Origin of the sequence: Streptomyces sp. NPDC056161 (assembly GCF_042268025.1) — a bacterium.
In the GTDB taxonomy this organism is placed as follows: domain Bacteria; phylum Actinomycetota; class Actinomycetes; order Streptomycetales; family Streptomycetaceae; genus Streptomyces.
In genome coordinates this window covers 115343-173013 of record NZ_JBHJUV010000002.1, presented here as the reverse complement: position 1 = coordinate 173013, position 57671 = coordinate 115343, and the positions used below count along the sequence as shown (strand labels likewise).

Sequence of the window (57671 nt, the reverse complement as noted above, 5' to 3'; positions counted from 1 at the left end):
CGGCCGGACAGTTCGCGGTAGCCACCCGGGTGACTCGGGGCACCCGGGGGGCGGCGGTGCATACGGGCGGCGGCGCCGAGGGGAGCGGCACCCGGTCGGGTGGGGAGCCCGATGTTGGTCCGGGTGCCCGTGACGACGTAGCCCTTGACTCCGCCGGCCAGGGCGTTGCGCACGGCGCCGATGTCGTCGGCGGCGGACAGCGCCAGACCGTTGGGCCAGCCCGCGGCTCGGGTCTCGGACAGCAGGGTCAGGCCGGAACCGTCCGGCAGGTGGACGTCGGCCACGCAGATGTCGCGGGGGTTGCCGATGCGGGGACGAGCCTCCGCGACGGACGAGGCCTCGATGACGTCCCGCACACCGAGGGCCCACAGGTGGCGGGTGACGGTGGAGCGGACACGCGGATCGGCCACGACCACCATGGCGGTCGGCTTGTTCGGGCGGTAGGCGACCAGGCTTGCGGGTTGCTCAAGGAGAACGGACACCAGGCCTCCTGGGGTGCGGGACGGGACCGGCTCGTGGGGGGTGAAGCCGGGACGAACCGTGCTTTCAAGGTCACAGTCGTCTTCGGCACCAAACCCGTTCGCCTTTAGAGAATGATCACGATCTGGTGAGAACAATCCGTGCAATTCGGACACGCGATCGATCACCCGAAGATCGAGTCGGTTCGACCGGATTCGCTTCCGCGACTGAAAGTGGCCGTATCGACAAAGAGATGGTCAACGAGATGATGATCGGCCGGTCGGCGGGACAGGGGGGCGGGTCGGGGTGAGGTGTTGGGGTGCGGTGTTGGGGTGCGGGGGTGGTTCGCGGGGGTGGTTCGCGGGCCGGGGCCGGAGGGCCGGCGCCTTCCGCCCACCGGCCGCTCGGGGACGAGGCCGCCGGACCGGATCCCGCTCAGTCGGCGAGGCCCGGCCCGTGCGACTGGTCGGACGCGGTGACGGCCGGGCCGTCGACCGAACCGTCGGCCGAGGTGCCGACTGATGTGCTTGACCGAGGTGGCCGATCGACGTGCCGACCGTGCCGTCGGCCGACGTGTCGACCGAGGTGCCGACTGATGTGCTTGACCGAGGTGGCCGATCGACGTGCCGACCGTGCCGTCGGCCGTACTCACCGCGGCCCGGTCGCGGCCGCAGTGGCCGTCAGCGGGACTGCGGGTCCCTGCGCTGGGGCAGGGTCACCACCGACGCGTCGCCCGGCGCGGCCGGCGGCAGGCCCGCGACCTGGGCCAGCAGATCGCACCAGGAGGCCAGATGGGCCGCCGTGTCCGGCACCCCGCCCAGCCCCTCCCGAGGTGTCCAGGAGGCCCGGATCTCGATCTGCGAGGCAGGCGGCCGCGCGGACAGCCCGCCGAAGTAGTGCGAACCCGCGCGCGTGACGGTGCCGCTCGGCTCGCCGTACGACAGCCCGCGCGCCTGGAGCGCACCGGTCAGCCACGACCAGCAGACCTCCGGCAGCAGCGGATCGGCCGCCATCTCCGGTTCCAGTTCCGCGCGTACCAGCGTCACCAGCCGGAAGGTGCCCTGCCAGGCGTCGTGCCCGGCCGGATCGTGCAGCAGGACCAGCCGGCCGTCGGCCAGGTCCTGGTCGCCGTCGACGACCGCGGCCTCCAGGGCGTACGTGAAGGGAGCGAGCCGCTGCGGGGCCGGCGTCGGGTCCACTTCGACCTGCGGGCGCAGCCGCGCCGTGCGCAGCGCCTCGACCGCGGCCCGGAAAGCGGGCGGTGCCGAACTGTCCGAGTGCCGGTCCGCCTCCCTGGCACTCTTCGCATCGTCCATCCCACCAGCGCCGTCCGACAGTCGTCCCTGAGCCGCAGCCATGCGGGGAAGAGTAAGGGGAACGGGCGCTTCGCGCAGGGAGGGACACCACCTAAAGGGAACCTAAAGATCACGGCCGCCTTCGGCCGAGGGCATGACCATGCCGGGTCCGGGGCCGTGCGAGACTTGCCGTCGTGAGTGCCAACGCAAGCCCCACGGGCCAGCAGCCGACCGCCACGTACGACAGCGCCTTCCTCAGGGCGTGCCGACGCGAACCCGTGCCGCACACCCCCGTGTGGTTCATGCGCCAGGCCGGCCGCTCACTGCCCGAGTACCGCAAGGTGCGCGAGGGCGTTCCGATGCTGGAGTCCTGCACCCGCCCCGAACTCGTCGCCGAGATCACCCTCCAGCCGGTGCGCAGGCACGACGTGGACGCGGCGATCTACTTCAGCGACATCGTCGTACCGCTCAAGGCCATCGGCGTCGACCTCGACATCAAGCCCGGGGTCGGGCCGGTCATCGAGCGTCCGATCCGTTCCCGGGCCGACCTCGCCCAGCTGCGCGACCTCACCCCGGACGACGTCTCCTACGTCACCGAGGCCATCGGCCTGCTCACCCGCGAACTCGGCCCGACCCCCCTCATCGGCTTCGCCGGCGCCCCGTTCACCCTGGCGAGCTATCTCGTCGAGGGCGGCCCGTCCCGGACGTACCAGAACGCGAAGGCGATGATGTACGGCGACCCCGAGCTGTGGGCCGACCTGCTCGACCGCCTCGCCGACATCACGACGGCCTTCCTGAAGGTGCAGATCGAGGCCGGTGCCTCCGCGGTCCAGCTGTTCGACTCCTGGGCCGGCGCGCTCGCCCCGGCCGACTACCGGCGCTCCGTGTTGCCCGCCTCCGCCAAGGTCTTCCGCGCCGTCGCCGGGTACGGCGTGCCGCGCATCCACTTCGGCGTCGGCACCGGCGAACTGCTCCCGCTCATGGGCGAGGCCGGCGCCGATGTCGTCGGTGTCGACTGGCGCGTCCCGCTCGATGAGGCGGCCCGCCGCGTCGGCCCCGGCAAGGCGCTCCAGGGCAACCTCGACCCGGTGGTCCTCTTCGCCGGCCAGGATGCCGTCGAGGCCAAGACCCGCGAGGTGCTCGACGCGGCCGCCGGTCTGGAGGGCCACGTCTTCAACCTCGGTCACGGCGTGCCGCCCGACACCGACCCGGACGCCCTGACCCGGCTCGTGGACTACGTGCACACGCACACCGTCCGCTGACTCACCACGTCTGCCAGGTCTGCCGGGGCCGGGCCTGTCTGCCGAACAGCAGCCGGGGCGGCTCCGGCGGGGGTACGGTGCCCGGCCGCAGCGGCAGCGCGAGCAGCATGCCCACGACGAAGCCGACGACGTGCGCCGCGTACGCCACCGAACCGGCGTCGGAGACGCCCTGCCCGGACGAGTACACCGCCTGGAGCACGAACCAGAAGCCCAGCACCAGCCAGGCCGGCAGCCGCAGCGGCAGGAAGACCAGGAACGGGACGAGGACCCAGACCCTGGCCTTCGGATACAGCACCAGATAGGCGCCGAGGACTCCGGCGATCGCCCCGGACGCGCCGATCAGCGGCTCGCCCGAGGAGGCGTTGAACAGCGCGAAGCCGTACCCGGCCGCGTATCCGCAGACCACGTAGAAGAGGAAGTAGCGGATGTGCCCCATCCGGTCCTCGACGTTGTTGCCGAAGATCAGCAGGAACAGCATGTTGCCCAGCAGGTGCAGCCAGCTGCCATGCAGGAACATCGCCGTGAGGACCGACAGCGGCGGATACTTGTCGTACGACGGCGCTCCCACCACGCAGCCCGGCCCCTGCGGGCCGACGCCCACGGCGCCGGTCGGGACCAGCCGCGGCAGCTGATGGTGGATCAGCTCCCTGGGCACCGCCGCGTAATGGTCGAGGAACGCCTGGAGATGGCACAGCTGCGCCAGGTCGCTGCCGCCGGTCACGGAACCCGCCATGCCGGGCGTGCGCAGGAAGACCAGCACGCACGCGGCGATCAACGCGTACGTCACCCAGGGGGTGCGGCGTACCGGGTTCACGTCATGGACGGGGATGACCACACAGGAGTAGTGCCCGCACCACGGCGGACGGAATCCGTGCGGGCCGCCGGAGAAGGTCGGGTGTTTCCTGCTGCGCGGGCAGGGGAAGGCCGTTGCGTTCAGCGCGCCGGGGCATCACCCGCGGCCACCTTCGCCACCTTCGCCGCGGCCTTGCGCGCCGCCACCAGGACCGGGTCCCACACCGGGGAGAACGGCGGCGCGTAGCCCAGGTCGAGGGCCGTCATCTCCTCGACCGTCATCCGCGCGGTCAGTGCCACCGCGGCGATGTCGACCCGCTTGGCCGCGCCCTCCCCGCCGACGATCTGCACGCCGAGCAGGCGGCCGGTGCCGCGTTCGGCGAGCATCTTCACCGTCATGGGGGCGGCGCCGGGGTAGTAGCCGGCCCGGCTGGTCGACTCGATGGTCACCGTCTCGAACCGCAGGCCCACCCGGCGCGCGTCCTTCTCACGCAGTCCGGTGCGGGCGATCTCCAGGTCGCAGACCTTGCTCACCGCGGTGCCGACCACACCCGGGAAGGTGGCGTAACCGCCGCCGACGTTGCTGCCGATGATCTGGCCGTGCTTGTTGGCGTGGGTGCCGAGGGCGATGTGCCGTTCCTGGCCGGAGACCAGGTCCAGCACCTCGACGCAGTCACCGCCCGCCCAGATGTTCCGGTGGCCCCGGACGCGCATCGCGAGGTCGGTGAGCAGCCCGCCGTGGCGGCCCAGGGGCAGCCCCGCGGCCCGCGCGAGCGTCGTCCGAGGGCGCACGCCGATCCCGAGGACGACCACGTCGGCGGGGAACTCCGCGTCCTCGGTCGCCACCGCCCGCACCCGGCCGTCGTCCCCGGTGAGCAGCTTGGTGACGGGCGCGTCGTCGACCATGGTGATGCCCAGGCCCGTCATGGCCCGGTGCACCAGCCGGCCCATGTCAGGATCGAGTGTCGACATGGGCTCCGCGCCCCGGTTGACGACGGTCACCGCGTAGCCGCGTTTGATCAGCGCCTCGGCCATCTCCACGCCGATGTAGCCCGCACCGACGACGACCGCGCGGCGGCCCCGGGTGCGCGCCAGGGTGTCCAGCAGGGCCTGGCCGTCGTCGAGGGTCTGGACGCCGTGCACCCCGGGGGCGTCGACGCCCGGCAGGTCCGGGCGGAGCGGCGTCGCACCGGTCGCGATCACCAGTTTGTCGTACGAGGTCCACGACTCGGCGCCGGAATCGACGTCACGCGCGCGTACCCGCTGCCGGTCCACGTCGATCTCCGTGACCTCGGTGCGCATGCGCAGGTCGATGTGGCGCGCGCGGTGCTCCTCGGGCGTGCGGGCGATCAACTGGTCCCGCTCGGGCACGTCACCGCCCACCCAGTACGGGATGCCGCACGCGGAGAACGACGCGAAGTGACCGCGTTCGAACGCCACGATCTCCAGTTCGTCGGGCCCCCGCAGCCGGCGCGCCTGCGACGCCGCGGACATCCCCGCGGCGTCACCGCCGATCACGACCAGCCGTTCCGCCCCGCCGCGCGCCCCGCTGATGTTCATGGTCATGCGAACACGCTACGGGGCACGGGACCGGTACGGCCCGCTCAGCTCCGGTCGCCCGCTCGGCCCCCGTCGTCGGCTCGGCCCTCGTCGCCGTGCGCCCGGCCGGCCGCGTCCACGGCCACCGGGGGTGCCGTCGGCAGCGGGCCCAGGGCGGTCGTGACCGGCGCCGGGGCGGCGCGGCGCGACAGCCGGGGGCGGACGGCCCGCAGCCACCCGAGGACGAGCAGCGCCGCCACGGCCACGAAGGGCAGCGCCGCGCCCAGGGCCAGGGCGATCCAGCGCAGCACGGTGACGAAGACGTGCCAGCCGCCGGACACCGCGTCCCGGAAGCCGGGCCCGTCGTCCGTCCCGTCCTCCTCCGCCGGGGCCTCGGACAGCGTCAGGGTGACGGTGGCCAGGCTCGTGCGGTCCTTCAGGGACGCCTGCTGGGCGAGCAGCGCCTCCAGATCGGCCTCGCGGCTGCTCAACTCCCCTTCCAGGGTGACCACGTCGCTGAGCTTGTCCGCCCGGTCCATCAGGTCGCGGATCCGGGACACGCTGGCCCGCTGCGAGGCGATCCGGCTGGTCACGTCCACGACCTGGTCGGTGACGTCCTCGGCGCGCGCGGTGCGCCGGATCAGCTCGCCGCTGCCCTGGAGGCGGGCGAGGACCTCGTCGTAGGCGTCGGTGGGCACCCGCAGGACGACGCGGGTGCTCTCGTGGCCCCGGTCGTCCCGGCTGGTGCTCTCCTGGCCGACGTACCCGCCCGCGTCCTCGACGGCGGAGCGGGCCTGGTCCAGGGCCTTGGGTACGCTCTTGACGCGCACCGTCAGGGCGGCGGTGCGGATGACGTTGCCGACCCCCGGCCGGGGCGCCTCGGTCACGCCGGCGGCGTCCGTCCGGCCGGCCGCGTCGCTCTTGCCGGCCTCGCCGGAGCCGCCGCCACCGGCCGCGTCCCGCTCGGCCACGCTGCCGGCCGCGGCGGCCTTGTCGGCGCTGCCACCCGTGACGGCCTTGTCGGCGCTGCTGCTCGCGGTGTCGGAGGCGCCGCATCCGGTCAGCGCGAGGGTGGCCGCCAGCAGCATCCCGAGCAGGGCGGGCAGTGGGCGTACGGAGTGCGGTGTGCGCATGGGCGGTTCCCCCCAGGGGTCGTGACGACGGATGTTCCTTCGACGCCGCACCCGGCCGGAACGTTTGGCCAAAACGATTCCGGAACGGTCCCGGAGCGATCACGGTCAGGACGCGCGCGGGACACGCGCCCCCGACCCCGGAGCCCCGCCGTCCCGCCCCGGCGGCACAGACGGTTCGACGGGTTGGACGAACGCAGCGAACGCAGCGAACGCAGCGAACGCAACGAACGCAACGAACGCGACAAATGCGATGAGTTCGGCGGACTCGGAGGGTGCGGCGGCGAGGCCCGGTCCCGGGGCGGGCCGTCGGTGGCGTCTGAGAGGCTGGAGCCATGAGCGCATCGGGTACGGGCACGGGGCACGTCGTCGTCATCGGAGCGGGGATCGCCGGGCTGGCGGCGGCCCACCGGCTGCTGGACCGCGGGGCGCGGGTGACCGTGCTGGAGGCGGCGGACCGGGTCGGCGGCAAGCTGCTGCCCGGCGAGATCGCGGGCGTACGCGTCGACCTCGGCGCCGAGTCGGTCCTGGCCCGCCGGCCGGAGGCGGTGGCGCTCGCGCGCGAGGTGGGCCTGTCCGGCCTGCTGCGCACCCCGGCCACCACGACCGCCTCGATCTGGACCCGTGGCGCGCTGCGCCCCATGCCCAAGGGGCATGTGATGGGCGTCCCCGGCACGGCGTCCGCGCTGGCCGGTGTGCTGTCCGAGGAAGGAGTCGCCCGCGTCGGGCGCGAGGCAGGGCTGCCGCCCACCGAGGTCGGCGACGACGTGGCGGTCGGTGCCTACGTGGCCGCCCGGCTCGGCCGCGAGGTCGTCGACCGCATGGTCGAACCCCTGCTGGGCGGGGTGTACGCGGGCGACGCGTACCGCATCTCGATGCGCTCGGCCGTCCCCCAGCTGTTCCAGGCCGCGCAGACCCACGACTCGCTCACCGAGGCGGTCCGCGGCATCCAGGCGAAGGCCGCCGCGCACCAGCAGACCGGCCCGGTCTTCCAGGGCGTCGAGGGCGGCGTGGGCCGGCTGCCGCTCGCCGTCGCCGAGACCGTGCGGGCCCGGGGCGGCGCGGTGCTGACCTCGACACCGGTGACGGAGTTGCGCCGGGAAGCGGCCGGCGGCTGGCGCGTCGTCGCCGGCGACCGGGTGCTGCGCGCCGACGGCGTGGTGGTCGCGGTGCCCGCGCCCGCCGCCGCCCGGCTGCTGGCCGCCGAGTCCCCCGGCGCCGCCGCCGAGTTGAAGGCCGTGGAGTATGCCTCCATGGCGCTGGTCACCCTGGCCTACCGCCGGGACGCCGTCGCCCTTCCCGAGGGCAGCGGCTTCCTCGTGCCCCCGGTCGACGGGCGCAGCATCAAGGCGTCCACCTTCGCCTCCCAGAAGTGGGGCTGGATCGCCGAGCAGGACCCGGACGTGATGGTGCTGCGCACCTCCGTCGGGCGGTACGGCGAGACGGAGATCCTGGGCCGCGCGGACGCCGACCTCGTCGCCCTCTCCCGGCAGGACCTGCGGGAGGCCACCGGTCTGGCCGCCGAGCCCCTGGAGACCCGGGTGACCCGCTGGACCGACGGCCTGCCCCAGTACCCGGTCGGCCACCACGCGCGCGTGGCCCGCATCCGTGAGCACGTCGCCAAGCTCCCCGGCCTGGCCGTGTGCGGCGCCCAGTACGACGGCGTGGGCATCCCAGCCTGCGTCGCGAGCGCCGCCGCGGCCGTGGACCGGATCGCGGGCGACCTGCGTACCCTCACGGACGCCGGAGCGGAGCAGGCCGGGCCCTGAGCGGAGCAGGCGGGCCCTGAGCGGAGCCGACCGGACCCGGTGCCGTGCAGGCCGGACCCGGTGCGGCCGGCGCGGGGCGGAGCGGGAGAATGGACGCATGAGTGACGACGCCCCCACCACCGAGTCCGGCAGGATCCCGAACAAGGGCAAGCTGGCCAAGGACCTCAACGAGGTCATCCGCTACACGCTGTGGTCCGTCTTCCGGCTGAAGGACGTGCTGCCCGCGGACCGCACGGGCTACGCCGACGAGGTCCAGGAGCTGTTCGACCAGCTCGCCGCCAAGGACGTGACGATCCGCGGCACCTATGACGTCTCCGGGCTGCGCGCCGACGCCGACCTGATGATCTGGTGGCACGCCGAGACCAGCGAGCAGCTCCAGGAGGCGTACAACCTCTTCCGCCGCACCAGGCTGGGCCGCGCGCTCGACCCGGTGTGGTCGAACATGGCGCTGCACCGCCCGGCCGAGTTCAACCGCGCGCACATCCCGGCGTTCCTCGCCGACGAGACGCCCCGCACCTACGTCAGCGTCTACCCGTTCGTGCGCTCCTACGACTGGTACCTGCTGCCCGACGAGGACCGCCGCCGGATGCTCGCCGACCACGGCAAGATGGCCCGCGGCTACCCGGACGTGCGCGCCAACACGGTCGCCTCGTTCTCCCTCGGCGACTACGAGTGGATCCTGGCCTTCGAGGCCGACGAACTGCACCGCATCGTCGACCTCATGCGCCATCTGCGCGGCTCCGAGGCCCGGCGGCACGTCCGCGAGGAGGTCCCCTTCTTCACCGGGCGCCGCAAGGAGATCGGCGAACTGATCGAGGGGCTGGCGTAACGCGCGGACGCACCGCACCGCCGGGAACACCGCGGCGCGCCCCGCGGAGCCCGGACGCACCATCAGGGGTGCTCGCGCGGCCTCGCCCCCGGCGACCCTGGCCGCAGCCCGGGTCCTGCCTCCGGCGTCCGACCCTGGCCGCAGCCCGGGTCCCGCCCTCGGCGTCCGCGCCCGCCCTCAGGGGCGTTCGGCCTTGCCCTTCAGCGCGTCGCGCAGTGACTGCCGCTGTCCGGTGCGGTCGGCCGGGGTACGCGGCTCGGGCTCGGGGCGCGGCGCGCACGCCGCGCGCCGCCCCGGCACCCGGCCCTCCAGCAGGTACGCCTCCAGATGGGCGTTCACGCACGGGTTCGACCCGCCGGCGATCCCGTGCGTGCCCGCGTCCCGCTCGGTCACCAGGACCGAGCCGGCCAGCCGCCGGTTCATCTCCAGCGCCCCGCCGTAGGGAGTGGCCGCGTCCCGCTCGCCCGCCAGGATCAGCGTCGGCGGCAGCTCGCCAGGCCCGGTCCGCACGTCGAGGGGCCGTTGCCGGGGCACCGGCCAGTACGCGCACGGCAGGTTGGTCCACACGTTGTCCCAGGTCTCGAAGGGCGCCACGCGCGCGAGCCGGGTGTTGTCGCGGTCCCACACCGCCCAGTCCGTCGGCCAGGGCGCGTCGTTGCACTCGACGGCCGTGTAGACCGCGTCGGCGTTCTCCGCTTCGGCGGCCGTCCCGTCGACCGGCGCGGCGATCCCGACCAGCGGCTTCGGGTCGCCCTTGAGGTACGCGGACAGCGCCGCGGCCCGGCTCGGCCAGAAGTCGTCGTAGTAGCCGGCCATCAGGAACGCGCCCTGCAACTGGCCCGGCCCGACCTTGCCGTCCGCGGGCTCGGCGGAGAGCCGGGCCCGCGCCTTCTCGTAGCTGATCCGCACCTGTTCGGCCGTGGCACCGAGCCCGTACACGTCGTCGTGCCGGGCGATCCAGTCACGGAAGTCCGTCCAGCGGCTCTCGAAGGCGGCCGACTGCTCCAGGTTGGCGCGGTACCAGATCTGCGCGGGGTCCGGGTTCACCGCCGAGTCCAGCACCATCCGCCGGACGTGCCCGGGGAACAGCGTCGCGTACAGGGCGCCGAAGTAGGTGCCGTACGAGGCGCCCATGAACGTCAGCTTCTGCTCGCCGAGCGCGGCCCGCAGCACGTCCAGGTCACGGGCGTTGTTCAGCGAGTTGTAGTACCGCAGGGCGCTGCCGGACCGTTCGGCGCAGCCGCGCGCGTACGTCTTCGCCTCGGCGACGCGTTCCTGCTTGTACGACTGCGAGGGGTGCGTCGGTGAGGCCGCCGGCCCCTTGCGGAAGCGCTCGGGTGCCTGGCAGGACAGCGGCGCCGAACGGCCCACCCCGCGCGGGGCGTAGCCGACGAGGTCGTACGCGGCGGCGATCCGGCGCCATTCGGGCAGCACCCCGATCACCGGGAAGTACAGTCCGGAGGCGCCCGGTCCGCCCGGGTTGTAGACGAGGGCGCCCTGCCTGCGCACCTTGAGCTTGCTGTTGTGCGGGTCCTTCTGGGTGGCCCGCGCCCGGCTGACGGTCAGTTCGATCTGCTTGCCGTCGGGGTGCGCGTAGTCGAGCGGAACGCTGACCGTGCCGCACCGCAGGCTCGCCGGCGCGTCCGGTTCGGCGGAGCACTTCCCGAAGTCGATGCCCGCGGCCCGGGCGCGAGCGGCGGCCACCGAGGCGCCGCGCGCCTCGGCCGCGGCCGGCGCGCCGGTGGCACCCGGAGCGCTGCCCGCGGGGGCGGCGGCGAGGGCGGTCAGGAGCAAGGATCCGGCAGCCGAGCAGAGGGCGGCAGCTTTCATCGGGTATCCCTTCGGAGCGCGGCAGCACCGTCGCTGCGGCGACAAAAGGGATGTTTCGTTCGTGGTGCGGCGAAGGCAAGCACCGTCCGGCGGTGTCGGCGTCAATGCTCCCCATGCGCCCCCGGAGGGCTCGCTTCACTCCCGCCGCGGCCGGTCGCGGTGGGCGAGGGCGGCCCGTAGCTCGGGCTCGCCGATCGCACGGACGCCGTGTACGGCGACGGAGATCAGGTAGGTGTGCTCGTCGCCCGCCCCGCCCGACTGCCGGGCCAGCCTGCCCAGCATCCGCTGCCCGGCGGGGGAGGCCCACCGGGAATAGGGGGGCGCCTCGACCCGGGCGAGGGCCAGGCAGCTCAGGGTCACGGTGAGCGGCAGGGCGAACCACAGGGCGATCAGGTGACGGGAGGTCCCGGCGGGCGCGGGCGGCAGCAACGCGACCGTACCCAGGGCCGGCACCGCCACCGCGGCGGCGCGCACCCGACGGACCCCGGCCGCCACCGTCGTACGGGCCCCGTCGGGCACCGCGAGCCCCGCGCGGACGAGCCCGTCGGCCAGGCTCCGCACGGCGTCGGCGCCCGCGGCGGCGGAGCGCACCGGCGCGATGCGGGACTGCCCGTCCGGGCCGATGGCGCCTATCACCGACCGTTCCATGTCGTCCCGGCCCCGCGGGTCGACGACGGTCGCCCAGCCGGTGTGCGCGAGCAGCAGCCGTCGCTGCCGCGCCATGGCGACCAGGGTGAGTTCGGCGACCCGGGCGGGACCGCCGGACAGGAACGCCGCCTCGTACAGGGTCAGGCCGCGCTCCCGGCGCACGGTCACGGTGTGCGGGGCGGAGCCCGCGGCACGTACGGCGGCCAGGCTCAGCCGGGTACACGCCGTGCCGGCCGTGGCCCAGGCCAACAGCAGGAGAAGCACCCAGAACATGACGTGTTTCTATGCCAGGGGCCTGTGGAACACCATGGCCGCGTCGTCAACGGCACGCGGCGTTGCATGTCCGCGACGGTCCAGTCCGCGCAGGTCGGGTCAGGGCACGGGCTGTCAGCCGCGTCGCGCCAGCACCCTCCGCGCCGCCCGCCCGACCCGGGCGACCGGCCGCCCCGACCGCGGCGCCGGGCCCGACCGCTCCCGCCACCACCCGCGCAGCTCCCGCCGCACCTCCGCGTGCGCGGGGTGCCGCTCGCGCAGCAGGTGCGCCACGAAGTCCAGCGCGTCCCGCCGGTAGCCGGCGGTCATCGGCTGCCCGTGCGCATAGCCGAGGAACGCCGGGCGGTAGCGAGTCCCCAGGATGCGCGGCAGTTCGGGCGCCACCTTGGCGACCACGTCCGCCCGCTTCGCGGCGAGCGCCCGCGCCTGCACCCCCATCCGTACCCGGTCGAACCCCTCGGGCAGCGGAGTCCCGGCGACCAGCGCGGACAGCACCGCCGCCTGCGCGAGCGCGACCCGCTCCCGGGCCGGCTCGCCCGCTTCCTCCACTCCCGCTCGCGCCACCGGCGGCGGCCCGGCGCAGGCCAGGTCCGCGCCGCCCTCGTCCACCGCCGTCCGGATGGCGGCCAACTCCCGTTCCAGCTCGGCCGGTTCGGGGAAGTTCTCGTCCCGCTCCAGCAGCACCCCGGGCGGCCGAATGCGGGAGGCGAGGTCGGCGAGGATGTCGAGGACCTCGCGCGGGACCGGGTGGGCGTGACTGTCGTGCCACACCCCGTCGCGGGCGAAGCCGCCCGCGACGTGCACGTACGCGATGGCCTCCAGCGGCAGTTCGGCGAGCGCCTTCGCCGGATCCTCGCCGCGGTTCACGTGGTTGGTGTGCAGGTTCGCCACGTCGATGAGCAGTCGTACGCCGGTCCGGTCGGCCAGTTCGTACAGGAACTGCCCCTCGGTCAGCTCCTCGCCCGGCCAGGAGATCAGCGCCGCTATGTTCTCCACGGCGAGCGGCACGGGCAGCGCCTGCTGCGCGCGGCGCACGTTCGCGCACAGCACGTCGAGGGCGTCCCGGGTGCGCGGTACGGGCAGCAGGTGGCCCGCCTCCAGGCGCGGGGAGGCGGTCAGCGGGCCGCCCGCCCGGACGAACGCGATGTGCTCGGTGACCAGCGGCGCGTCCAGCCCCGCGGCGCGTTCGGCGAGTGCGGTCAGCCGGTCCTCGTCGGGCCGGTCCGCGCCGCCGAGACCGAGCGAGACACCGTGGGGGACCACGGTCACCCCGCGCTCGCGCAGCCGCCGCAGCGAGGCGGGCAGATGCCCGGGGCACACGTTCTCCGCCACGACCTCGACCCAGTCGATGTCCGGCATGCGTTCGACGGCGTCCGCGATCTCCAGCCGCCAGCCGATCCCCGTACCCAGTTGCCGCATCGCCCGTCCCCCTCCGTGCCGTTCCGCTGCCGCGGTGGCGTGCCGGAGGTATGGCCCGCACGGCCGGGCGCGAATCCCCCTCCCGGCTTCTTCAGAGCAACATTTGAGGTTGCGGCGGGGACCGGCGCCATGGGGCCGGAACGGGGCCGGAACAGGGCCGCAGGACACGTGGTCGGTGGGTCGGGCGGACCGACGCGACCGCGATTCCGGCCCCACGACCCGGGCCGCCGCATCCAGTGCCAGGTGCCACGGGCACCCGTCGGGCCGACCTTGTCCAGGCTGACTCGGTACGAAGCCGCACCTGGCCGGTCCGACCGATCAGGCAGGTTCCGGTCGGCACCGTCACCGTCTGCGCAACCGTGGTGCGAAGCGGGTGCCCCCCTCCGCCGCGACGGTCAGTCCGGGAGCGATCTCCGTGAACCCCGCGTCCCGTACCAACGGCAGTTCGCTGACCGTCAGTTCGCGCCAGTCGGCCGGGTCCGCGGTCCGTACGGACAGCGGGAAGCCCGCGTCCCGCCAGTCGGCCCGCTCCGCGTCGGACAGCTCCCACCAGGCGAGCTGGGCGCCGTGCCCGGCCTGGGCCATCGACTTGCCCGCCGACATGTCGACACCCGGGTTCAGCCACAGCACGGGGTACGCCGGGTCCGGGCCGGCCGGCGGCTCCGGCTCGTCGAGTTCGGTGCCGGACACCTGGAGCCGGGCCAGGTCCTTGGGCCAGCCGTCCAGCGGAACGGGCGGGAAGACCCGTACCTCCGCGGACTTCCCGGTGACGGTGATGCCCGGCAGCGCCTCGGCCCGCCGCCACTCGGCGCCCCTGGCCCGCCGCACCACCTTCCGGATCCGCGCGTCCTGCCAGTCCCGTACCGCCTGTGCCCACTCGCCGTCGCCCAGCGCCCGCTCGTCCGCGAGCAGCACGAGCACCGCACGGGCCGCGGTCTCCAGGGCGTCGGTGCGCGCGGGCGGTGCTCCCCGCTCGATCCGTACGACCAGGGGCAGCACGAACTGCGGGGCCTCGTCGCGCGGGGTGCGCTCGGTACGGAAGGGGGCGGCACCGGGGGAGTCAGGAACATCGCTCACGACAGCCCACCTTACGGCGCCGCGCGGCGGTGCCGCCGTGGCCCGGTGCCCGCCGCCCGCCGGTCATCCGGAGCAGGCGGTGCGCTGTGCCTCCTGCCACTCGCACACGGGGCACAGCGTGGTGCCCGGGTGCGACCGCGGGTACTCGGTCGGCTCGCGGCACAGCACGCACTCCGCGTACGGCGGACCACCGGCCGGGGCGGGCCGGTCGGGGCCGGTGGTCGGGCAGGGTTCCTCGTCGGTCATGCCCTCCAGCGTAGGCCGGTCAGCGGCGCCGGCCGGTCGCCGAGATCAGCGCGGAGACCTTCGCGAACTGGAAACCCCGCTTGCGCAGTTCCGGCACGATCGTCCGTACGACCTGCTCGGTGGTCGGCGCGGCGCTGCGGGTGCAGTGCATGACGACCACCGACCCCGGCTGCACTCCGTCCAGCACCTGCTTGGCGACCGCGTCGGCGTCCGTCGCGAACGCGTCCCCGCTCACCACGTCCCACTGCACCGCCGTGACCCCGAGCCCGCTCAGGGCGCGCAGCGCCTGCTGGTCGTAGCAGCCGCCGGGGAAGCGGAAGTACGGCATCGGGTGCGGCACGCCCGCCGTGCGCAGGGCGGTGTACGCCTGCTCGACGTCCGCGCGCATCCGGTCGGCGGAGACGGTGGGCAGGCCGTAGCAGTCGGCGGTGAAGGCGTAGTGGCTGTAGGAGTGGTTGGCGACCTCGAACAGCGGGTCGCTGCCGATGGAGCGGGCCTCGGCCGGGTACTGCTCGGCCCATCGGCCGGTCATGAACACCGTCGCCGGGACCTTCAGCGTCCGCAGCGTGGCGATGAGCTGCGGGTTGTCGAAGTGTTCGCCCGCCGCGGCGCGCGGCCCCTGGTCGGCGGTCATGTCGGCGTCGAAGGTGAGGGCGACGGTCTTGCCCTGGGTGCGCGGGCCGTTCATGAAGACCGGCGTGAGACCGCCGGGGCCCGGGGTGAGCGTGGGCGGACGCGAGGCTGAGGAGGGGGTGGACCGCGCGGTGGCCGGGCCGGCGGTGTGCGGGGGCTCGGCTGTGCCGCACGCGGCGAGGACTGCGCTCAGGGCGCAGACGGCGGCGACTCGGCGTACAGAAGTGAACACGGTATGAAGATATGACTTAGAAAAGGGTGTATTGGATGACTTGGCTTGTGAAGTGCTTATATGTCACCCGCCCGGCCTTGCGCGTCCGATCACTCGCCCGACCCGCAGGGAACTGGTTCGCGCGGCCGGGCACACCGCCGTCCGGAGCTGCATGCCCCCGTCCGGAGGGGCGTGCCTTGTCGGGAGGGGCGTGCCCCTGTCGGGAGGGGCGTGCCGCCGCGGGCCCGCCCGTGCCCGCACCACCCGGACGGTCCCTTGCGCGTGCGTGTGCCCCGCCAGGGCTCCGTGTCCGGTGCGGCCGGGTTGCTCCGACCCGCGTCCTCGCCCGGCCCGCCCGGCCCGCCCGGCCCGCCCAGCCTGCCGGGCCTGCCGGGCCTGTTCGATCCGCCAGGTCCGTTCGTTCCGGCAGGTTCGTTCGGCCCGCCAGGTCCGTTCGTTCCGGCAGGTCCGTTCGGCCCGCCAGGTCCGTTCGTTCCGGCAGGTCCGTTCGCCCGGCGGCCCGGCGGGCCCGTCCGGCTCATGGCCGTAGCCGCCGGTCAGGAGGCCGGAGGGCCGGGTGTGGTCACCGGGGGCGTGCCGGAGGCCGGCTGCGGCGGCGGGGGAGGTGCGGTCCGGTCGCCGCCGCGCGGTGGGGGCGGCGCCTCCTCCGGAGGCGCGGTCGCCGGGGGGCCCGCCGGGTGGGTGTGGCCGTCCGTGGAGCCGTCCCCCGCGGGCGCCGACGCGGTGTGCACCGGTGCGGTGTGTGCCGGTCCGGTGGTCGCGGGCTTGGCGGGCGGGGGCTCGGTGCCGTGCGGGGCGGCTTCGCCGACCGCGGGCTGCTGGGCCTTCTCCAGGAAGCGCAGCAGCTCGACGGGGAAGGGCAGCACCAGGGTGGAGTTCTTCTCGGCCGCCACCGCCACCACCGTCTGCAACAGCCGCAACTGCAATGCGGCGGGCGTGTCCGCCATCTGCTGAGCCGCTTCCGCGAGCTTCCTGGACGCCTGGAGTTCGGCGTCGGCGTTGATGATCCGGGCCCGGCGCTCACGGTCCGCCTCGGCCTGCCGCGCCATGGAACGCTTCATCGTGTCGGGCAGGGACACGTCCTTGATCTCGACCCGGTCGATCTGCACACCCCAGCCCACGGCCGGGCTGTCGATCATCAGCTCAAGGCCCTGGTTGAGTTTTTCGCGATTGGACAGCAGATCGTCGAGGTCGCTCTTGCCGATGATCGAACGCAGCGAGGTCTGCGCCATCTGGGAGACGGCGAACCGGTAGTCCTCGACGTTGATGACCGCCGCCGTCGCGTCCATGACCTTGAAGTACACGACCGCGTCGACCCGGACGGTCACGTTGTCCCGGGTGATGCCCTCCTGCGCGGGGATCGGCATCGTCACGATCTGCATGTTGACCTTGCGCAGCCGGTCGACCCCCGGGATCACCATGGTGAAGCCGGGCGTACGGGCCGGGTCCAGCACCCGCCCGAGCCGGAAGACCACGCCGCGTTCGTACTGCTTGACCACTCGGGCCGCCGCGGCCAGGTAGACCAGGCCGACGGCACCGAGTCCCACGAGGGCTCCCACCAGTTCCTGGAGCATGACGACCTCCCTCGGTCAGAGGTCTGTTCGTCCACTCCTGCAACGATATGCCCGGTGTCTGGTCCGGGGCCACGCCCCTGCCCCGGACCAGACCGGCGCGTTACCGCGCCGCCGTGAGCCGTACCGGCTCGGTCCCGGACTCGCTGTGTCGCTCGGCCCAGGTCTCCAGCGCCAAGCGGCAGGCATGGTCCAGGTGGTGCAGGCCGGACAGGTCGAGCCGGACCGGCCGGTCCTTGGGCAGCGACTCCAGGCTGTCGAGGATCTTCGGCAGCCGCAGGAAGGTCGCGTTGCCCGACAGATACGCCTCGACCGGGCCCGCCCCCTTGTCGACGAACTCCAGCTTGACGTGCGAGGACTCCCACGCCGTCTTGACGATCGCCAGCGCCAGGCCGATGATCACGCCCTCGAACATGCTGATCGCGACGATCGCCACGGCCGTGACGATCACGATCAGCGCCTCGCCCCGGGACTCACGCCACAGCACGGCCAGCGCCCGCACCGGGATGAGCTTGGCGCCCGAGTACACCAGGATGCCCGCGAGGGCCGGGATCGGGATGTAGCCCAGCACACCCGGAAGCAGGGCCGCGAACAGCAGCAGCCAGCCGCCGTGCAGCACCCGGGACGCCTTCGTACGGGCGCCCGCCTGCACGTTCGCCGCACTGCGCACGATCACCGCGGTCATCGGCAGTGCGCCGAGCAGCCCACAGATCGTGTTGCCCGCGCCCTGGGCGACCAGTTCCTTGTCGTACTGGGTGCGCGGCCCGTCGTGCAGCCGGTCCACGGCCGCCGCGCTGAACAGCGACTCGGCGGACGCGATCAGCGTGAACGCGACGATCGTGCCCAGCACCCCGAGCCCGGCGAGTTCGCCGAAGGCGCTCAGCGGCGGCGGCTGGACGGAGTCCAACAGCCCCTGCACCTCGACGGTGGCCACCGGCAGGTCGAGGACCAGCGCCGCCAGCGCGGCCAGGCCGACCGCGGCGAGCGGGCCGGGCACCGCGCGTATCTTCGCGGGGACGAGCTTCCAGAGGACCAGGACCGCGACGGTGCCCGCGCCCACGGCGAGGGAGGCCAGCGCGCCCGTGTCGCCGAAGGCGTCCACGAGCGCCCCCGGGAGCCCGGCTATCTTGCCGGGACCCGAGGCCGGGGCCTGAGCGGCCAGCGCCGGATACAGCTGCCCGGCGATGAGCACCAGACCGATACCGGCCAGCATGCCTTCCACGACCGAGACCGAGATGGCCCGGAACCAGCGCCCGAGCCGCAGGGCGCCCATCGCCATCTGGAGCACCCCGGTGACGAGCACGATGACGCCGAGCACGGGCAGCCCGAACTGGTGCACGGCCTCGAAGACCAGCACGGTCAGGCCGGCGGCCGGACCGGAGACCTGGAGGCTGCTGCCGCGCATCAGCCCGGTGACGAGACCTCCGACGATGCCGGTGACCAGGCCGAGTTCGGCCGGTACGCCGGAGGCGACGGCCACGCCCACACACAGCGGGAGCGCGACCAGGAAGACGACGAGGGAAGCGGTGAAGTCCTGCTTGAGATGGGGGAATTTCTTGGTCACGGTGCCGCTCACAGTGCCTCGAAGGTGTCGGTCGTGGCGACGTGCGCCCGGACCGCGCCGGTGTGCACCTCGTAGTACCAGGCGTGCAGGGCGAGCCGCCCCTGGGCCAGTTTCTCGGTCACGCACGGGTACGAGCGCAGTCGCAGCACCTGGGTCAGGACGTGGCTCTGCACGCCCTCGGCGACCGCGGGGTCGGCGGCCGCTCCGGCCGGGCGCGGGGTCGCGTGCGCCAGCCAGTCGCGCACGGCGGGTACGGCGGTCAGGTCGTCGCCGCGCACCAGCGCGCCGACGGCACCGCAGTGGGAGTGACCGCAGACGACGACGTCACGGACGCCGAGCACCTCGATGGCGTACTCGATGGTGGCCGCCTCGGCGGTAGGGGTCGATGAGACGTACGGCGGGACGATGTTTCCGGCGGTGCGCAGTTCGAACAGCTCACCGGGGCGGGCGCCCGTGATCAGGGCCGGAACGACCCGGGAGTCGGAGCAGGTGATGAACAGGACCTGCGGCGACTGGCCTTCGGCGAGTTTGGCGAACTCCTCAGGGCGCTGTCCGAAGGTACGGGCGTTGTCGATGAGGGGTTGCATGGTGTCTTGATTCCTCCTGGCGCGCCATGACGGCGCGTCGGGCTTGCGCGACGGTTGTGGGGGGTGGGTGGGGGCTGCCGGTCCCTCAGCAGAGGAAGACCTGAAGTGCCGCCGGAGTGTGGGCTCTCAGGGCTCTTGAGAGGTGGTGCCGTGGCGCGCCGGACGCGGTCTGCGGGCGTGCGGTCGCCGTGTGACGGGCGGGAAGAGGGCGTTCGTTCGCCCATCCCGGGGCGGTGGTTCGCCGGTGGTCACGGGCGTGTGGCGGACCGGGTGGTTCCGCGGTGTGCCCGGTGACGCGGTACGTCACCGGGCCGAGAGGCGCCTGCTGCCCGGAAAGCTCAAGTCCGGGATCAGCCTTGGCCTTTACATGACGGAATGTGTGCGCGGATGCGAACGCATCCGCGCACATGAAGAACTGTAGGGCGAGCAGCACGGCGGCGAGGGGTGCCAGCGCACGCCGGGCCGCTTTACCTCGGAACATGCGCCCCCTCTCGGCAGTCCACGCCTCTAGTACGTACCAAGCATTGGTCAATGGATGGTCAAGAAACACATTAACCCTGCAAAGTTGCTTGCAGGGTTAACTCCGCGTTTCGAGCCCAGGAGAGCGTGAAAAATGCGGGTAGCTGGCGCGAACCCGGTACTTGACCCGCGGGCCTTGATCGTCTAGAGGACGCGCCGCGCGTGCCGGACACCGGGCCACCCCGAGAAGACGGGTGTCCCGGGGGCCAGGTGGCGGGGCGGGATGACGGGGGTCAGGTGGCGGGCGAGGTGTCAGGGTCGCCCCGAGGCCCGCGCGTCAGGCCGCCACGAGGGGCTTCGCGTCCCGGGTCAGCGCGGTGAGCCGGGATATCGCGCGGAAGTACTTCTTGCGGTAACCGCCGTTCAGCATCTCCTCGCTGAACAGCACGTCGAAGGGCAGCCCCGAGGCGAGGACCGGCACCTCACGGTCGTAGAGCCGGTCCGCGAGGACCACGAGGCGCAGCGCCGTGGCCTGGTCGGGCACCGCCCGCACACCGGTGAGGCACACCGCCCGCAGGCCGTCGGTCAGCGCCCCGTAGCGGCTCGGGTGCACCTTCGCGAGATGGTCCAGCAGCCGCGGGAAGTCGTCGAGCGAGGCGCCCTCGGTGGCATACGCCGTCTGGGTCACCTGCGCGTCGGTGAACGGTGCCGGCGCCTCGGGCAGACCGCGGTGGCGGTAGTCCTCGCCGTCGATGCGCAGCGGGCGGAAGTGGGCGGACAGGCCCTGGATCTCCCGCAGGAAGTCGACGGCCGCGAACCGGCCCTCGCCCAGCTTGCCCGGCAGCGTGTTGGAGGTGGCGGCGAGCGCGACGCCCGCGTCGACAAGCCGGCCCAGCAGCGTCGACACCAGGACCGTGTCACCGGGGTCGTCCAGCTCGAACTCGTCGATGCACAGCAGCCGGTGGCCGCTGAGGGTGCGCACCGTCTCCTGGAAACCGAGGGCGCCGACCAGGTTGGTCAGCTCGACGAAGGTGCCGAACGCCTTGAGCGCGGGCTCGGCCGGCGCGGCGTGCCAGAGGGAGGCGAGCAGGTGGGTCTTGCCGACGCCGTACCCGCCGTCGAGGTAGACGCCGCGCGGTCCGGCCGGGACCCGGGCCGCCCTGGACCTCCCGAAGCCGAGGAACCCCCGCCTGCCGCCGCCGGACGGGGCCCCGCCGAGACCGGCCGCGAAGCCCTCCAGGACCCGTACGGCCTTGGTCTGGCTGGGCTGGTTCGCGTCCGGCAGGTAGGTGGCGAAGCGGACCGAGTCGAAGCGCGGCGGCGGCACCATTTCGGCGACCAGCCGGTCCGCGGGGACGCGCGGCTCGCGGGCGCACAGGGACAGCGGGGCCGCGCCGGCGGCGGAGCGGGGCCGGGAGGCGGCGGTGGAGGACGACACGGTTACTCATGTTAAGCGCCGTGCCACACTGCACCGCATGCGACGCCTGTTCCCTGTGACCGAAGAAACAGCAGCCCAGGCCCTTGCCGCGGACGCCGGACGGGAGAGGGAGGAGGGGACCGGCGGCCCCGCGTCCGGCGGCGCGGGCGATCTCGCGGACCGGGAGTGGAGCCTCCCCGAACTGGCCGCCGCGTACGCCTACCCCGAGCCGGCCCGGCGCGGCCACACGGCCTGGCTGCGGGCCAACATGGTGTCCACACTGGACGGCGCCGCCCAGCACGAAGGGCGCTCGCAGCCCATCTCCGGACCGGCCGACATGCAGATCTTCGGTACGCTCCGGGCCCTCGCGGACGTCGTGGTCGTCGGTGCGGAAACGGTACGCCAGGAGGGTTACCGGCCGGCACGCGCGCGTGCCGCGTTCGCGGCGGCCCGGGAGGCGGCGGGGCAGGGCCCGGCCCCGGCGATCGCGGTCGTCAGCGCACGTCTGGAGCTGGACTTCACCCTCCCGCTGTTCACCGCGCCGCTGGTGCCCACCCTGGTCCTGACCGGCGCCGCGGCGGCCCCGGACCGGATCGCCGCCGCCGAGCGCGCGGGCGCCCGGGTGGTGATCGCGGGCGACGGCGCCGAGGTCGATCCGGCCCGCGCGGTCCGGGCCCTCGCCGGCCTCGGTCACACCCGGCTGCTCACCGAGGGCGGCCCCCGGCTGCTCGGCCGGTTCGTCGCCGCCGGGGCCCTGGACGAGCTGTGCCTGACGCTCGCGCCGATGCTCACCGCGGGTGATGCGCAGCGCATCGCCGGCGGTTCTCGGGTGGCCGTGCCCCGGCGCTTCGAACTCGTGTCCCTGCTGGAGGAGACCGGATATCTGTTCGCCCGCTACCAGCGATCCTGAAAACAGCGGAATGTGTCGTTCCGTTTAGCTTCCGCCGGGCACACTGAATCCGGCAGGACCCGCGCGGACACGGGGCAGGATGGTTTCCGCAGGGCCTGGTACGGCCCACGGAGGACAGAGGACCAGAAGGGTCCTCGAAGGAGAATGGGGCGCTGGTGTTCACAAGCGTATTGATGATCGAGAAGGCCCTGACGTCCGCCGACGTGGAGTTCGTCACCACCTTGCACGGAGACGAGGCGGTCTCCTTCCACGTGCTGCTCCAGCCGCGCGGCGACCAGGCCGACCGGCTGCTGCGTGCCATCGACGACATCGCCCTCGGCGAACTCGACGACGCCGCCCGCGAACGGGAGACACCGGAGGGCGACGCGGCGAAGGAGCCTGCCGAACAGGCGCTGGAGGTGTCCCTCACCGCGCTGCGGTCGGCCGGCGGCCAGGCCGACGGCCGGCTGGTCGAGGCCCATCCACTGGACGCCCTCAAGTCCCTCGTCGAGGAGGTGGGGGCCGACGAGGTGATCGTCCTCACCGACCCGCACTACGTGGAGGAGTTCTTCCACCGCGACTGGGCCTCGCGGGCCCGGCACAAGGTGGGGGTGCCGGTGCTGAAGCTGTTCTCGCACAGCAAGGCGTAGCGCCGCCGCTCGGGCATGCGAAAGCCGAGCGGCCAAGCCTCGGTTCACCCCGGCCCACCCAGGCCCCGCGCCCGTTCGAGCACCTGGGTGGTCGGCCCCGGCCGAGCCGTGTACCACCATCCGGCGGATCCGCGGACCGATGCGCCCCGCGCCCCCGAAGGGCACAGTCCACGCCAAGCAATAGGCTTGGGAGCGCGTTCCCCGCGGGGCGCGCTCCGTCGACGTATCGCACCTGGGAGAACACGCGCATGGCAGCCGGCCTTCGTACCGCCATGGACCGACCGCACTTCATCGGCATCGGCGGCGCCGGGATGTCGGGGATCGCGAAGATCCTCGCGCAGCGTGGGGCCAAGGTCGCGGGGAGCGACGCCAAGGAGTCGGCGACCGCCGAGGCCCTGCGGGCGCTCGGGGCGACCGTGCACATCGGGCACGCGGCCGAACACCTCGCCGACGACGCCGACTGCGTGGTCGTGTCCTCGGCGATCCGCCCGGACAACCCGGAACTGGTCCGCGCCGCCGAACTGGGCATCCCGGTGGTCCACCGCTCCGACGCCCTCGCCGCCCTGATGGACGGCCGCAGGGCGATCGCCGTCGCCGGCACCCACGGCAAGACGACCACCACGTCGATGCTGGCGGTGGCGCTGACACGGCTCGGCCTGAACCCCTCGTACGCCATCGGCGGCGACCTGGACGCCCCCGGCTCCAACGCCCTGCACGGCACCGGCGACATCTTCGTGGCCGAGGCGGATGAATCGGACCGCAGCTTCCACAAGTACACGCCCGAGGTCGCGATCGTCCTCAACGTCGAACTCGACCACCACGCGAACTACGCCTCGATCGACGAGATCCACGAGTCCTTCGAGACCTTCGCCGGCCGGATCGTGCCCGCCGGCACCCTGGTGATCGCCGCGGACCACGAGGGCGCCCGCGAGCTGACCCGGCGCCTCGGCGGTTCGGTACGGACGGTGACGTACGGTGAGCGCGCGGACGCCGACGTGCGGATCCTGTCGGTCGTCCCGCAGGGGCTGACCAGCGAGGTCACCGTGGAGCTGGACGGCGCGCAGCTGACCTTCACCGTCTCCGTGCCCGGCCGGCACTACGCGCACAACGCGGTGGCCGCGCTCGCGGCAGGCGTCGCCCTGGGCGTCCCGGCGCGCGACCTGGCGACGGCACTGGCCGCCTACACCGGGGTGAAGCGCCGCCTCCAGCCGCTCGGCGAGGCGGCCGGCGTGCGGGTCATCGACTCGTACGCGCACCACCCGACCGAGATGACGGCCGACCTGGAGGCGATGCGGGCAGCCGCCGGGGACGGCCGGATCCTGGTGCTCTTCCAGCCGCACCTGTTCTCCCGCACGCAGGAACTGGGCACGGAGATGGGCCGCGCCCTGGCCCTCGCGGACGCCTCGGCCGTCCTCGACATCTACCCGGCCCGCGAGGACCCGATCCCCGGCGTGACCAGCGAGCTGATCATCGAGGCGGCACGCACGTCCGGCGCGGACGTCACCGCCGTCCACGACAGGGCCGGGGCCGTCTCCGTGATCGCGGGAATGGCGAGGCCCGGTGATCTCGTTCTGACCATGGGCGCGGGTGACGTGACCGACCTGGGCCCGCGGATTCTGGACCACCTGTCGTAGCACTGAAGGGGCTGAGGCTCATGTCGTACGACATCGATAAGCCGGACGAGCAGTGGCGAGCGGAGTTGACCCCGGCCGAGTACACCGTGCTGCGCCAGGCCGGCACCGAGCCGGCGTTCACGGGCGAGTACACGGACACCAAGACCACCGGTGTCTACTCCTGCCGCGCCTGCGGCGCCGAACTCTTCACCTCGGACACCAAGTTCGAGTCCCACTGCGGCTGGCCGTCCTTCTACGACCCGAAGGACTCCGACGCGGTGGAACTCCTGACGGACCGCTCGCACGGGATGGTGCGGACGGAGGTCCGGTGTGCGCGGTGCGGGTCGCATCTTGGGCACGTGTTCGAGGGGGAGGGGTACCCGACGCCCACTGATCAGCGGTACTGCATCAACTCGATCTCGTTGCGGCTGGTGCCGGACGAGGGGTGACCGGAAGCCGGCCAGTAGCTCGTGCAGGCCGGCCTGCGGGGGAGCGACATACGTGATCGCTTTCAGTTCCGACTGGTGAAGCACCTGACGAACGACGGTTCCGGTGGTGGCTTGACCCACCGTAATACGCGTCATACGGTGATTTCATGGCGAAGACGCGGATCAGCATCAGCCTCGACCAGGCCCAGGCCGAGCGCATCAGAGGGCATGCCGAGCGGGCGGGCATGGACGTCTCGGCGTATCTGGTGCATGCCGCGACGCGGCAGATGGCCGAGAGCGATGCCATAGAGGAGCAGTTCGCCGACGTGGACGCGGTGATCGCGCGGGCGGAGCGGGAAGCCGGAGAGATGCCAGGAACGCCCGCGGATGCACCCGTCGACCTGACGGAGCAGGAGCGCCGCGAGGTCGAGGAGGCCATCGGTCTCGTGCACGGGCGAGACCGGCAGGGACATCGCCCGGGGCGCGCTGCGTGAGCGCTCGGGTGCCGGTGTACGACACCGGCATGCTCATCGCGCTCGCCGACCGCAAGGCGAAGGCGGTGGCGCTCCATGAAGGGGTGCGGTCGACCCCGCATCGGGCGCTGGTGCTCGGCCCGGTCCTGGCTCAGGTGTGGAGGCCGCGTCCGGCGCTGGTGCACGCCCTGTCCGGAGTGCTCAGTGACTGCGCTGTCCCGCAGGCGCGTACCTCCGAGCCGCCGATACGCGAGACGAAGGCGGGCCGCCCGGAGTGCCTGGCCTGCGCCACGGGTCCGGACCTGGCCGACTGGCGGCGCATCGGTACGTCTCTTGGGCAGGCGGCGCTGCCGGGCAAGAAGCCTCCTGATGCGGTGGACGCCTGGGTGGCGCTGGCGGCAGCGAGGCACGGCAGCGCGGTCATCTTCACCAGTGATCCGGATGATCTCCGCGCCTATCTGGAGGTTCTGGCACCGCCGGACGTGCATGTGGTCGCGGTCTGACGGTACGGCTCGGCACTGGGGCTGTCGAGGCTGAAGTGGTGAATGAGGTCCGGCTGGCCGTCCTTCTACGACCGACGGACTCCGACGCGGTGGAACTCCTGACGGACCGCTCGCACGGGATGGTGCGGACGGAGGTCCGGTGTGCGCGGTGCTGGTCGCATCTTGGGCACGTGTTCGAGGGGGAGGGATACCCGACGCGGTGGTCGGCCGGTCTGGCAAGTCCTCAGCGGTCCGGCGCCCAGTCAGCGGCCGTTCGCGAGGTCGGTGGGACCGGACGGTTTCCCGCCGTCCCACGGGAAACCCACCGCTGTCCGGCAGGCGTACTTCTCGCGGAGCAGGTGTACTCCTCGCGGATGAGGGGCGGACGGCACCGTGGTACCGCTGACCGGGCCTCATTCACCTCCCTGGACTCACGGTTCGGCGCGCAGGCGTTCGTAGCGTGATGCATGGGCCGGAACACGGTCCGCCATCGCCCGCTGCCTGCCTTCCGGGAGTACCTCCGTGGCAACATTTCTCTACCGGCTGGGCCGGTTCTCGTTCCGGCGACGACGGCTCGTCCTTCTGCTGTGGATCGCCGTCCTGGCCGTCGTCGGCCTCGGTGCGGCCGGCGTGTCGAACAGTACGACGGACAGCTTCAGCATCCCCGGCACCGAGTCCCAGCAGGCGACGGACCTGCTGAAGAAGGAGTTCCCGCAGGCGTCGGCCGACGCGGCCACGGCTCAGGTGGTCTTCCAGGCGGCGAACGGGCAGAAGCTGACGTCCGGCGCCCACAAGTCCGAGATCGAGTCCCTGGTCGCGGACCTCGGCAGGGCGCACCAGGTGGCGCAGGTCGCCGACCCGTACACCAGCGGCGCCGTCAGCAAGGACGGCACGATCGCCTATGCGCAGGTGACGTACAGGGTCGCGCAGCCCGAGGTCAGCGACCAGGCCCGTGACGACCTGGACGACGTCGTCGCGAAGGGCGAGCACGCGGGTCTCGATGTCAGCACGCGTGGGTCAGCCGTCGCTCCGGAGGCCCACCAGAGCGCGTCCGAGATGGCCGGCATCCTGATCGCCGCCGTCGTCCTGGTCATCACCTTCGGCTCGCTGATCGCGGCCGGACTGCCGCTGCTGACAGCGATCTTCGGGGTCGGGATCGTGATCGCCGGGATCACCGTCGCGACCTCCTTCATCGACCTCAGCTCCAACACGAGCACCCTGGCGCTGATGCTGGGCCTGGCCGTGGCCATCGACTACGCCCTGTTCATCGTCTCCCGCTACCGGGGCGAGCTGAAGGAGGGCCGCGCACCGGAGGAGGCCGCCGGGCGGGCGCTCGGCACCGCCGGCTCGGCGGTGGTGTTCGCCGGGATGACCGTGGTCATCGCTCTGGTCGGACTCAGCGTCATCGGCATCAAGATCCTGACCGACATCGGGCTCGGTGCCGCGTTCGCTGTGGTCGTCGCCGTGGTCATCGCGCTGACCCTGCTGCCCGCGATGCTCGGTTTCGCGGGTCCGCGGATCGCGGCCGGGAAGTACCGGACGCGCCGGATGCGGGCCGTCGAGCGCGGCGAACGCGAGCCGATGGGCGTGCGCTGGGCGAAGTTCGTCCTGCGCAACCCGGTCAAGGTCCTCGGCGCCTCAGTGCTCGGTCTGCTCCTGCTCGCCGCTCCGGCCCTGTCGCTCCAACTCGGCATGGGCGACGACTCGACCGCCGCCCCCGGCAGCACCCAGCGCATCGCCTACGACACCGTCAGCAAGGGGTTCGGCGCCGGCTTCAACGGTCCGCTGACGGTCGTGCTCGACGCCCGCCACAGCGACGACCCGAAGGCCGCCGCGAAGGACGCGGCCAACTTGCTCGAAGACCTGCCCGACGTCGCCTCCGTGAGCCCGGCCGCCTTCAACCAGACCGGCGACGTGGCCCTGCTCCGTGCCGTCCCCGGCTCCTCCCCGAGCAGTCAGAAGACGGTCGACCTCGTCTCCGAGATCCGCGACCGGAGCGCGGCCCTCCATGACGACACCGGCGCCGACCTGATGGTCACCGGCACCACCGCCCTCAACATCGACATCTCCGACAAGCTGAGCGCGGCCCTGGTCCCGTACCTGTGCGTGGTCGTCGGCCTGGCGCTGATCCTGCTGATGCTGGTGTTCCGCTCGATCCTGGTCCCGCTCAAGGCCGCCGTCGGCTTCCTGCTGAGTATCCTCGCGACCCTCGGTGTCGTCGTGGCCATCTTCCAGAAGGGCTGGTTCGCGGACGTCTTCGGCGTCGACCAGACCGCCCCGATCGTGAGCATCCTGCCGATCTTCATGGTCGGCGTGGTGTTCGGACTCGCCATGGACTACGAGGTCTTCCTGGTGACCCGGATGCGGGAGGAGTACGTCCACGGGGCCGAGCCGCGGGAGGCGGTCGTCGCCGGCTTCCGGCACGGGGCCCGGGTGGTCACGGCCGCAGCGGTCATCATGATCTCCGTGTTCGCCGGGTTCATCTTCAGCGACACGGCGATCATCAAGTCCATGGGCCTGGGCCTCGCCGCCGCCGTCCTCCTCGACGCCTTCGTGGTCCGGATGACCCTCGTACCGGCGGTGATGGCCCTGCTCGGGGACCGTGCCTGGTCGCTGCCCCGCCGGCTGGACCGCATGCTGCCCAACGTGGACGTGGAGGGCGAGAAACTGCGGCACCTGCTCGACGACAACCCCGAGCACACGATGCGGCGCACACCCGAGCCCGCCGGAAGGAGCTGAGCGGACGGCCGTACGATCCGAAGCGGGCGTACCGCCGCCCCCGGCCGTTCCACCAGCACCGCCCGCCGGTCCCTCCTCCCCCCGGGGACCGGCGGGCGGCACCTGCATCGAGAAGGTGTACGACGTGACCGCACAGACCGCAGCCCGGCCCTCGGCGTCCTCCGTCACGCCCGAGACGCTGCTGGGCGGGGCGGAGCGACGCTCGGACGTCGCGGTGCTGCGCTGGCTCATGCGCATGCGGCAGGCGGACCTGAACCATCCGTGGGTCCGACGCTGGACCGTGCCGTTGGCCTGCGTGGTGTTCGGGGGACCGTCCCTGCAGAACGCGGCAGACGGCGCCGAGCCGGGCCTGCCGGTGATGCTGGCGCTGACCGTCGCGTTCTGCCTCCCGCTGCTGTGGCGGCAGCGGCGGCCCCTCCTGATCTTCGCCGTCACCTCCGCGGTCTCCGTGGTCGCCCTGGCCCTGGACGCCTCCACGGGGTCCGAGACCGCGCGGGTGGCGGCGCTGCTCAATGCGGGCCGCGCCGTCCGACCCGTTCAACTGGCGGTCTGTGTGGCGGTGGCCATCACCCAGACGTCGCTCTCCAGCGTCGCCCAGAACCAGGGCCAGACGACCGGACTGCAGACTCCGGTGGTGGCGATCATCCAGGCGCTGCTGGTGGCGGCGGTCGCCGCGGCGGGCGTGGTCGGCCGCGTGGTGAACGCGTACATCGTGGCCCTGCACGAACGCGCCGCCCGGCTGGAGATCGAGCGCGACCAGCGGGCCCGCCTCGCCGCCGCCGCCGAACGCTCCCGCGTCGCCCGCGAGATGCACGACATCCTCGGCCACACCCTCGCCGTCATCGTCGGCCTCGCCAACGGCGCCGCCGGACTGACCGAGGCGAAACCCGAACGGGGCGCCCAGACCCTGCGCATCATCGCCGACAGCGGCCGGGGCGCCCTGGCCGAACTGCGCCGTCTCCTCTCCGTCATCGGCGACGACGAGAAGACCGCCGCCGAGGACGTCCCGCTGGCCCCGCAGCCGGGCTTCGACGACCTGGGCGCGCTGCTGGAGCGGGTCCGCGCCGCCGGTCCCGCCGTCACCCTGCACACCGAGGGCCACCCGGCCGGCCTGCCGCCCGGTCTCCAACTCGCCGTCTACCGCGTCGTCCAGGAGGCGATGACGAACACCCTCAAGTACGCGGCGCCCTCCACGACCGTCCAGGTCACTATCTTCGTCGACGGCACCGCCGTGGACCTCAGGGTCGAGGACACCGGACCGTCCCTCGCTCCGCAGGCCGACACCGACGGCCGCGGCCTGGTCGGCATGCGCGAGAGGGCCGCGCTGTACGGCGGAAGCGTCACCGCGGGCCCCAACGACCGCGGCGGCTGGAGCGTCCACGCCCGTTTTCTGATCGCCAGCACCTCGGCACCCACGGAGAACAGACCCGCATGACCACCGTCCTCATCGTCGACGACCAGGCCCTGCAACGGCTCGGCTTCAGCATGCTCATGGAGCAGTACGCCGACCTGAGCGTGGTCGGCGAGGCCACCCACGGCGCCGAAGCGGTCCGTATGACCGCCGAACTGCGCCCCGACGTCGTGCTGATGGACGTCCGCATGCCCGGCATGGACGGCATCGAGGCCACCCGCCGCATCGTCCACTCCGGCGGACGCTCCCGGGTCCTCGTGCTGACCACCTTCGACCTGGACGAGTACGCGTACGACGCGCTGCGCGCCGGCGCCAGCGGCTTCCTCCTGAAGGACGCCCTGCCCGACGAACTCGTCGCCGGCATCCGGGCGGTGGCCGCCGGGGACGCCGTCATCGCGCCCGGTCTGACCCGCAAGCTCATCGACGCCTTCACCGAACGCATGCCGGGCCAGACCCCCGACCAGGAACGCCGGCTCACCGCCCTCACCGAACGCGAATGCGAGGTCCTCACCGCGATGGCCACCGGCTGGAGCAACGCCGAGATCGCCGAACGGCTGTCTCTCGCCGAGTCCACGGTCAAGTCCCATGTGAGCCGGGTGCTGGCGAAGATCGGCGCCCGGGACCGGGTACAGGCGGTGATCTTCGCCTACGACACGGGGCTGGTGAAACCCGCGTGATCCCCCGCGGGGCGGACAGCACGGACAGCAGTGACGGCGGGACGGTGCCGGAGACGGGCGTGCGGGCAGGGCCTCCGCGCCGGGCTCACGACCCGGCCGCCGGGCATGCACCGGCCGGGGCGGGTCGCTTGTCCGCCGCGACCGTCTCTCGCCGGGGGCGGCAGCGGTTCGTCGCCTTCGGCGACCGGGACCGGACGGGCCTGCTCCGGTGTCGCCCGGCGGCTCACCGGTTGGTGCCCTCGCTGCCGCGCGTACCGCCGTCACCGTCACCGCCGCTCATAACAGAAACCTGGCCGATCAGGCTTCATCTCACATCGGTGGAGCGTGCCTTGACCGGCTGTCAGAGGCGCCGGTTGAATCCCCTCGACAGTCGCGATCGCCCTGCTGAAGGGCGTATCGCTTGGCGCGCGGCGATCGGTTCGGCGTGCCCGACACCCCACTCAAGCCGCTGCTCGACGCGACGGACGGCAGTCGCCGAAGGCGGGCATCCGCACCACTTCCCCACGGAGTACCACGCAATGTCAGTGACCCATCGTAAGCAGGTATGGACGCGCCGCAAGGTTCTGGCCACGGCGGTCGGCGGCAGCGCGGCGGCCGCGGTCGGTGCCTTCGGGATCGCCAGGGCCGCCACCACGGGTACGACGGCCGGCCCGGCCGGCGATGTCGTCGGCAAGGTCAGCGTCGGCTACCAGGGCTGGTTCGCCGCCACCGGTGACGGCTCGCCCATCAACGCCTGGTGGCACTGGAGCGCGGACAAGGCCCAGCCGCCGTCCCCGTCCAACACCAACATCGTCTCCTGGCCGGACGTCCGCGAGTACACCAAGACGTACAAGTCGGCCTACGCCGACCTCGGCAACGGCCAGGCCCCCGACCTGTTCTCGTCCTATGACCAGCAGACGGTGAACACCCACTTCCTGTGGATGCAGCAGAACGGCATCGACACCGCGGCGCTCCAGCGCTTCAACCCCACCGGCAGCGAGGGCCCGATCCGGGACGCCATGGCCACCAAGGTGCGCTCGGCGGCGGAGGCGCACGGCCGGAAGTTCTACATCATGTACGACGTCACCAGCTGGACGAACATGCAGTCCGAGATCAAGACGGACTGGACCGACAAGATGAAGACACACACCTCGTCCTCGGCGTACGCCAAGCAGAACGGCAAGCCGGTCGTGTGCATCTGGGGCTTCGGCTTCAACGACAGCAAGCGGCCCTGGGAACCCGCGCCCTGCCTGGACGTGGTCAACTGGTTCAAGGACCAGGGGTGTTATGTCATCGGCGGGGTGCCGACCTGGTGGCGTACCGGCAACAACGACTCCCGCGCCGGGTTCAGCGACGTCTACCACGCCTTCGACATGATCTCCCCCTGGCTGGTGGGCCGGATCGGCTCCGTCGGCGACGCCGACAACTTCTACAACGTGGCGACCGTGCCCGACCTGGCCGACTGCGCCGCGCACGGCATCGACTACCAGCCCTGCGTCCTGCCCGGCAGTCTGCACCTCGGGCAGCGGGCGCACGGCGACTTCATGTGGCGGCAGTTCTACAACATGGTCCGGGCCGGCGTGCAGGGCATCTACATCTCGATGTTCGACGAGTACAACGAGGGCAACCAGATCGCCAAGACCGCCGAGTCGCAGGCGTGGGTCCCCGGCGACGCCGGCATGAAGGCCCTGGACGAGGACGGCACCGCCTGCTCGTCGGACTATTACCTCCGGCTGACCGGCGACGGCGGCAAGATGCTCAAGGGCACGATCGCCCTCACCGCCACCCGCCCCACCAAACCGGTGGCCGCCACCACGACCACCGCCCCCGCCACCTCGTACGTGGGCAGGACCGTCACCCTGCGCGCCAGGGCCAACGGCGCTTACGTCACCGCGGACAACGGTGGTGCCGCCCCGCTGATCGCCGACCGCACGGCCGTCGGCGAGTGGGAGAAGTTCGACGTACTCGACGCGGGCGGCGGCAACATCGCACTGCGGGCGCACGCCAACGGCAAGTACGTCACCGCCGAGAACGCGGGCGCCGCCCCGCTGATCGCCAACCGCACGGCGATCGGCTCGTACGAGACCTTCCAGCTGATCACCAACCCCAGCGGCACCGTCAGCCTGCGCGCCAGGATCAACGGCAGGTACGTCACCGCGGAGAACGGCGGAGCGGACCCGCTGATCGCCGACCGTACGGGCATCGGTGGCTGGGAACAGTTCGACATCGCCGCCGTGTGAGCCGCTTGACCAGGCCGGAGCCACGGGCACGGGGGATCAGCCGAACAACTGGGAACCGAGTGGGCGCCGCCGGTCGAAGCCGGGGAGGATCAGGAAGGTCCCGCTGGCGGTCGTCGTGGTGAAGGGCAGCAGTGCGTCGGAGGTGTCCATACGGGTGAGGGTGGCGGTGAAGGTCCGCAGGTCGTTCTGGAAGCTGATGAAGAGCAGGCCGGGCGCGGGCTCGTCGATGCTGTAGGAGCGGCGGAGCATGAGGCCGGTGCCGACCACGGCCGAGTGCGCCCTGCGCACATGGGCGTCCACCGGGACGAGGTACCGCCCGTCGGGCGTCTTGGCGCCGAGTTCCGGGCCCGAGGAGACGGTGCCGCCGGAGAGGGGTGCACCGCTGGCCCGGCGCCGCCCGAAGACCGCCTCCTGCTCGGCGACGGACAGGGCGGCGAACCGCGGCAGGTCGAGTTCCATGCGCCGCAGTACGGCAAGGGTGCCGCCGGCGACCGCGGGGGGCCCGGCCAGCCACAGGTCGCGTTGCTGTTCGGCGCTCGTGTGCGGGCCCACGATGCCGTCGATGAAACCGAGCAGGTTCCGCGGCGCGGTGCGGCCCTCGCCGATGGGCACGTTCGTACCGCGGTGCCCGGACTGCCGCCAGCGTTCGCGGACGCGGTCACCGGTCTGGTCCAGGAGCGCGGCGGCGACGATCGGTACGAGCAGCGCGTCGCTGGCGCAGATCTGTATCAGCAGGTCACCGCCGCGTGCCTGCGGGGTGATCCGCTCGCGGGAGAACCGGGGGAGGTCGGCCGAGCCGGGCAGCGAGGCACCGGCCGCGCGCACCAGCCGCGGCCCCACGCCGACGGTCACGGTCAGGTCGCCCGGCGGCAGGCCCAGCAGCCGCGGGTCGGTCCCCGCGGTGAGGGTGCTGATGGCCCGGCCGAGTTCGGCCAGCAGCGGGCCGGGCGCCACGGCCTCGTCGAGGTCGGCCACCACGGCCAGCAGGTTGCCCTGGGCCGGCTGGGGGAGCGTGATGCCCGCCTGGTGCCGGCCCGTCGCCGGAATCCGCGTCGGCGTGTCCGCCGCGGCGGGGGCGGCCCGGCCCGGCCCGGCGGAGTCCGATGTGCACCCGGCGGTGAGACCGGCGGCCACCAGGACGCCGGTGACATCGAGTAACGCGCGGCGTGAGGGGTGCTGATCGGCTCGGTGCATGGTGTGCAGAGTGCCACACCCGGATCGGGGCCGACGCCCAACCCCCTGATTTCGGCACGGAGTTCGCCGCCGTGCCAGACTGGGATCATGTCTCGATCAGCTCTTCGCGTGATGGCGGCGGTACTGGGCACACTGACCCTCGTGGTCGGCTGCGGCGGGGGCGGCGGCGACGGCGGATCGGACAAGGGCCGGCGGCCGGCCGGGGCGCATGTGACGATCCGCGTGCCTGCCGACGCCCCGACGATCTCGGCCGCGGTGTCCCTGGCCCACTCCGGTGACCTGGTGCTGGTCGCCCCGGGCGTGTACCACGAGTCGGTGAAGATCGAGACGGCCGGCGTCACTCTTCGTGGCGCGTCCCGGGACAAGGTCGTCATCGACGGGCGGTTGCAGCAGCCGAACGGTGTCGTCGTCGCGGCGCCCGGGGTGGCCGTGCAGAACCTGACCGTGCGCAACAACACGCAGAACGGGGTGCTGGTCACCGGTTCGGCGGCGGCGGTCGCCGGGCTGCCGGGGCACAGCGGCGGCTACGACACCGGCGACGAGCCCGTCACCCTCCTGAAGTCGTTCCTGGTCTCGTACGTGACCGCGACCCGCAACGGCCTGTACGGCATCTACGCGTTCTCCGCGCAGAACGGTGTCATCGAGCACTCCTACACGTCGGGCGGCGCCGACTCGGGGATCTACGTCGGACAGTGCAAGCCGTGCCGCGTCGTCGTGCGGGACAACGTCTCCGAACTCAACGCGGTCGGCTACGAAGGCACCAACGCCAGCGGCGACATGTACGTGGTCGGCAACCGGTTCGTCGGCAACCGCGTCGGACTGACCACCAACTCCGACCACCAGGAGAAACTGCTCCCGCAGCGCGACGCCGTCATCGCCGGCAACCTGATCGCGGACAACCAGCAGAAGCAGACCCCCGAACAGGCCGACGGGGGCTGGGGCATCGGCGTCGGCGTCGACGGCGGCAGCGACAACCGGTTCCTCCGCAACCGGATCACCGGAAACACCAACGCCGGACTCGTGATCACCGCGACCGCCGACATCCCGGCGAACGGCAACCGGATCACGGACAACACCTTCACCGCCAACGGCGTCGACGTCGGCTGGACGTTCCCCACCGCCACCCACGGACAGGGCAACTGCCTCCAGGGCAACGCGCTGCGCACGACCGTGCCCGCACGGCTCACGACGACCGCGGCCTGCCCGGTTCCCGGTACGTCGGCCACCCCCTCCGGCACCTGGTCGAGCCCGGCGGCGCCCGCGGGCATCCCGTTCACCGACGTGGCCGCGCCCGGCCCGCAGCCGCAGTTCCCGCAGGCCACCACCACCGGCGCCACCGCCGTGCCGGCCGTTCCGGAACTGCCGGACACCGCGGGCGTCCCGCTGCCGTCGCCGTCACTGCTCGCCGCCGGCGCGCGGGTGCGGACCTCGTGAGCGGCGGCTACCGATCCGGTGTGGCTCCGGGCACCGTCTGGACGGGCGCGTACTTCTGGGTGTCGAAATCGATGACCACCGGCTGCGCCTCGGAGGCCACCTCGGCCTGCACCCGGTACATGGTGCCGTCCGAGCCGATCCAGTAGCGCACGGTCCCCGACGTACCTGCCTTGGTACGGGCGTCGGGCCCGACCATGACGTCCGTCCGATGGCCCCGCACCTGGTCGCGTCCGATCCAGACGGCGCCGTTCTGCGGGAGCAGTTCGGCGTTGTCCGGTCGGTCGCTGCCCAGGCCGAGCGCGATGCCCAGCGAACTGTCCAGGGAGATGCCGGACGTCTGCAACGAACGGTTGTACCAGCCGGACGCGGGCGGCGACGCCGGTGCGGTGGCCGGGGGGTTCGGCATGGGGTGGACGCGGACGGTGGTGGCCGTCCATTCGATCAGCCCGTCGCTGGACGTGTCGCGCCCGGTCCCGCGCACCACCCCGTAACCGCTCTTGGCGCGGTAGTCGACGGAGCCGGTGACGACCAGCCCGCCGGCGGTGGTCGGCACCGTGATCGTCACCGCGCGGCCTCCCGCCTGGTAATTGCGGAACCGCGTGATCGCCAGGCGGTTCACCTCGTCCGAGGTCAACGCACGCCTACCGGTGGGGTCGTCGCCGCTGCCGGCGAGTACGAACGCGGTGGTCGTGACGGCCGCGACGGCTATGATGCCGACTGCCACCCAGCGTAACCGCGGCCACCGGCGGCGCCGGTCCGCCGCAGGTCGCGGGAGACCTCGCTTGATCCTGATGCTCTGCACGCGCCGGGATGCTAACAGGCCCGAACTCCGACCCCTCGAAACTCCCTGTTTCGCACGCATGACGCTCCGTCAACTTGTAGGCTCATCAGTGAGTTTGCACAATTGGCGTTAGTGTAGGACGAGATAAAGGAATGCCATGCCATTACGTAGGCTGGTGTGGGTGGGGCTGTCCAGTCTGATACTGATGGGCGGCGCCACAGGCACGATCGTGACAGGCGCCGGGCAAGCCGGCGCCGCTACCTCGGACGGCACCCTGACCGTCGAGGTGCTGCGGGACTTCTTCGGCACTGGCGTGATCAACACGACCATGGACGTGCCGCAGCGGGGGATGAAGGTCGACGTCGCCGACCTTGCGGGCCATCACGTCACCGGCGTGACGGATGCCACCGGCAAGGTCATCGTGCCGCCGTCGAGCGAGTTGACCGGCGGCCGGTACCGCGTCGACGTCACCGTCCCGGCCCCGTACAGCGACTATCTGCGGGCGGCCCCCGCTTCGACCGCGGAGAACCACTTCGACAGCTTCACCTCGTTCGTGGACGTCTCGGGAGGCAAGGACGACTCGGTGATCACCGGGGTCTGGGACGCGGCCGACTACGCGCTTCCGGACTCCAACTACTACGTCCCGATCCAGAACGGCGCCGGCGGCACGGACACCCGGGCACTGGTGGCGTTCGGGACGGGCGCCCGGGGTGACTGCCCCACCGCCCAGGCGTGCCCGACCGTGCTCAACACCCAGGAGCAGGTGGGCACGACCTTCGGGCTCGCCTACGACAAGTACCGGAGCAGGCTGTTCCAGGCGGAGTTCGCCCGTCGGTACACCCTGTACGGGCCGGACGGCGGTGACGCCATCTACACCGTGCCGACCGACGGCGGCAGCGCACCGAAGCTGTTCGCGAAGGTGCCGGGCGCCGCGGTGACGCAGCACGACACCGCCAACCTGATCAAGGACGGCGGGTTCACCGACGTACCGGGCAAGGAGAGCATCGGCGGCATCGCCCTGTCGGAAGACGGTTCGACGCTGTACGCGGTGAACCTGCGCAACCGCTCTCTGGTCAGCTTCGACGCGACCGGGGCCACCGCCTCGGCGCCCGAGGCGACGGTCCCGATCCCCGACCCGGGCTGCACGTCGTCCGGCGACTGGCGGCCGTTCAGTGTGGCCACCCACAACAACACCCTGTACGTGGGCGGGGTGTGCAGCGCGGAGAGCACACAGAAGCGCGACGACCTGAAGGCCGTCGTCGCCACCTTCGACGGCAAGAAGTTCACCACCGTGCTGAGCCAGCCGCTGACCGCCGAGCGCGGGGCCGTGCTCACCGGCTTGTCCGGCTACGACCAGGTCACCCACTGGAACCCGTGGAACAACGACCTGCAGACGTGGGACAAGCTCAGTGTGAACAACACGATGATCGATCCGCAGCCGGAGGTGGCCAGCCTGGCCTTCGCCCGCGACGGCTCGATGATCCTCGGCTTCCGTGACAGGTTCATGGACGTCGTGAGCTGGGGCGGCCTCGACCCGAGGCCGGGCAAGGACACGCCGCAGAACGGCATGTCCGGCGGCGACATCAACATGGCCTGCGCCACGCCCACCGGCGGGTACGAGTGGGAAGGCACCGGAAGCTGCCCCAACCACGCGAACCCCGCCAACGACGGCGCCCAGCCCGCCGGCGTCGTCGAGTACTTCCCGGGTGACTTCTTCCCGGGCAATCCCGGACCGCACCAGGAGTCCTCGCTGGGCTCGGTCGCCTACATTCCGCAACAGCAATGGGTCGTCAGCACGCAGATGGACCCGACCGGCAACGTCATCACCGACGGAACCGGGTACTACGACATCACCACCGGCGCCGGACCCGGCAACGACCCGAAAAAGAACGCGTACCAGTTCATCGGTGCGAACCAGAACGGGTTCGGCAAGGCCGGCGGCCTGGGCGACATCGCGTACGCCGCGGCGAACGCACCGATCCAGATCGGCAACGTGGTCTGGTACGACGGCGACCACAACGGCATCCAGGACCCCGGTCAGGTGCTGCTGCCGGACGCCACGATCAACCTGCTGGACGCCGACGGCAAGCAGGTCGCCACGACCAAGACCGATGCCGCCGGTGAGTACTACTTCGGTGGTGTCGGCGCCGAGTACGAGCTCACACCGGGCGCGAAGTACACGGTGCAGTTCGACGTGTGCACCGCGGACACCAGCAACGTGCCAGGTCAGCCGGCGGCCACCAAACTGCGGTTCACACTCCCGCGGGCCGGTGACAACCGGGCACATGACTCCAATGTGACCCCGCCGACCACGGGCCGGCTGTGCAACGGGTACGCCCCCGTCACAGCACCGACGAGGCCAGGAGGGGTTGACCACACGATCGACGCCGGCGTGTACATCCCGAAGAAGGCATCGCCGACACCCACGCCGCCGGCATCCACGCCGCCGGCCTCGGTGCCGCCGACGCACGGGACGCCCAACACTCCGGCGCCGGCCGGCTCCCCATCGGGTTCGCTCGCGCACACCGGTGCGTCCGGCGTGAGGGACATGCTCCTGCTGGTCGTGCTGCTGCTCGGTGCGGGTGCGGCAATCGCCTTCGTAGGCCGTAAGCGCCTCGCCAGGCACCGCTGACACCCAGAACCCTCCGAACGACCCGACGGGCCGGTGCCATGCACCGGCCCGTCGGCATGACCGGTCGGCCCGGTTGGCGGGCCCGCCGGACGCCGGTCCGCGGGATCACGGAGGAGGGGGAGGCCGGACGGCGTCCGGCCCAGGGCCCGACCCGGTCGCCGTACCCGCCGACTCGGCGCGGCCGCCGCCGCGATCTCCTGGAGACCGCGGTCTCAGACACCCCGGGCCGTGCGACCCAGCTTCCCATTGGGGTGATTGACCCCGAATTCACGGGATTTCATGCCCCGTCGGCTCATCAGCACGATGGCCAGCGCGTCAGCGATCCCCGTGGCCGAAGCGGAGGAGCAGGACGGTACGAGCCCGAGGGAGTCCGCCTCCGTACACGCCGGCAGTTCGAGCACGATGTCCGCTTTCGCGGCCAACTCGGACAGCGGGGCACCGGTGATGGCGATCACGGGCACACCACGTGCCTGAACGAGGCCGGCCAGGTTGCAGACTTCGGTCGTCTCCCCCGAGTACGAGAACGCCATCAGCACGTCGTCCGACGTGATCGCCCCGGCGTCACCGTGCAGGGCGTCACCGGCGTGCACGTGGAACGCCGGGATTCCGATGGTCGAGAGAAGGGAGGCGTGCCGTGCGGCGACCAGGCCGGACTTTCCGATTCCTGAGGTGACCACTCGACCCCGGCAGCTCTCCACCCTCCTGACGGCATGTGCGAAGGAGTCGTCGATGCGCGTGGCGAGCGCGGTGAGGGCAGCGGCCTCTCGGCGCACCACCTCCCGGCCCGCGTTGATCACCGCACGAGTTTCGTCAGTTCTCATCCGCGCTCTCTTCTCGCGTCCGTATGGGGGAAAGCCACTGCCGACCTCGGACCCTGCTACCGCTCCCGCACCCGCTGTCCTATGAGATCGGCCGCGGCCGCCACGTCGCCGACGATGTCGTACGGTCGCTCCCGTTCCGTCCGCAGCGCCTCGCGGGCCTGGGGGCCCTGTCCTGTCTGCACCAGCAGCGGGTGTGCCCCCGCGGCCCAGGCCGCGCGTACGTCGCGCGCCGCGTCGCCGACCAGGAAGGCACGGCCGACGGGCGCCCCCAGCAATCCCGTTGCCGCCAGCACCATTCCGGCAGCGGGCTTGCGGCAGGGGCACCCTTCCCCCTCCCGGTGGGGGCACAGAATCGAGTACGACACCCTCAGCCCGACCGCGACCAGGAGCGCGACGACGCGGGTGTGCAGGTCCACGGCGGCGGACTCGGACAGAACGCCACGACCGATGCCCGCCTGGTTGGAGACGATGGCGATCGACGCCCCGAGCCGGGCGAAGGAATCCGCGGCGGTCGCCGCGGCGGGCAGCAGTCTGATGTCGGCGGGATGACGGACGTACCCCTGAACGTCCTCGATCAGGGTGCCGTCGCGGTCGAGCAGGACGGCAGGACCGGAGCGCCGGGGCACGTCGCCGTGCGGCAGCACGATCATGAACGTCAGTCGGGCAGTCCCGCGCGTCGACGCTCGTCCGCGTCGAACTGGGCGGCTGTCTCCCGTGCGTAATGGTGATCCGCCCAACGCCCGAGAAGTTCGGGCGGTGCCGTCACGACATGCGCGCCGGCGAGGAGGGACTGCGTCAGGTCGTCGGCCCGGCGCAGGCTGCCCACCAGGATCCGGGTGGGCAGGGCATGCTCGTTGAGGAGTCGGCGGGTGGAGGCCACGATCGCGGCGGCGTCGCCGCCCTCCTCCAGGATCCGGCTCCAGAAGATGGTCACGTAGTCGGCTCCGGCCTTCGCTGCCAGAAACGCCTGCCCGACGGTGAAGCACGTGGTGGCGTTCGTCGGGATGTTCTCGGAGTGCAGGCGGTGCAGCAGCGACAGTGCCGGGCTGCCGTTCGCGTCGACGATCGGGATCTTGACCACCACGTTCGGCCCGATGGCGTGCAGGCGGCGGCATGCGGCGAGGACATCGCTCGCGTCGGCGGAGGTGATCTCCACCGCCACCGGCCGAGGCGCTATCAATTCCGCGATGATCGATATCTGCTTTTCGACGTTTGTTACACCTTGCTTCCGCAGAATGCTGGGATTCGTGGTGACTCCGTCAATTGTGCCGGTTGAATGCCAGGTGCGGACGGCTTCGATGTCCGAGCTATCCAGAAAAAGCATGAGGAATCCTTCTGGAGTCGATGACTCTTTCAATCCTCAAGGCCCCACCTGCGGTCTGTCAATACCGGTACTTGAGTTTGGTGGGTGATGCGGACCCGTGCGGTGCCCGACGATGTGGGGCATCAACGGGGAGGCGGAATCGACTGATCACCCGTCTTCCTGGCCGAAAACAAGAGGCGTGTCGAGTGGAGCGTCCCCGAACTGGATGGCCAAGGTTCATCCTATTCTTCGCGTATAACCGTAAAACGACCTGGTGTCGGCCTCCGTGGTGCACTCCGGTAGGAGGTGATCAGGCCACTTCTTCCGCAGGCCGGAATGACGGTGGGTATTTCGGGTACTTATTCGGGATGCCCTGGGGGAGAGGGGCCTGGCGGAGAACCGTCGACTCGGCCGGCCCGCAGGCTATCCGATCTCGAAATCACCGCACAGCGGAGGTAGGGGTCCCATGCGTTCGGATTACCGTTGCAGTCATCCCCGAGCGTTCGGTGGTGATGCGATCGACTTTCTTCGGGAAATACAGCGCGGGCTCAACTGGGAATTACTTCAGTTCTCGTACAACCGGCAGTGGGTGCGATCGGTCGGCAAGCCGGTCGTCTTCCAGGTGGAACTGACGAACAAGTGCCCGATGACCTGCCAGATGTGTCCGCGGACCCACGCCATGACGCGCTCGCTCGGAAACATGTCCTTCCCGGTGTACGAACGCCTCATCGACGAGGTAGCCGCTTCCACGTCGAAGCTCTTTCTGCATCACTTCGGTGACTCGCTCATGCATCCGGACATCGGCAGATTCATCGCCCATGCCAGGAAGCGACGCATAAAAACCTACCTGTCCGCGAATCCGGTGCTGCTCACGGCGGATCGTGTCGCGGCGCTCGTGGACAGCCGGCTCGACCGGCTGGTGCTGTCCCTCGACGGCGTGACCGCGCAGACCTCGGAGAAAGTACGGGGCCGGGCGGCGCGGAATGTCGAACTCGCCGAACAGCGGATAGACGAACTCCTCGCCTACCGGGCCGGGGCGGGCACCGGAAAGCCGTTCATCACCTTGCAGTTCGTGCGGCAACGGCAGAATGCGCATGAGGTGGGTGACTGGCTCAGGAAGTGGCGGGCGAAGGACGGAATCGATCGCGTACGCGTGAAGTCGTACAGTACCTGGAACGGTGACGAGGAGAAGATACGGGAGCTGCAACTGGACACCAGGCCGCCGTCCTCCGTGGTGTGCATGCGGCCATGGACCTCGGTCACGGTGCTCTGGGACGGCAGGGTCGTCCCCTGCTGTTTCGACTACGACGGTCTTTTGACCCTCGGAAACCTCAACGAGTCCTCGCTCCACGAGATCTGGCGCGGGGAGAACCTTACCCGGATGCGAAAAATGCACCGGGACGGTAAATTTGGTGAGATCGCGCTGTGTGCGTCCTGCGAGGACCGCGAAGGGTATCCGGTGCGCAAGATATTCTATCCGCTCAACCGAATGAAGTCCCATTCTTCCCCGATCGGTGAAGAATGGAAGGACTACGAAGCCTGAACGAACCAGGACAGATGGAGAAAGCGGCTGTGACTGCCGATGCAGGATCCACGCACCACGGGCAGGTCGAAGTGCCCGAGTCCATGCGCCGGTTCGGCCGCTGGCAGCAGCACGGCGAGGAGGGCCGTAAGTGGCTTGAGGACCTGCCGCGTGTCATCTCGGCATCCTGCGACCGCTGGGGCCTGGTGGTGGACGGGCCCCCGATGCACGGCTACAACAGCCTCGCCGTTCCGGTACGCCGCGGGGACGAGTTGCTGGTGGTGAAGGCCACCTGGCCCGACGAACAAGTCGCCGAACAGGTCCTCGCCCTGCGCCTGTGGCACGGTCGTGGGGCGGTCCGGCTCGTCGACGCGGACGTGGTCGCGGGACTGCTGCTCATGGAGCGGCTCGACAGCACGCAGAACCTGCGGATGCGTCCGCTCGACGAGGCGGTGCCGACGATCGGGCGATTGCTGCGAAGCCTGGCCGTCGAGCCGCCGGTAGGACTGCGGACCACGGGCGGTATCGCCGCCCGGCACCGACGGGAACTGCCGTCGCACTGGGAGGAACTCGGCCGGCCCATGCCGCGCCGGGTGCTCGACAGAGGTCTTGAGCTGGCCGAGGAGCTCTCCACCGACGACTACTCACTCCTGGTCAACAACGACCTCCATTACGAGCAGGTGCTCCGCAGGGCGGACGGGAGCTGGAGCGTCATCGATCCGCTGATCGTCAGCGGCGTCCTGGAGTTCCAGACGGCGCCCCTGGTGTGGACCAGGTTCGACGAGCTCGGCTCCGGCGGAGTCCGGTGGTGCGTGGACGCCTTGGCGGACGCGGCGGAGCTGGACCGCGACCGTGCCCACAGGTGGGCGCTGCTCCGGACGATCGAGTACTGGCTATGGGGCCTCAAGGCCGGGTTCACCGAGGACCCCGTGCGCTGTGGCCGTATCGTCGAGGCGCTGATGTGAGCTTTTGCCGGCCGTCGGTCCGTCGCCGGGCCCGGTCGCACGCGCGGCCGTGACGGAGCGCAGGAAACGGGCGAGCGACGCCATGTGCGGCTCCCAGGAAACGGGCCGGGGATCGTGCCGGGACGTCGGGCGGCGGGCCATCTCGGCCGCCAGGTCGTCGACGAAGCCGGGTAGCGTGGCGGCGGCCGGTACGACGTTGGGCAGGCCGAGCACATGGCCGTGCTGGTGTTTCCGTGCCACCACCATCCGGGATCCGCTCGCGTAGTGCCGTGAGACGACGCCGCTGGCGTAATGGGCCGAAGGCGCCCTGGTCCAGCACCACAGCAGATCGCACGCCTGAAGACGAAGGTTCAACTCCTCCGCGTCCAGGTGCTCGTGTACGTGGATCAGTCGACCGGGATGGCGTTCCCCCAGCTCGGCGAGCTGCTCAAGCAGGCCCGGAGAGGGAAGCCGCCACGGGCTGGTGAGGAGGTGCACCACCCAGTCGAGTCGCTCGGCGCGAGGCAGGAGTTCCCGCAGGAGCGGAACCGACTCCCGGTCGAACTTGAGAAAACCGCTCGTCCCCACGATCCGTGCCTCCACCGGAAGGGAAAAACGCCGGCGCAGCGATGTGCGGTCCGACAGGTGGGAAGGCGTGGTGGCGGGGTGGGGAAAACACAGGGTGGGAACACCGCCGGGGGCGGGCAGGAGTCCTCTGCTCATCGCCACGAAACCGGTCACTTCCGCTGCGGGCACATCGACGCCCGCGGAATGCTTGAACACCACGACCGGACGCCGTGTGCCGTGCAGAATACGCAGGACATCGGCATCGGACATCAGCTCTTCGTGATGTTGCAGCAGGACGACGTCAGCGGTGTCGGTCTCCACCGGATCCACTCCGGTGACGGTTTCGACGTGACATCCTTCGGCCGTCAGCCCCTTGGCGATGTCATCGGCGAAAACGGCGATACCGCAGTGGGCGCCCATGGACGGGCTCACCTGGAGCACCCTCATTTCTCAGGCTCCGGTGGTGGCGGCGGGCGATGCCTCGTGACGGCATTCCTCCGCCGAGCAGAATTCCAGTTCTCCGGTGAGCGTCTGGTCCTGACGCCTGCTTCCCGGTGGGGTGTGCGCGGACCCTTGGAAATGACCGACGGCCGTCGCAAGGCCCATGGCGCGCCGGACGAGATCGTCGATGTCCGACCGGCTCCAGATCGTCGGTTCCTGGACGCTCGACACACTGGTGATGCTGCCCAACCCGTCGATCAACTGGCTGTGTCCCGATGCGGAGGGCAGGACCAGGAGGATGGGTTTGCGCAGGGCCGAGGCCCAGCCGAGCTCGACGGCGACCCCGCCGGACTGGGGGCTGCCCACGATCGCGCAGACGACGTCGGAGTGGGCCATGGCCGAGAAATCGATCGGGGTGCAGACCGAAGCGGCCCGCCACTCGGCACCCCATGCCTCACTGTGATGCGCGTTGAAGACCGTGGCGCCGGATTCGATGAAGGCCCGTCGCAGCGACTCCAGTCTGCGCTGCCACACGATGTCGACCAGACCGGTCCGGCGGTTCATCAATTGCGTGTACGGGGCTGCCAGGAAGACACGCGGTCGAGCAGGGGATTTCGATCCCGGGACTGCGTTTTCTCGGTGGGTGTACAGGGGCGACTTATCGGCCATGGTGCGTTCACCTCCACTGAGTCGAAGATGAGGAAAACACAGCGCCGTGGTCCCGGCAACCAACTCGGCGAGATGCGTGGGCCGTCGTCGGGTAAGGAGCGGACCCCGCTCCCTCAAAGTGCGTCAAAAATGGACGTACGGGGCGGGGTTGTTTCAAGTAACTCGGCGAAGGGAAGGTGTGGACGATGGTTCGTGGCCTGGAGCGCTTCTCGTGAATCGGCGTCGGAAAGGGTCGGTGTTCCTGTGGTTACGCGCGAAATGGGAGACGCGAACGGCGACTTGGAAAATGCCGGGCACGGTCGCGACAGGTACCTCTTCATTCGTGTACTTGAAGCGTGCAATGCCGACTGTTTCATGTGTGAGTATGCATTGTCCCGGGACTCGTACCGGTTCACCACGGCGGAGTTCCGCGAACTCCTGCCGCGGGCATGGGAAGCATCCGTGCGCTACGTCCGGTTCACCGGCGGTGAGCCCCTCATGCACCAGGACATAGCAGAGCTGATACGTCTGGGCGCCCGGCAGCAGATGAAGATGTCCGTGATCACCAATGGATTTCAACTGCCGAGGATGGCCGAATCCCTTGCCGACGCGGGCCTCGCGCAGGTGATCGTCAGCATCGACGGAAGCTCCGCGGACACCCACGATCTGTACCGCAGGACCCCGGGGATCTTCGACAGGGCGGTCGAGGGACTTCGCCGTTGCCGTGACCTGTCCATCCGGACCAGGGTCAACACCGTCGTGGGCCCGCACAACTACACCGAGATGCCCGCACTCCAGCGGGTGCTGTCGGACCTCGGCGTGGGCCAATGGGAACTCTCGGCGCTCAAGCTGGACCGTTCGATGGTCTATCCGTCCCCCGACGACGTGGTCGCGCTGTGCGACCCGGTGTACGAGCCGGACGACGCCGGTCTCCTCGTCCCGCTGGGCAAGCGGTTCTACGGCGACACCGCCGAGGAACGGGCGCAGTACTTCGAGCAGTCGGTGCCTCCTCGGGCCGGCCGGCCCGCCTGCCACGTCGTCGACGACGTCGTCTATCTCGACGCCAAGCAGGGGGTCGGGTACGCGTGCAGTTGTCTGCCTCACCGGGGCGGTGTCGGCGGCGCCGCGGCCCGCCGCGAGGGCAGGTGGTGGCTGGACACTCCCGCGTTCCGGGCACACGCGGAGCAGTTCCGCGGCCAGGGGCCGGTCAGCTGTCAGGGCTGCTCCACCACCGCGGCCGGTTACAGCGACGACGTGGCCCGGCTCGGCCGAGTGCCGGAGTGGAACTACTGAGCAGCATCGGTGGGGAACGACTGAGCAGCATCGGTAAGGACGCAGCACGGCGGCGACGCACGGTGGGCCGGGCCGCTGTCATGGATCGGAGGGCTCCTGGGATGGACAGCATGAACTCCGTTACGGCCGACTCGACCCCCGCTTGCAGCGGTGGCCGTCCGGTGCGGCCCGAACCCGTCGCCTGCACGGTGCCGGCCGACGACGTCGTACGCGCCGAGGTCGAGGAGTTGATGGCGAACGGCCTCCTGTCGGACTGGTACGGGGGGCCGCAATCCCACCGGTTCGAGGAGGCGTTCGCGGCCTACCACGGCCCCGGCACCCACGCGGTCGCCGTGAACTCCGGTACCAGCGCCCTGCACCTCTCGCTGGCCGCAGCCGGCGTCGGACCGGGGACCGAGGTGATCGTGCCCGCGCTGTGCTACGTGGCGGCCGCGGCAGCCGTGGTCCAACTGGGCGGGATTCCGGTCATCTGCGACGTCGAGCCGGACAGTCTCACCCTTGACACCGCACGCGCCGAAGCCTTGGTCTCCAGCAGGACCAGGGCGATCCTCCCCGTCCATTTCTGGGGCTATCCCGCCGACCTGGTCACGCTGCGCGAGGTGTGCGAACGGCACGGCCTCGCGCTCGTGGAGGACGCCGCGCAGGCCCCGGGCGCCACCGTGGGAGACCGGAAGGTCGGAACGTTCGGCGAGTTCGCCACGTACAGCCTGGGCGTGCGCAAGCACGTGGCGTGCGGCGAGGGCGGAGTGGTGCTGGCCAGGACCGCGAGCCAGGCGGACCGGATCCGCAGCCTCTGCAACTCGGGGAAGGGGCCGGGATGGGACGACTACCTGACCCTCGGCTACAACTACCGGATGGTCGAATTCTCCGCCATCGTGGCCAGGCGCGGCCTCGAAAGGCTGGACGACGAGATCGCCGCCCGCCGCTATGCCGCCGAGCTCTACCGAGAAGGACTGAAGTCGACGGACCTCACACCGGTGGCCGAGCCCCGGTGGGGACGCTGCGTCTACTTCAAACTGCCGATTCTGCTTCCGGAGGAAGGCGCGGAGCGCCGCCAGGCCGTGGTGGACGGCATCAACGCGGAGAATGTGAGTTGCCGCATTCCGCATCGCCCGTTGTATTCCATTCCATGGCTGCGTGACTACACCAAGGAGCACGGGGTGTACCCCGGAGACGGTATGTGGCCGGTCGCACAGGCCGCCCACGCACGGCTGATCGAGGTCGAGACCGGTCCGAATCTGCCTGCGCACGAGGCGGCCAAATCCGTGCACGCGGTGCATCGGGTGTGGAACTCGTTCACGGACTGAGGAGTTCGTCGGCTATGGCGGGAATGGTACTGGCCGCGGTCAGCGACTTCGGTTGGGGCAGCATCGGCAAACTGCGCCTGATACTGGATCGACTGGGCGGTGTGGACATCGCGCTGGACGAGGCGACGGCCTCCTGGGCGAATTCCGGTGAACTCCTCGGAGCCCGGCACCGGGTCGCGGGGCACCGGGAGCGGCGTGACGCGGCGGTCGCGCTCGTCATCAACGACCCGAGGGCCGCCGACGAGATCAGCGACATCGGCGTACCCGTGGTGTACGTGGACAGCCTCCCCTACCTGTGGACCCTGCCGTCCGAGATACCCCGGCGGGCTGCCCTGCACTGCGCGCAGCGCAGCCCGCTCGCCGAACTCCCCGCGGGAAGCCCGCTGCACGGGCGGCAGGACCTGCGGTGGATCGAGCCCATCGTTCCGCCGGCCCGCCGGCGCGGCGGCCGGGGCGAGGGGTGTGTCGTCAATGTGGGGGGAATGCACAGCCACCTGGTCGGGGGCGCGTCGGACGCCTATCTGCGACTGGTCGTGATTCCGCTGGTCGAGCGCCTGGTGGACGGCGGGCACACGGTGTCGGCCGTGTGCGGGAACCTGCCGGACTGGGCGTGCGCGCGCATATCCGCACTGGTTCCCTCCGCGACGACGATCGGAGTCCACAGCGGGCGCCGCTTCGAGGAGATCCTGAGCCGTTCCGAAATCCTCTTCACGTCGCCGGGCAGCACCACGATGCTCCAGGCGGCAGCCGTCGGTGTCCCGACGGTCCTCCTCCCGCCGCAGAATCTCAGCCAGATCCTGCATCCCCGCATCTACCTGACGCCGTCGCGCAGCGTGCTGCACTGGCCGTCCGGCGTGCTCGATCTGGAAACCGTCGAGAAGCTGCGGCCATCAGGAGAGGACGCGGTCCTCGAATACGTCTACGAATCCATCGTGGCGGCGGAGAAATCGGAGTCCGCGGGGCGGGAACTGCACGACGCGATCGACAGGTCCGTCGCACTGGGCCCGGACCACCGCCCTCCGCTCGACATCGAGGAACTCGGCACGGGCGGCGCCGGCCAGGTCGCCAGGGTGATCAGACAGGCGCTCCTCGCTCCCCTGCCGCGTCCACGGACGACCCACCGTCGTCAAGCGCCGCCTCCCGTCGACGGGACCGTGGGCGCATGAGCACGTCGTATCCGGGGGACACCCTCACGTTCGCCGTCCAGGCGGCCCCCTCCCGGCAGGCCGGCTCCTGGACGCGCCTCGCCCGGGACGCGGAGGACCTCGGCTACCGGGCGCTGCTCGTCCCCGAGCACGTCGGCAGCGGCGGACCGCTCGTGGGCATGGCGGCCGCGGGCGCGGTGACGACATCGCTGTCGGTCGGCTCACTCGTCCTCTCGGCCGACTTCCACCACCCGGTACTCCTCGCAGAGGAGTTCATGACGCTCGCCGCCCTGATCGGCGGACGGCTGGAAGCAGGTCTCGGCGCCGGATGGATGCGCCGCGACTACGAACGCCTCGGACAGACCATGGATCCGCCCGGCGCGCGCATCGCGAGGCTGTCGGCCTTCGTCGACGCGTTCCTGTCCCGGTGCGCCGGAAGAGGCTACGAGGGACCCCACCACCGTTTCCCCGCCGCGGACGTCCAGCCCGCGGCGGCCGGCTGGAAGCCGGTGATCGTGCTGGGCGGCGGCGGCCGCCGCATGCTGGACCTGGCGGTGCGCCGCGCGGACATCGTCAACATCGGTGCTCCGATGACGACCGGGCTGCGGAACGCCCCGCTCGGACCGGAGGCGACCCACCGGGCCTTCGCGGACCGGGTGGCGCACCTCGCGCGGACGGCACACGAACTCCGCCGGTGGCCGCGCCTGCAGTGCCTGGCCTACGAGACCCACGTCACCGGCGACGCCTGGGCTGCGGCGCGCGGCGTCGCGGACGGGTTCGGGATACCGGCGGACGAGGTGCTGGCGTCCCCGCTGACGCTGATAGGAAGTGTTCCGGAGCTGTGCGACAAGATCCAGCAGTGCCGCGAAACCCTCGGCATCTCCTACTGGGTGGTGAAAAGCCCGGCGATGTATGACTTCGCCCCCGTCGTCGCCAGGCTGCGCGACATGTGAACGACACCTCGCCCCTGCCCGCCCACTGGCTCCGCCCCGAGGTCCCGCGCCCGTCCACGGCGTCGAAAGAGGAGGCCCATGCCCCGCACACGGAAGACGGTCCTGGTGGTCCGGCACAACGCGCTGGGCGACCTGATCGTCGCCCGTCCGGCCCTCCTCGGGCTGCGACGTCACTACCCGGACCACCGGCTGGTCATCACCTGCCCGAGCAGCCTGCTGCCCCTGGCCGACCACTTGGGGCTCGCCGACGACTACCTGACCGAGACCGCGGACACGGAGTACGACCCCAGGGAGCACGAGACGCTCGACGGGCCGATCCTGTCGCGGCTCGCCGGAGACCTGTCGGCGGCCGACGTCGTCGTCGCGCTGCGGGTGCCCCAGCGCCCGTTCTGGGACGTCCTGACGGAGTACGCTCCGAGGCGGCTCGTCGCCTACCGGCACTCCGGGGTGCGACGCACGGACGGCTTCCCCGAGTTCACCTTCGAGGACCACATCCTGCTTCGGTGGAGGCGGATGCTGGCCGCCTTCGGAATCGTCGCCGACGACCAGGACCTCCACTTCGACCCGCCCGTGGGCCGGCGGACCGGCTCCGGACACACCCTGGTTCACATCGGTGCGGGCAGCCCCGCGCGGCGGTGGCCGCTGGAACGGTGGGCGGTGGTGATCCGCCACCTCCACAGCAGGGGACACCACGTCCTCCTGACGGGGAGCCGAGCGGAATCAGCCGACATCGCGGCCCTGCGTACGCTGGCGGACCTGCCCCCCGAGCGTGACCTGGCCGGGACCACCGACGCGCTCGAACTCGCCGCGCTGGTGGGCACGGCGAGACTCCTGGTCTGCACCGACACCGGCATCAGCCAGATCGCCACGGCGCTCCGGCGTCCGTCGGTCACCCTGTTCGGCCCCACGCCGCCCCAGTGGTGGGGGCCCGCCACGCCCTCACCCCTGCACGTCACCCTCTGGAAGGGACGGACCGGTGACGCCTACGCGGACCACGTCGATCCGGGACTGCTGGACATCGGGGCACAGGACGTGATCAGTGTTCTGGACCTGCTGCCGGGCGAGCGCGCCTGAGCGCCGGCGGCAGGCGCGGGGCGTCCTGCGGACGGTGGAGCGTCACTCGGGCCGGCGCCGTCCCGTCGTAGCAAAGCCCCCCCCGGGCCGCGACGGTACCCCGGCAGCCGCTCTGACCGAGGCCCGCCGGGTGGGCCCGGTCCGGGTCAGCGCCTCGACGCTGTCGGCGTGGACGGCGGCCACCGCGGTCGCGGAGTCCCACAGGGTGCCGGCCACGTCCCACGCCACCCGCCGGCCCGTCACAGCGGCACACCGAAACGGCGCGCGCCCTCGCACATGTCGGCGGGGGTGACGGCGTATTCCCACCGGCCCACCACGAGGCCGCAGGCGACGGAGGCGAGGCGGGCCCCGTCCGACGGGGTGAGCCCGGCCGCGAGGGACAGCGCGAGGACCGCCGCGGCCACGTCCCCGGCACCGGCGACATCGACCGGCTCCTGATTGAGCGCGGGGAGGTCTTCGACGTGTTCTCCGGCCACGACGGTCATGCCGTCCGCCGCCCTGGTGATCAGCAGTGCAGAGAATCCGGCCGCCGCGCACAGTCGCCTGCCGGACCGGTGGGGGGTGTCCGCGGAACAGCCGAGGGACGCGCAGAAGGCCGCGAATTCCCGCTGGTTGGGTGTGACGGCCGTCGCCCCGGCGTAGACACGGGGATCGGGGCTCTTGGGGTCGACCACCACGGGAGCCGACCTCGCACGGGCCGCGTCGATGACCGACCTGATCAGGTCGGGCGCGCAGACGCCCTTGGCGTAGTCCGAGATGAGCACGGCGTCGGCGGTGTCCAGCGCCGCACGCAGCAGTTCCCGAAGACGCCGGGCGTACGGCGGGGGCAGCGCCGTCGTGGTCTCACGGTCGACCCTCAGCAGGTGCTGTCCGTTCCCGACCATGCGCGTCTTGAGGGTCGTGGGCCGGTCCGGTGTGCGGATCAGCCCCGTGCGGATCCCCGCCCGGCCGAGCAGCTCGCCGATCAGCCGGCCCTCCTCGTCCTCGCCCACCGCGCCGAGCACCTCGACCCGCGCTCCGAGCGCGGCCGCCGCCTGTGCCGCGGCGGCGGCGCCACTGGCCCGCTGCCTGGTCCGCTCCTGACGCAGGACGGGTACCGGCGCCTCGGGGGACATCCGTTCGACGGTGCCGTGAGTGAACGCGTCGAGGATGAGATCTCCCACGACGACCAGACGCCTGCCCGCGACGGCGCGCAGCGCCGAGCGGAGGTCAGGCACGGGTCGTCCGGATCTGCTCGGCGAGCAGCGACGTCGACACCTCAGGAATGCGGGGCAGCAGCCGAACCCGCCCGCCGTACGACTCCACCAACTCTCGCTCCGGCATCGGAAGGTAGGCGTAGGAGTCGTCCTTGACGCAGACGTCGGGACGGAGCGCCTCGATCTCCGGCAGGGGGGTGTCCTGTGCCATCGCCACCACATGGTCGACGGCGCGGAGCCCGTGCAGGACGGCCGTCCTGCTCGCGAAGGGGACGAACGGCCGGTCGGGCCCTTTGAGACGGCGTACCCAGGCGTCCGTGTTGACGCCGACGATCAGCACGTCACCCGACGCGCGCGCCATGTCCAGAAAACCGATGTGCCCGGCGTGCAGGAGGTCGAAGCAGCCGTTCGTCCACACGACCGTCCGCCCGCGGGCCCGCCACTCGCCGCGCTGGTCCACGAGGTCGGCGAGGCGCGCCGTCGTGCCCGCCGCGAGCTGTCCGGGAACGAGGCAGGCGCGCTGCAACAGGGCCTCCAGGACCGTTCGGTGGGTCGCCCCCCTGGCGGAACGGCCGTCCGTCACGACCAGAACGGTGACCGCGGCCCGCGCCCGCGGTTCCGCCGGGCCGCCCGCCGCGGACAGCAGGACACACGCCGTACCGGTCGCGGCGGCGCGCCGAAAAGCCGGGGACACGGAGTCATGGGCGTCGTCGTCGGCGAGCCCCACCAGTACGTCGTGCTCGCCGAGCGGATCCATGTCCCCGCCGTACACACGTACTCGCGGTGCTCGTGAGCGCGGCCCGCTCTCCGAGAGCAGGAGCCGGATGGGGGAACTGGCGGCGACGGCGCCGCACAGGACCAGGCTCCCTCCCCGGCGCGCGGCGTCCCGGGCCAATTCGGCGGCTCGTCGGAGGTCGGTCAGATGCTCGCGCACGACGTCGTCGAATGTCGGATTCGGCAGTGCCACTCTCCGGCTCCTCCTGGTCGTCCCGCCCAAGGTCCCGCGGGCCCAGTGTGGGCGGTGCGCTCCGGCTTGCCAAGACGTCGGATCACGCCCCGTCCGAGGAATACCGCCGTAGGCCCCGGAACCACAGCAGGCGGTAAACCATGAAGGCGATCACCGACCACACGACTCCCGTGGCCATACCCGCAAGTCCCTCCGAAACGGTGGCATGCCCGGCCAGGATCTCCACCGGCGTTCCGAAAGTGGCCTCGAAGGGAAGTACCGACGCCGCGGTGCGCACCCAGTCCGGCATCATTCTCAGCGGCGCCACGGCGCCCGCCAGGATGTAACCGGCTCCCACCCAGAGTTGGGCGACACGGTGCACCTGCGTCATCCAGAAAGCCAGCATTCCGACCGCGCTCGCCATGAGGAAACTCAAGGTGAAACCGATCAGGATGGACACCGGTGCCATGAGGAGCGTGACCGTTCGACGGCCGTCGTCGGCCGTGAGGAACACCACGACGGCCAGGAGCGGCAGTCCGAAGAGTCCGGCGAGCCCGCGCCGGCACAGCTCCGAGCAGTACAGGTAGTGGCCGGGGTCCCGCGGTCGCAACAGCTGCGCGGAGAGGTTCCCCAGGCGGATCGACTGGTCCCACGCGCCCGTCACGGAGACCGTGGTGACCTGGCTCACGACGGCCGCGGCGAAGTAATAGGTGATGAAGTAGGTGGCGTCGAGTCCGGCGACCGTCCCGCCGCGCTGACGCGTGACCTGGAGCCACACCCACATCAGGAGCAGCGGGAACGTCAGGCTTACGAGGTTGAGCCAGACACGGGCCCGCCGTGCGACGGCCATGCGCCAGTACACCGGGAGCAGACCGCCGTAGAGACGGGTGAGGTCACGCACGGGGGCTGCCGCTCGACGCGCCGCGCGCGGGGCCGTCCGGCGCCCGGCCCTCCGTGATCAGTTTTCTGAGCACCTCCTCGACCGCGGGGGGCTCGACGACCAGGTCGGCTATGTTCCATTCGCTCAGCAGCCGGGTGACCACCGCCGTGACCAGCGGACGAGGAACACGGACACACGTCTGGTCGCCGTCCCGCCAGGTCGCGGGGGTGCCCTGGAAGAACGAGGCCGGTGGTTCGTCGGCGGCACGGAATCTGATCACCACTTCCGGGGCCAGTTCTTCCACCAACTGCCGGAGATTTCCCTGGTACCGGACGCGCCCGCCGTCGATCAGCATGACGCGGTCCGCGACTTCCACGATGTCGGTCATGTCGTGGCTGGTCAGCAGCACCGTTGCCCGGTGCCGTTCCCGGTAGTGGTTCAGGAACCGGCGCACCGCCTGCTGCCCTTCCACGTCCAGACCGAGTGTCGGCTCGTCCAGGAAGAGGACCGCGGGCTCGTGCAGCAGAGCGGCGGCCAGTTCGCAGCGTCCGCGTTCACCGAGGCTGAGTTGCCGCACCGGTTTTCCGACGAGGTCCGACAGTCGGAGCACGTCCGTGAGTTCGCCGAGGATCCTCTCGAACCGCGCGGGAGGAATGCCGTAGATGGCCTTGTTCGCGAGGAAGGTGTCCATGGCGGGCAGATCCCAGAGCAACTGGTTGCGCTGGCCCATGACCATGGTGATGCGTTTGAGGAGGCCGGACGCCCGTTTGTGGGGGGTCTGACCGAGAACCCGCACGTGGCCCGCCGTGGGACGGAGAAGACCGGAGAGGCACTTCATCACGGACGTCTTGCCCGCACCGTTGGGGCCGAGGAAGCCGACGATCTCCCCGGCGGCGATGTGGAAGGTGACACCCGAGACGGCGTGGACGTCCTTCGTGGTGGTGCGGGGGCGTCGGCGGCCCGGGACCTCCTCACGGGTACGGACCCGGTAACGCACGACGAGGTCCTCCGCGCTGACGCAGTGCTCGCCGTGGTCCCGCATGTGCTGTCCGGAGGTCAATCCCGCTCCCTGAGTGACGACTGCTGGACGAGAGGACGATTACGGCCGGCCGGAGAGTGGCAGCCTCTGCCTGAGGACCACCGGGCCAAGGCGGCGGCCGGGAAGGGAGGACACCGAGAGCATGCGCGGCGTTCGGCTGACCGGCGGACGGGGAGGCAGAATCCGAACAGGAAGAATCGGTGACTACGCGCGGGCGATGCGGGCCTTCCACCGGGACTCGGCAGCGGCCGAACTGACCTATCGAAGCAATCTGGTCGCCGGAATCGTCCTGAGCCTTTTCTGGCTCGTCTGGGCCATGATCACCCTGCGCGTCTTCTACGATCACGTCGCCGTGTTGCACGGCTGGAGATATCAGGACGCGCTCCTGGTGCTTTCCTTGTTCTTCAGCGTCAACGGCCTGCGGCAGGCATTGTTTCAGCCGAGCATGCTGCGCATGACCGAATACATCGAGAAAGGCACCCTGGACCTTTTCCTCACCAAGCCCATCAGCACCCAGTTCCTGGTCAGTTTCCGGTACGTCAACCCGGTGGCCTGGATCGACTGCACATGGGGCGGTGCCCTCGCCGTCTACTGCCTCGTCGGCCGCGACCCGGCCCCCTCCGCCGCCGATCTCGTGCGGGGCGTACTCCTCCTGGGCACCGCCGTGGTTCTGCTGTACTGCCTCAGTTTCGGTTTGCAGACCCTCACCCTCTGGACCGCCAATTCTCGCGAACTCAGCGACATCGTCGCCGGAGTCATCGACATCGCGCGGTTCCCGATACCCCTGTACGGGCCGTTGGTGAGTTTTGTCTTCACCACCGTGGTGCCCGTCGCCTTCTTCACGACCGTGCCCGCACAGGCCCTGATGGGACAACAGGGATGGCGGACCGTGGCCGTGGCCATCGGTGTCGCCGGTGCCGGCCTGCTCGTCACCCGGCTGCTCTGGACCGCGGCCCTCCGCGGCTATCAGGGTGTCAGCAGTTGACGTCACTTCCCCGGACCGCCCTCGCGGTCACCGCCGTACTTGGCGATGAATGACCCCACGTCGTAGAAGTCATGGGCACGGCTCCGGATCAGCTCGTCCGGCCAGTCCCACCACTTGATGGCCGCGAGCCCCTCGCAGGTCGCCTCGTCGAAGCGGTACCTGATCCGGCGCGCGGGCACACCGCCGACCATGCCGTACGCCGGGACGTCCTCGTGGACCACGGCCCCCGCGGCGACCACCGCGCCGTCCCCGATGGTGACACCCGACAGGATCGTCGCCCCGTGGCCGATCCACACGTCGTTGCCTATGGTCACAGGGCCGCGCGAGTGGTCCTTGGGCCCGCCGGACAGCAGGTCCAGGTACGAGGAGGTCGTCACATTGCCCGTGGGATGGCTGCCGCCGACGACGATGGCGGTGTCGTCCGCGATCGAGCAGAAACTCCCGATGGTGACGCTCTGACGCGCCCAGCCGTACACGCGCAGCCCGTTCGCGTAACTGTGCCGGCCCATACTGACCCGCGCGTTCCCGAAGATCGCGCACCTGCCGGGATCGGTCTGTTCCCCGATCTGGCCTCTGCGCCAGCGGAAGACGAAGTCGAAGAGCCTGGCGGACAGTCCGTCGAGCAGCCTGTCGATCCCGTCGGCAACGCGCTTCACCATGCCACACCTCAGCTTCCCGGCCGTGGGTCGGTCCGACTGTCGCGCAGTCTTCCGGCGACCGCGAGCACGTCGTCGGTGCCTCGTGGTTCCAGGTGGCTCAAGGCCCAGTGGTGGACGGCCACGGCTGACTCACCGACCTCCGGGCGGGGGCTCCGGTCGTTCCAGGCCACCGGGTAGAGGACCGCCGGCTCGAAGAGACGGACGGACGGGAACTCGGCCAGGACCCGGCTGAGCATGAAGGGACCGGTCGCCTCCACGGGATTCTTGCCGAGCCCGACCAGATCGCGCGCCTGTTCCCACGCGAACCGGTAGGCGGGGTGGCCCTTCGCCGCGCCCAGGATGGCGTTGCCCACCCAGCCGGGCCGCTCAAGTCCCGCGAAGGCCGCCACGCCGTCCAGCAGCGGATCGAGAGGGGAGAGACACTCGAAGTCCATGTCCACGTAGACGCCTCCGAACAGCGTGAGCAGTTCGAGCCGCACCACGTCCGCCTGCTCGGCGAAGTACCGCGCACGGTGGAGCACCGGTGCGCTTCGCAACGGCGGCAGGTTGTGCTCGGTCCACAGCCGGTACACCCAACCCGGGTGGTGGTTGCGCCAGGTCCCGGCGTACCGCCGGAAGTCCTCGGGCACAGGCCGTCCTCCGAGCCAGACCTGGTGCAGGATCCGCGGGATGACGTGCGGCTGCGGACGACGGCCGAGACGATCCTCCACCGTCGTCTCCTGCCGGCGTCGGGAAGCCGGCAGGCCCGGCATGGTGAGCGCCCGCAGTTCGTCCCGGGGATCCCGCCGGCGGGCGGGAACGGCGGCGGGGTCGCCGGACGGGGCAGGTGCTCGGAGCACTTGGGCCACGAGGCGCGACACGTGTTCCCTGTCGGGCCGGGCAAGCGGCTCGGTCGCGGGCTCCGCGGTGCGCTCGGGGAGCCAATAGGGGAATCCGCCCCACTCCCGGTCGCGGTCGGCGGTGCGGAGCACGTCCTCCCGCAGCGCGCGCCGCCAACGGTCCACCCACGAGGTGAGCACGAGGCCGAGACGGCACACCACGTGGTCGGCGGTGCGTTCCACGGGATTCCTGGAGACACGTGTGCGCCACAGGCGGGGCTCTGCGGCCCGGGACCAGGTCTCCCCGGTGAGCCATCGCTCACCGTCCGGGTGGACCGTCCGGCAGTTCAGGAGCCACCGGTCGACGTCCTCGGTGCGCAGCAGCCCTTCGAGGTCCGCGAGCAGGGCGTGACCGAGGACTTCGTCCGCACGAAGAACCAGCACCCAGTCGGTACCCGGCACCGCACGGCCGAGGAA

General features: G+C 71.3%; 51 protein-coding genes and 1 pseudogene (2 of these 52 running past the window's edge). 24 read left to right on the top strand and 28 right to left on the bottom strand.

Features of this window, described 5'->3' with window-relative positions; translation table 11 throughout:
- On the bottom strand, positions 1-482 hold the 5' portion of the coding sequence (locus ACFC09_RS02710) for a response regulator transcription factor (RefSeq protein ID WP_250401061.1). Its footprint begins 178 nt before the window's first position; only the first 482 of its 660 coding nucleotides appear in the window; its start codon is at positions 480-482; its stop codon lies off the left edge, out of view.
- Between the two features lie 657 nt (positions 483-1139).
- The gene (locus ACFC09_RS02705) at positions 1140-1817 is read right to left on the bottom strand and encodes a DUF3000 domain-containing protein (protein ID WP_376523165.1); all 678 of its coding nucleotides are present in this window, start codon (positions 1815-1817) and stop codon (positions 1140-1142) included.
- Between the two features lie 131 nt (positions 1818-1948).
- Between ACFC09_RS02705 and hemE the strand changes: the two genes are divergently transcribed.
- Complete coding sequence (hemE, locus tag ACFC09_RS02700) at positions 1949-3016, top strand: uroporphyrinogen decarboxylase (protein ID WP_376523163.1); 1068 nt, start codon at positions 1949-1951, stop codon at positions 3014-3016.
- A 1-nt stretch (position 3017) separates the two neighbouring features.
- Here the strand turns inward: hemE and ACFC09_RS02695 are convergent, their stop codons facing one another.
- The 3 genes from ACFC09_RS02695 to ACFC09_RS02685 form a co-directional block, all read right to left on the bottom strand.
- Positions 3018-3851 carry a rhomboid family intramembrane serine protease gene (locus tag ACFC09_RS02695; protein WP_376523161.1) on the bottom strand — a complete coding sequence of 278 codons (834 nt, stop codon included), beginning with the start codon at positions 3849-3851 and terminating at the stop codon, positions 3018-3020.
- A 98-nt stretch (positions 3852-3949) separates the two neighbouring features.
- Positions 3950-5368, bottom strand: coding sequence for an FAD-dependent oxidoreductase (locus ACFC09_RS02690; protein ID WP_376523616.1), 1419 nt, complete (start codon positions 5366-5368; stop codon positions 3950-3952).
- Between the two features lie 44 nt (positions 5369-5412).
- Positions 5413-6480, bottom strand: a complete 1068-nt coding sequence (locus ACFC09_RS02685) for a DUF4349 domain-containing protein (RefSeq protein WP_376523159.1) — start codon at positions 6478-6480, stop codon at positions 5413-5415.
- Positions 6481-6812: 332 nt separating this feature from the next.
- Here ACFC09_RS02685 and hemG point away from each other — a divergent pair, with 332 nt between their 5' ends.
- Together hemG and hemQ are read left to right on the top strand one after the other, a co-directional pair.
- Entirely contained in the window at positions 6813-8246 is a 1434-nt protein-coding gene (hemG, locus tag ACFC09_RS02680; RefSeq protein WP_376523157.1) for a protoporphyrinogen oxidase, read from the top strand.
- 97 nt (positions 8247-8343) lie between these two features.
- Entirely contained in the window at positions 8344-9075 is a 732-nt protein-coding gene (hemQ, locus tag ACFC09_RS02675; protein ID WP_376523155.1) for a hydrogen peroxide-dependent heme synthase, read from the top strand.
- Positions 9076-9252: 177 nt separating this feature from the next.
- Here hemQ and ACFC09_RS02670 read toward each other — a convergent pair whose 3' ends face one another.
- From ACFC09_RS02670 to zapE, 10 genes are all read right to left on the bottom strand, one after another.
- Complete coding sequence (locus tag ACFC09_RS02670; protein ID WP_376523153.1) at positions 9253-10905, bottom strand: alpha/beta hydrolase; 1653 nt, start codon at positions 10903-10905, stop codon at positions 9253-9255.
- Positions 10906-11040: 135 nt separating this feature from the next.
- Positions 11041-11826, bottom strand: coding sequence for a TIGR04222 domain-containing membrane protein (locus ACFC09_RS02665; RefSeq protein WP_376523150.1), 786 nt, complete (start codon positions 11824-11826; stop codon positions 11041-11043).
- A gap of 114 nt (positions 11827-11940) precedes the next feature.
- Positions 11941-13245, bottom strand: a complete 1305-nt coding sequence (locus tag ACFC09_RS02660) for a DUF692 domain-containing protein (protein WP_376523148.1) — start codon at positions 13243-13245, stop codon at positions 11941-11943.
- Between the two features lie 342 nt (positions 13246-13587).
- On the bottom strand, positions 13588-14322 hold the full coding sequence (locus ACFC09_RS02655; protein ID WP_376523146.1) for a peptidyl-tRNA hydrolase: 735 nt from the start codon (positions 14320-14322) through the stop codon (positions 13588-13590).
- A gap of 63 nt (positions 14323-14385) precedes the next feature.
- Positions 14386-14568, bottom strand: a complete 183-nt coding sequence (locus tag ACFC09_RS02650; RefSeq protein WP_376523143.1) for a hypothetical protein — start codon at positions 14566-14568, stop codon at positions 14386-14388.
- A 19-nt stretch (positions 14569-14587) separates the two neighbouring features.
- A complete protein-coding gene (locus ACFC09_RS02645; RefSeq protein WP_376523141.1) occupies positions 14588-15433 on the bottom strand; it encodes a polysaccharide deacetylase family protein in 846 nt (281 codons plus the stop codon).
- A 536-nt stretch (positions 15434-15969) separates the two neighbouring features.
- Positions 15970-17007, bottom strand: coding sequence for a slipin family protein (locus ACFC09_RS02640; protein WP_376523138.1), 1038 nt, complete (start codon positions 17005-17007; stop codon positions 15970-15972).
- A gap of 100 nt (positions 17008-17107) precedes the next feature.
- A complete protein-coding gene (locus ACFC09_RS02635) occupies positions 17108-18568 on the bottom strand; it encodes a SulP family inorganic anion transporter (RefSeq protein WP_376523135.1) in 1461 nt (486 codons plus the stop codon).
- A gap of 8 nt (positions 18569-18576) precedes the next feature.
- A complete protein-coding gene (locus ACFC09_RS02630; protein WP_376523132.1) occupies positions 18577-19155 on the bottom strand; it encodes a carbonic anhydrase in 579 nt (192 codons plus the stop codon).
- Between the two features lie 796 nt (positions 19156-19951).
- Entirely contained in the window at positions 19952-21052 is a 1101-nt protein-coding gene (gene zapE / locus ACFC09_RS02625) for a cell division protein ZapE (RefSeq protein WP_376523130.1), read from the bottom strand.
- 37 nt (positions 21053-21089) lie between these two features.
- Here zapE and ACFC09_RS02620 point away from each other — a divergent pair, with 37 nt between their 5' ends.
- From ACFC09_RS02620 to ACFC09_RS02570, 11 genes and pseudogenes are all read left to right on the top strand, one after another.
- The gene (locus ACFC09_RS02620; protein ID WP_376523127.1) at positions 21090-21941 is read left to right on the top strand and encodes a pyrimidine reductase family protein; all 852 of its coding nucleotides are present in this window, start codon (positions 21090-21092) and stop codon (positions 21939-21941) included.
- A 155-nt stretch (positions 21942-22096) separates the two neighbouring features.
- On the top strand, positions 22097-22570 hold the full coding sequence (locus tag ACFC09_RS02615; RefSeq protein WP_376523125.1) for an indole-3-glycerol phosphate synthase: 474 nt from the start codon (positions 22097-22099) through the stop codon (positions 22568-22570).
- A gap of 248 nt (positions 22571-22818) precedes the next feature.
- The gene (gene murC / locus ACFC09_RS02610) at positions 22819-24204 is read left to right on the top strand and encodes a UDP-N-acetylmuramate--L-alanine ligase (protein WP_376523122.1); all 1386 of its coding nucleotides are present in this window, start codon (positions 22819-22821) and stop codon (positions 24202-24204) included.
- A 20-nt stretch (positions 24205-24224) separates the two neighbouring features.
- Positions 24225-24632 (top strand): peptide-methionine (R)-S-oxide reductase MsrB, encoded by a 408-nt coding sequence (gene msrB / locus ACFC09_RS02605; RefSeq protein ID WP_376523119.1) that lies wholly within the window; start codon positions 24225-24227, stop codon positions 24630-24632.
- A 146-nt stretch (positions 24633-24778) separates the two neighbouring features.
- Positions 24779-25105 carry a hypothetical protein gene (locus ACFC09_RS02600; RefSeq protein WP_376523117.1) on the top strand — a complete coding sequence of 109 codons (327 nt, stop codon included), beginning with the start codon at positions 24779-24781 and terminating at the stop codon, positions 25103-25105.
- Positions 25102-25587, top strand: a complete 486-nt coding sequence (locus ACFC09_RS02595) for a hypothetical protein (RefSeq protein ID WP_376523114.1) — start codon at positions 25102-25104, stop codon at positions 25585-25587. Before ACFC09_RS02600 ends, ACFC09_RS02595 begins: the two co-directional genes overlap by 4 nt.
- 51 nt (positions 25588-25638) lie before the next feature.
- Positions 25639-25784 (top strand): annotated as a pseudogene (locus ACFC09_RS02590) (peptide-methionine (R)-S-oxide reductase); the annotation flags it as partial.
- A 304-nt stretch (positions 25785-26088) separates the two neighbouring features.
- On the top strand, positions 26089-28305 hold the full coding sequence (locus ACFC09_RS02585) for an MMPL family transporter (RefSeq protein WP_376523111.1): 2217 nt from the start codon (positions 26089-26091) through the stop codon (positions 28303-28305).
- A 124-nt stretch (positions 28306-28429) separates the two neighbouring features.
- Entirely contained in the window at positions 28430-29740 is a 1311-nt protein-coding gene (locus tag ACFC09_RS02580; protein ID WP_376523108.1) for a sensor histidine kinase, read from the top strand.
- Entirely contained in the window at positions 29737-30393 is a 657-nt protein-coding gene (locus ACFC09_RS02575) for a response regulator (protein ID WP_376523105.1), read from the top strand. Before ACFC09_RS02580 ends, ACFC09_RS02575 begins: the two co-directional genes overlap by 4 nt.
- A 518-nt stretch (positions 30394-30911) precedes the next feature.
- Positions 30912-32612, top strand: coding sequence for a xylosidase (locus tag ACFC09_RS02570; protein WP_376523103.1), 1701 nt, complete (start codon positions 30912-30914; stop codon positions 32610-32612).
- Positions 32613-32648: 36 nt separating this feature from the next.
- Here the strand turns inward: ACFC09_RS02570 and ACFC09_RS02565 are convergent, their stop codons facing one another.
- Positions 32649-33806, bottom strand: a complete 1158-nt coding sequence (locus ACFC09_RS02565) for a Dyp-type peroxidase (RefSeq protein WP_376523101.1) — start codon at positions 33804-33806, stop codon at positions 32649-32651.
- An 87-nt stretch (positions 33807-33893) separates the two neighbouring features.
- Between ACFC09_RS02565 and ACFC09_RS02560 the strand changes: the two genes are divergently transcribed.
- Positions 33894-35240, top strand: coding sequence for a NosD domain-containing protein (locus ACFC09_RS02560; protein ID WP_376523098.1), 1347 nt, complete (start codon positions 33894-33896; stop codon positions 35238-35240).
- A 7-nt stretch (positions 35241-35247) separates the two neighbouring features.
- Here ACFC09_RS02560 and ACFC09_RS02555 read toward each other — a convergent pair whose 3' ends face one another.
- Positions 35248-35964: a hypothetical protein gene (locus ACFC09_RS02555; protein WP_376523096.1), complete on the bottom strand. Its 717-nt coding sequence runs from the start codon at positions 35962-35964 to the stop codon at positions 35248-35250.
- Positions 35965-36178: 214 nt separating this feature from the next.
- On the opposite strand from ACFC09_RS02555, the gene ACFC09_RS02550 reads away from it, so the two are divergent.
- Entirely contained in the window at positions 36179-38653 is a 2475-nt protein-coding gene (locus tag ACFC09_RS02550; protein ID WP_376523094.1) for an SdrD B-like domain-containing protein, read from the top strand.
- A 212-nt stretch (positions 38654-38865) separates the two neighbouring features.
- Here the strand turns inward: ACFC09_RS02550 and ACFC09_RS02545 are convergent, their stop codons facing one another.
- The 3 genes from ACFC09_RS02545 to ACFC09_RS02535 are packed head-to-tail and all read right to left on the bottom strand — an operon-like array spanning position 38866 to position 40798.
- Positions 38866-39474, bottom strand: a complete 609-nt coding sequence (locus tag ACFC09_RS02545; protein ID WP_376523091.1) for an SIS domain-containing protein — start codon at positions 39472-39474, stop codon at positions 38866-38868.
- 56 nt (positions 39475-39530) lie between these two features.
- Complete coding sequence (locus ACFC09_RS02540) at positions 39531-40124, bottom strand: D-glycero-alpha-D-manno-heptose-1,7-bisphosphate 7-phosphatase (RefSeq protein WP_376523088.1); 594 nt, start codon at positions 40122-40124, stop codon at positions 39531-39533.
- A 5-nt stretch (positions 40125-40129) separates the two neighbouring features.
- Complete coding sequence (locus ACFC09_RS02535) at positions 40130-40798, bottom strand: transaldolase family protein (protein WP_376523086.1); 669 nt, start codon at positions 40796-40798, stop codon at positions 40130-40132.
- Between the two features lie 445 nt (positions 40799-41243).
- On the opposite strand from ACFC09_RS02535, the gene ACFC09_RS02530 reads away from it, so the two are divergent.
- Together ACFC09_RS02530 and ACFC09_RS02525 are read left to right on the top strand one after the other, a co-directional pair.
- A complete protein-coding gene (locus ACFC09_RS02530) occupies positions 41244-42320 on the top strand; it encodes a radical SAM/SPASM domain-containing protein (RefSeq protein WP_376523083.1) in 1077 nt (358 codons plus the stop codon).
- Between the two features lie 29 nt (positions 42321-42349).
- Positions 42350-43264 (top strand): aminoglycoside phosphotransferase family protein, encoded by a 915-nt coding sequence (locus ACFC09_RS02525; RefSeq protein ID WP_376523081.1) that lies wholly within the window; start codon positions 42350-42352, stop codon positions 43262-43264.
- On the opposite strand, the gene ACFC09_RS02520 is transcribed toward ACFC09_RS02525, so the two are convergent.
- Both ACFC09_RS02520 and ACFC09_RS02515 read right to left on the bottom strand, forming a co-directional pair.
- Complete coding sequence (locus ACFC09_RS02520) at positions 43193-44257, bottom strand: hypothetical protein (RefSeq protein WP_376523078.1); 1065 nt, start codon at positions 44255-44257, stop codon at positions 43193-43195. The genes ACFC09_RS02525 and ACFC09_RS02520 overlap by 72 nt on opposite strands.
- 3 nt (positions 44258-44260) lie before the next feature.
- Positions 44261-44815: a hypothetical protein gene (locus tag ACFC09_RS02515; RefSeq protein ID WP_376523075.1), complete on the bottom strand. Its 555-nt coding sequence runs from the start codon at positions 44813-44815 to the stop codon at positions 44261-44263.
- Between the two features lie 363 nt (positions 44816-45178).
- Here ACFC09_RS02515 and blsE point away from each other — a divergent pair, with 363 nt between their 5' ends.
- From blsE to ACFC09_RS02490, 5 genes are all read left to right on the top strand, one after another.
- Positions 45179-46192, top strand: a complete 1014-nt coding sequence (gene blsE, locus ACFC09_RS02510) for a cytosylglucuronate decarboxylase (RefSeq protein WP_376523072.1) — start codon at positions 45179-45181, stop codon at positions 46190-46192.
- 110 nt (positions 46193-46302) lie between these two features.
- Positions 46303-47499 (top strand): DegT/DnrJ/EryC1/StrS family aminotransferase, encoded by a 1197-nt coding sequence (locus ACFC09_RS02505; RefSeq protein WP_376523069.1) that lies wholly within the window; start codon positions 46303-46305, stop codon positions 47497-47499.
- 14 nt (positions 47500-47513) lie between these two features.
- On the top strand, positions 47514-48665 hold the full coding sequence (locus ACFC09_RS02500; protein ID WP_376523067.1) for a hypothetical protein: 1152 nt from the start codon (positions 47514-47516) through the stop codon (positions 48663-48665).
- The gene (locus ACFC09_RS02495) at positions 48662-49597 is read left to right on the top strand and encodes a TIGR03621 family F420-dependent LLM class oxidoreductase (RefSeq protein WP_376523064.1); all 936 of its coding nucleotides are present in this window, start codon (positions 48662-48664) and stop codon (positions 49595-49597) included. The genes ACFC09_RS02500 and ACFC09_RS02495 overlap by 4 nt, the downstream gene beginning before the upstream one ends.
- 78 nt (positions 49598-49675) lie before the next feature.
- Positions 49676-50671, top strand: coding sequence for a glycosyltransferase family 9 protein (locus ACFC09_RS02490; RefSeq protein WP_376523061.1), 996 nt, complete (start codon positions 49676-49678; stop codon positions 50669-50671).
- 239 nt (positions 50672-50910) lie between these two features.
- On the opposite strand, the gene ACFC09_RS02485 is transcribed toward ACFC09_RS02490, so the two are convergent.
- The 4 genes from ACFC09_RS02485 to ACFC09_RS02470 all read right to left on the bottom strand — a co-directional run bounded on the left by ACFC09_RS02485 (position 50911) and on the right by ACFC09_RS02470 (position 54753).
- Positions 50911-51888, bottom strand: coding sequence for a bifunctional heptose 7-phosphate kinase/heptose 1-phosphate adenyltransferase (locus ACFC09_RS02485; protein WP_376523059.1), 978 nt, complete (start codon positions 51886-51888; stop codon positions 50911-50913).
- The gene (locus tag ACFC09_RS02480; RefSeq protein ID WP_376523057.1) at positions 51881-52834 is read right to left on the bottom strand and encodes an adenylyltransferase/cytidyltransferase family protein; all 954 of its coding nucleotides are present in this window, start codon (positions 52832-52834) and stop codon (positions 51881-51883) included. Before ACFC09_RS02480 ends, ACFC09_RS02485 begins: the two co-directional genes overlap by 8 nt.
- A gap of 82 nt (positions 52835-52916) precedes the next feature.
- A complete protein-coding gene (locus ACFC09_RS02475; RefSeq protein WP_376523055.1) occupies positions 52917-53714 on the bottom strand; it encodes an ABC transporter permease in 798 nt (265 codons plus the stop codon).
- A complete protein-coding gene (locus tag ACFC09_RS02470) occupies positions 53707-54753 on the bottom strand; it encodes an ATP-binding cassette domain-containing protein (RefSeq protein WP_376523053.1) in 1047 nt (348 codons plus the stop codon). Before ACFC09_RS02470 ends, ACFC09_RS02475 begins: the two co-directional genes overlap by 8 nt.
- Before the next feature lie 196 nt (positions 54754-54949).
- Here ACFC09_RS02470 and ACFC09_RS02465 point away from each other — a divergent pair, with 196 nt between their 5' ends.
- The gene (locus ACFC09_RS02465; protein WP_376523050.1) at positions 54950-55717 is read left to right on the top strand and encodes an ABC transporter permease; all 768 of its coding nucleotides are present in this window, start codon (positions 54950-54952) and stop codon (positions 55715-55717) included.
- 2 nt (positions 55718-55719) lie between these two features.
- Here the strand turns inward: ACFC09_RS02465 and ACFC09_RS02460 are convergent, their stop codons facing one another.
- A complete protein-coding gene (locus ACFC09_RS02460; protein ID WP_376523048.1) occupies positions 55720-56376 on the bottom strand; it encodes a CatB-related O-acetyltransferase in 657 nt (218 codons plus the stop codon).
- 8 nt (positions 56377-56384) lie between these two features.
- Positions 56385-57671 carry the 3' portion of a glycosyltransferase gene (locus ACFC09_RS02455; protein ID WP_376523045.1) on the bottom strand. The gene runs 240 nt beyond the window's last position, so 1287 of the gene's 1527 nt are visible here — the last part of the coding sequence; the start codon falls outside the window, past its right edge; its stop codon occupies positions 56385-56387.

Excerpts from the sequence above, each read along its gene's own strand:
- ACFC09_RS02705 (WP_376523165.1), bottom strand. The coding sequence starts at position 1,817 with ATGGCTGCGGCTCAGGGACGACTGTCGGACGGCGCTGGTGGGATGGAC.
- ACFC09_RS02690 (WP_376523616.1), bottom strand. The coding sequence starts at position 5,368 with ATGAACATCAGCGGGGCGCGCGGCGGGGCGGAACGGCTGGTCGTGATC.
- ACFC09_RS02685 (WP_376523159.1), bottom strand. The coding sequence starts at position 6,480 with ATGCGCACACCGCACTCCGTACGCCCACTGCCCGCCCTGCTCGGGATG.
- hemG (WP_376523157.1), top strand. The coding sequence starts at position 6,813 with ATGAGCGCATCGGGTACGGGCACGGGGCACGTCGTCGTCATCGGAGCG.
- hemQ (WP_376523155.1), top strand. The coding sequence starts at position 8,344 with ATGAGTGACGACGCCCCCACCACCGAGTCCGGCAGGATCCCGAACAAG.
- ACFC09_RS02670 (WP_376523153.1), bottom strand. The coding sequence starts at position 10,905 with ATGAAAGCTGCCGCCCTCTGCTCGGCTGCCGGATCCTTGCTCCTGACC.
- ACFC09_RS02665 (WP_376523150.1), bottom strand. The coding sequence starts at position 11,826 with ATGTTCTGGGTGCTTCTCCTGCTGTTGGCCTGGGCCACGGCCGGCACG.
- ACFC09_RS02660 (WP_376523148.1), bottom strand. The coding sequence starts at position 13,245 with ATGCGGCAACTGGGTACGGGGATCGGCTGGCGGCTGGAGATCGCGGAC.
- ACFC09_RS02650 (WP_376523143.1), bottom strand. The coding sequence starts at position 14,568 with ATGACCGACGAGGAACCCTGCCCGACCACCGGCCCCGACCGGCCCGCC.
- ACFC09_RS02640 (WP_376523138.1), bottom strand. The coding sequence starts at position 17,007 with ATGCTCCAGGAACTGGTGGGAGCCCTCGTGGGACTCGGTGCCGTCGGC.
- ACFC09_RS02630 (WP_376523132.1), bottom strand. The coding sequence starts at position 19,155 with ATGCAACCCCTCATCGACAACGCCCGTACCTTCGGACAGCGCCCTGAG.
- ACFC09_RS02620 (WP_376523127.1), top strand. The coding sequence starts at position 21,090 with ATGCGACGCCTGTTCCCTGTGACCGAAGAAACAGCAGCCCAGGCCCTT.
- murC (WP_376523122.1), top strand. The coding sequence starts at position 22,819 with ATGGCAGCCGGCCTTCGTACCGCCATGGACCGACCGCACTTCATCGGC.
- msrB (WP_376523119.1), top strand. The coding sequence starts at position 24,225 with ATGTCGTACGACATCGATAAGCCGGACGAGCAGTGGCGAGCGGAGTTG.
- ACFC09_RS02600 (WP_376523117.1), top strand. The coding sequence starts at position 24,779 with ATGGCGAAGACGCGGATCAGCATCAGCCTCGACCAGGCCCAGGCCGAG.
- ACFC09_RS02575 (WP_376523105.1), top strand. The coding sequence starts at position 29,737 with ATGACCACCGTCCTCATCGTCGACGACCAGGCCCTGCAACGGCTCGGC.
- ACFC09_RS02570 (WP_376523103.1), top strand. The coding sequence starts at position 30,912 with ATGTCAGTGACCCATCGTAAGCAGGTATGGACGCGCCGCAAGGTTCTG.
- ACFC09_RS02565 (WP_376523101.1), bottom strand. The coding sequence starts at position 33,806 with ATGCACCGAGCCGATCAGCACCCCTCACGCCGCGCGTTACTCGATGTC.
- ACFC09_RS02560 (WP_376523098.1), top strand. The coding sequence starts at position 33,894 with ATGTCTCGATCAGCTCTTCGCGTGATGGCGGCGGTACTGGGCACACTG.
- ACFC09_RS02550 (WP_376523094.1), top strand. The coding sequence starts at position 36,179 with ATGCCATTACGTAGGCTGGTGTGGGTGGGGCTGTCCAGTCTGATACTG.
- ACFC09_RS02545 (WP_376523091.1), bottom strand. The coding sequence starts at position 39,474 with ATGAGAACTGACGAAACTCGTGCGGTGATCAACGCGGGCCGGGAGGTG.
- ACFC09_RS02540 (WP_376523088.1), bottom strand. The coding sequence starts at position 40,124 with ATGATCGTGCTGCCGCACGGCGACGTGCCCCGGCGCTCCGGTCCTGCC.
- ACFC09_RS02535 (WP_376523086.1), bottom strand. The coding sequence starts at position 40,798 with ATGCTTTTTCTGGATAGCTCGGACATCGAAGCCGTCCGCACCTGGCAT.
- ACFC09_RS02530 (WP_376523083.1), top strand. The coding sequence starts at position 41,244 with ATGCGTTCGGATTACCGTTGCAGTCATCCCCGAGCGTTCGGTGGTGAT.
- ACFC09_RS02520 (WP_376523078.1), bottom strand. The coding sequence starts at position 44,257 with ATGAGGGTGCTCCAGGTGAGCCCGTCCATGGGCGCCCACTGCGGTATC.
- ACFC09_RS02515 (WP_376523075.1), bottom strand. The coding sequence starts at position 44,815 with ATGAACCGCCGGACCGGTCTGGTCGACATCGTGTGGCAGCGCAGACTG.
- blsE (WP_376523072.1), top strand. The coding sequence starts at position 45,179 with ATGGGAGACGCGAACGGCGACTTGGAAAATGCCGGGCACGGTCGCGAC.
- ACFC09_RS02505 (WP_376523069.1), top strand. The coding sequence starts at position 46,303 with ATGAACTCCGTTACGGCCGACTCGACCCCCGCTTGCAGCGGTGGCCGT.
- ACFC09_RS02500 (WP_376523067.1), top strand. The coding sequence starts at position 47,514 with ATGGCGGGAATGGTACTGGCCGCGGTCAGCGACTTCGGTTGGGGCAGC.
- ACFC09_RS02495 (WP_376523064.1), top strand. The coding sequence starts at position 48,662 with ATGAGCACGTCGTATCCGGGGGACACCCTCACGTTCGCCGTCCAGGCG.
- ACFC09_RS02490 (WP_376523061.1), top strand. The coding sequence starts at position 49,676 with ATGCCCCGCACACGGAAGACGGTCCTGGTGGTCCGGCACAACGCGCTG.
- ACFC09_RS02465 (WP_376523050.1), top strand. The coding sequence starts at position 54,950 with ATGCGGGCCTTCCACCGGGACTCGGCAGCGGCCGAACTGACCTATCGA.
- ACFC09_RS02460 (WP_376523048.1), bottom strand. The coding sequence starts at position 56,376 with ATGGTGAAGCGCGTTGCCGACGGGATCGACAGGCTGCTCGACGGACTG.